Consider the following 57,671-nt stretch of genomic DNA (forward strand, 5'->3'; position numbering starts at 1 on the left):
TGTGCTCCTGTTTGATGAATATGACGCACTTGTTCGTTCATATAGCCACTAATTTGCTTCGTTGCATCGGCAACTTCCATAATACTTGATGACATTTCTTTTAAAATTAATTCGGTAGCTTCCCCACGTTTCGCCTCTTCTTTAGCTGTTTTCACTTGCTCTGTCATTTTCAATGCGACTTGTTGCACTTCCTCTTGCATATTTCGTAATAATTGCGATATATTTCTTGCAGAATGATCGCTTTCATCAGCAAGTTTACGTACTTCTTCAGCTACAACTGCAAAGCCCCTTCCATGCTCTCCAGCACGAGCTGCCTCAATAGAAGCATTCAGTGCTAATAAATTCGTTTGACTAGCAATCTCACTCACAACGGAAACAATATGTTCTACTTGTTTCATTCGTTCTTCTAATTTCTGTACATTTTGCATCGAATTTTCATTTTCTTTTGCCAATGTTTGAATGCCTTGAATTAAAGAAGTAAAGACTCGTGTACTTTGCCCTAAAGCTTGAACCATTTCTAAAGACAACTCGTCAGACTGTTTTGCTTTTTCTTCTACTTCACTCGCAATAGAAGTTGTTGTATCAACAGCAGAAACAATCGCCTGAATGGAAGCAGCTGATTGCTCAGCGCCAGAAGAAATCTCTGCAAGTGTCTCAGATACACCTTGTGCTTGTTTCGTTGCTTCCCCTGTTTCCCTTCTAATTTGCTGAACTTGATTATTTGTATACGAAAATGTAGTATCAATATTTTTCACCATACCTCTTAAGTTCCCTAGCATCATATTAAATGCAACACTTAAAGATTTAATCTCATCATCTGTTTTTGGTAACGGGACATCTTCACGAATATCGCCATCAGCCGCCTTCCTTGCAGCCTCCTCCAACTTTCGAAGCGGTTTAATTAAAAAGATGGCTGCTCCATACGCTAAAATTCCAGACCATACTACGCCTAATAACATAACGATAATATTATAAACAGTTTGACTTACATAACTTTGAAAATAATCGTATATCACGTAAATAAAAAATATGCTTGTTGAATATGTAATAAAAGCTAAAATTGTAGTAAATAGCATAAGTTGTGTACGTAAGCCAAAGGAAAATGTATTCCTTTCTTTTTCCATCTCTTCTTTCCTCCTTTTTATAAGTAATATAAGTACTACCTATATATTATTATCCATATTTTCGTTATAGAAAGATATAGGGATTTTAAAAATCATTATTCCCTTGAATATCAAATTACCCGAAAAAAATAAAGGATTCTGACAATTTATGACTAATAACAGAAATAAGGGGCAACATTTGTAAAATATATTTTGACTGGGGGTTTTGTATGATTCAGGTTCAAAATCTAGTAAAATCATTTGGCTCACTTGATGTTTTAAAAGGAATTGATTTAGAAGTAAAAGAAAAAGAAGTTGTTGTTTTAATTGGTGCCAGTGGTTCCGGTAAAAGTACATTACTTCGCTGTCTTAACTTTTTAGAAATGTATGATGAAGGTGAAATTCATTTACAAGGTGAACGAATTGATCCAAAGCATTCAAATTTAAACAAAGTCCGTGAAAATGTCGGTATGGTTTTTCAGCACTTTAACCTCTTTCCTCATATGACCTCACTAGAAAACATCATAGAAGCACCTATCCATGTAAAAAAATTAGAAACAGCAAATGCAAAGGAAATCGGAAATCAGCTTTTACAAAAAGTCGGCCTACAAGATAAAGCAGATGTAACTCCCCACCTCCTATCAGGTGGTCAAAAACAGCGTATTGCCATTGCACGAGCTCTTGCTATGAATCCTAAAATTATGCTATTTGATGAACCTACCTCAGCCTTAGATCCTGAACTTGTTGGAGAAGTATTGCAAGTTATGAAAGAACTTGCTGAAGAAGGAATGACCATGGTTATTGTCACTCATGAAATGAATTTCGCAAGAGATGTAGCTGATCGCGTCATATTTATGGATGACGGAAAGATTGTAGAGGACGCTCCGCCAGCACAATTCTTTTCAGCTCCATCACATGAACGAGCAAAACAATTTTTACGCAACGTTTTATAATGTAACTTCTGTTTCAAATGAAGAGAAATACATTCATACGGTGCACAACTAATTGTCCAAATAAAATATCTCAGTAACATACTTAAAACCATCCGTATGATCAATATATAGGAGGGGTTTTATGAAAAGAAAACTATTAACCATTGTTGCGAGTATTACATTATGTACATCCTTCATACTAGGAGCCTGTAGTAAGGAAAGTGCTACTACTTCTTCAAATGGTGAAAAAGAATTTCGTTATGCGATGAGTGGCTTATATAAACCTTTTAACTATAAAGAAAATGACGGAAAGCTTGCCGGTTTTGATGTGGAAATTGGTGAGGCACTTGCGAAAAAAATGAATATGAAACCCACTCCTATTACAAATCCATGGGAAACGCTAATTCAAGGTCTACAATCGAAAAAATATGATGCTATATTGGGCAGTATGGCAATTACAGAAGAACGCTTAAAAGCTGTTAGTTTCTCAAATCCTTATTATCGTTCTGGTGCCCAAATTTTTGTGGCTAAAAAGAATACATCTATCTCTTCTCCAGAAGATTTGAAAGGTAAGAAAATTGGTGTTGTAAAGGCTAGTACCTTTAAAGACCTTGTTGCAAAACATACAGATCAAATCACAGAATATGACAGCGATATTACTGCACTTATGGACTTAGAGCCTGGGCGTATTGATGCAGTAATCACTGATCAAATGGTTGGTTTACGTATGATCAAAGAAGGTAAATCAAATATAAAAGAAGCTGGAAAACCATTAAATCTTGATGAAATGGGAATTGCTATTCGTAAAGATAATAAAGAAATGGTTGAGAAAGTAAATAAAGCTTTAGATGAAATCATTAAAGATGGTACGTATGAAAAAATCAGTAAAAAATGGTTTGGGCGTAATATTCTCGGCGAAGAGGAAAAAACGAAGTAAATTAGCTAGTCAAATGTTTCATACATTATGCCCCACTTTTTATGTGGGGTATTTCATTCCCTACCAAAATCCATACAATATGAGGTGACACATATGTTTGAAATTTTTATGTCTACTTATCCCACACTCTTAAAGGCTACTATTGTCACATTACAATTAACACTAACATCCCTATTACTTGGTTCACTAATTGGATTACTATTCGCTTTTTTTCGAATCTCTAACAATAAGATTTTAAATAGTATTGCTCATGTATATATCGCCATTATTCGTGGTACACCTTTAATTGTTCAAATTGCCATTCTCTATTTCGGTATTACATCGATTATTGTCTTCACTCCTTTTTGGGCAGGAGCAATTGCTTTAGCAATCCATAACGGTGCATATATTACTGAAATTTTCCGCGGTTCCATTCAATCTGTCGACCGTGGACAATTGGAAGCTGCCCGTTCTTTAGGTATGCCTTATCCTTTAGCAATGCGTCGTATTGTGTTACCGCAAGCATTTCGTCAATCTCTTCCTCCTTTAGGAAATCAGTTTATTATTGGATTAAAGGACTCCTCTCTCGTTGCATATGTAGGATTGTCCGAATTATGGGGATCAGGTTTATCAATTGCTGCAAGTAACTTCCAACAATTAGATACATACATAATTGTTGGTTTATATTACCTCGTACTTGTTCTTCTATTTACTTATTTTGTTAATCTTTTAGAGAAACGATTACAAAGAAAAGAAACAAATTCAGTTCAATTTAGCAAAAAGAATAAAAAAGAAGTCTCTTTATAAAAAAAAGCAAGCCTGAAATGGCTTGCTTTTTCACTGCAAAATATATCAATTTTTACTGATTTACTTTTTTAATACTCTCTTCTTCCTCTATATGTTCCTCACGATATGAAATATTATGAGGATCTAGTCCATTTCCTAAAGAACCATAGAAATGCTCTCTATGCGGATCCACTAATTCACTTCCTTGATAATACACACGTGGTGTATTCCATAGCGCTGCCAAAGCTTTTGTCATTGGCATCTCATGATAGCGTTCCGGCCACATTTCTTTAATTTTATCTTTTACTAACGGATAGTATTTAGAGCTCATAGCAGGGAACAAATGGTGTTCTGTATGATATGAGAAATTGAAATGTAAAACGTCTACCCAGCGCGGCACTGTTACTGATAAACAGTTCGCTAACGGATCATTTACTGGAACAATTGGATTTAAGCGATGATTTGTTGCGATATATGCCATTACAATAAAGTTAGCAATTAACAATGGAATTACATATGCAAATAACCATTTTCCAGGTCCCATAATAAACAATAAACTAATCCAAACAGTCCAAGGCAAAAGAAGTTGAAGCCATACAGATTTTTGATTGGATGACTTAAAATCCTTTATAAAATGAAAGAACATTCGAGTCGAATGTAACGTAAATTGAATGGTTAGTGACAGAAAACTAAAGAATGAACGAACATGAAGAGGCATGCGATATACCCACCTTAAAAACTTACTCTTTTTCAGTTTCTCAAGTGTAGGCCATGCATCTGGGTCATTCTCTTCATGTTGTGTATGAACATGATGCGTTGCATTATGCCACTTTCTCCAAAGCTTCGGGCCAGTTGATAATGGCATAAATGCTATCGCGCCTAAAAAATCACGAAGCCATGCTTTTCTTACAACAGTTCCATGTAAAATTTCATGTCCTAAAAATCCAAGTGAAGCAAAACATAATCCAAGAACAATCGCAATTCCTAGATTCGCCCACACATTCAATTCAAATACACCAATCGATATTAACCCCGCCAATGCCACAAGCAAATAAGCCAGTCCACCAAATAAACGAGTAGGAACTGGTTTAAATGCTTTTTTCGGCAAATGTGGTGATACACGTGCTGCATACCACCCAAACGTATGAAGCTCCTTCATCCTTTTGCCCCTTTCTTATGCCGCGCCTTGCGCAACTTACATATATCAATTCTTGCTTCCAGATTGATTTTACTAGGTGATTAAAAAAGCATTTATTATAAGGAAAATAAACTCACTCTATCGTCACTTATTTTTCGCTTTTATTATCAATGAAAAACATTTCTCTTTTTACTCTCTATCAACCTTTCCACATGATGAATCATATCAATAGAATTTCTATATTGTCAACAACTTTTATGACCTAGTAATAAAAGTTGGTTATATTTTTATAATCATACTTTATTTCACTAAAGAAAAAACATAGATTTTATAAGGCTTCATCCATTATGCATATACATACACTGACATACTATAGACTCTATCTTATTCAAGAACTCTCTGTGTAAACAACAAATAAACTCATCTGAATCTAGTTTTACACAACTCCTACTTCTTCATACCGATACCACTAAATAATTATACTGAAATATTTTTATCTTTCTTTTAATAAAAATAGACTCCTTCTAAAACAGCACACATGAATTTCCTATCATATGGAAATATTAAAAGGAAAATTGTTCTAAAATCGGGAGGTTTCTATAATGACAAGCGATACATTTCCACAATTTCCATTATCCTATTGGATTGAATCTACTCAAGTCCCTGCTTTTCCTCATTTATCTGAAGATACAAAGGCAGAAGTTGCTGTTATCGGAGCTGGTATTACAGGCATTACTACTGCCTATTTACTTGCAAAAGAAGGTATGAACGTTGTTTTAATTGATTCTGGTCTTATTTTAAATGGAACAACTGGGCATACAACAGCGAAGGTAACAGCACAACACGATCTTATTTATGATGAATTAATAAATCATTTTGGTTTGGAAAAAGCGAGGCTTTACTATGAATCAAATAATCATGCTCTACAATTCATAAATGAGACGGTGAAAACATATAAAATCGACTGTAATTTCTCAAATGAAGATTCATATTTATATACAACTACTGATAATGGATTAAGAAGTTTATCGAAAGAATATGAAGCCTATCAAAAATTAAATATACCTTGTGACTATGTTCAATCTCTATCGATTCCGATTCCAGTACAATCTGCACTTGTCATGAAAAACCAAGCACAATTCCATCCCCTCCTTTATTTGAAAACACTTTTAGAAAAGTTTGTGGAGATGGGCGGAAAAGTTTATGAACAAACAACAGCTATTGATGTGGGAAAAGGTGATTATCCACAAGTCATTACAAAAGGCGGGCATCGCATCACTTGCAAATATGTTGTCTCTTGTTCACATTTTCCTTTCTATGATGCGAATAGCTTTTTCTTTACGCGAATGTATGCCGAACGCTCTTATGCTCTTGCAATCAAAGCAAAAACGGATTATCCAGGTGGCATGTATTTAAGTATTGATGACCCAAAACGTTCCTTGCGCTATACAACAAACAATGGGGAAAAATTAATTTTAATTGGCGGAGAAAGTCATAAAACAGGACAAGGAATAAACACAATGCTTCATTATGAAGCACTGTATTCTTTTGCGGAAGCAACGTTTGGAGTAGATGAAGTTCCCTATAGATGGTCAGCACAAGATTTAATCACGCTAGATAAGCTTCCTTATATCGGACATATTAACGAAAGAAATCCAAATATATTTGTTGCAACTGGATATCGTAAATGGGGAATGACAACTGGAACTGCTGCCGCTCATTTACTGAAGGACTCCATTCTAAAAGTCCACAATCCCTATAAGGAACTGTATGCACCATCACGCTTCCATGCAAATCCAGATATAAAAACATTCCTCTCCCAGAACATTGATGTTGCGAAACATTTAATTGAAGGAAAGATTGAAACCACATTACGTAAGCCAGAAGATCTCGAAGTTGGTGAAGGATCTGTCGTACATGTTAATGGGAAACGAGCAGGTGCTTATAAGGACAAAGATGGTAAATTACATATTGTCGATACAACTTGTACACATCTCGGCTGCGAAGTTGAATGGAATAATGGTGATTGTACTTGGGACTGCCCTTGCCATGGTTCCCGCTTTTCAATTGAGGGAGATGTTATGGAAGGTCCAGCAGATCAACCGTTAAAACGAGTTGATAATGAGTAAACAAATAAAGAAGTTCAACAGGATTCCTGTTGAACTTCTTTATTTGTTATAAAACCTTTTCAGATAAACTTCGACATAAGAAGGGAAATATTAACATCAAATAAAATAATATATTTATCTATAAATAAAAGGAGGGAATACTATGCAACCTTCAGCTCCACCTCATCTAGAATCTACAAAAACTATCTTTTCAAGCTCTATTACAAAACTTGTTGTTTTTATTTGTTGGCTAGCCATTCTAGCTGATGGATATGATTTAGGTATTTACGGTGCCGTTCTGCCAAAGCTCCTAGAAGACAAAAGCTGGGCACTTTCACCGGCACACGCTGGTACAATTGCTAGCTATGCTTTATTTGGCATGTTTATTGGCGCTATTCTAGTTGGAACCATCACAGATCTAATTGGACGAAAATGGACGCTTATATGCTGTTTAGCACTTTTCTCCATCACGATGGGCCTTGCTGCACTTGCTCCTTCCCCTGAATTATTTGGTTTATCTCGATTTATCGGAGGAATCGGATTAGGCGGTGTTATTCCAACAGCTTCAGCACTTACTGTTGAATATTCACAAAAAAAAAGACAATCTTTTATTTATGCTCTTATGTTTACTGGCTACCCTTTAGGTATCGTGTTAGGTGCTATTTTGTCTATGTTTATGTTAGAAGATTTCGGATGGAGAATTATGTTTGGCATCGGAATGATTCCACTGCTCCTCATTCCTTTCATCATTCGTTATTTACCTGAATCCATTCAATTTTTATTATCACGTAATCGCCAAGAAGAAGTAGACCAAATCCTTAATCGTTTTCAAATTGAATTCCATGAAAAAGATGAAACTCATCAAGCCCCACCTAATATACGAAAGAAAAATGGATTTCTTACGTTATTCTCAAAAGAGTACATAAAAGCGACGTTGCTTTTTTGGATTACTTATATAATGGGAATGTTTTTAATATATGGTTTAAATACTTGGTTACCGCAGATGATGCGCCAAGCAGGATACCCTCTTGGATCTAGTCTATCATTTTTACTTATGCTAAATATTACTGCCGCTATCGGTGCATTATTTGCTGGAGCAATAGCGGATCGTATAGGGGCTAAAATTGTTATTAGCATCTCCTATCTTATGGCAGCTATATGTATTGGACTATTAACAATTAAACCATCTGTTACAATCATTTATCTTTTAATTGGTCTTGCTGGAATTGGATCAGTCGGTATTACTCAAATATTAAATGCATATGTAACACAATACTTCCCGTCTCATATCCGAGCTACCTCCTTAGGCTGGGGACTTGGACTTGGCCGAGTTGGCGCGATTGCTGGTCCTATTCTTGTCGGTATTATTATAACAATGCAATATGACTTAGCATGGAATTTTTACTTATTCTCATTCGCGGGTCTTCTTGCAGCTATATCTGTTTTCTTTATTCCTACAAAATAAAAAAAGAGCACAAACTCACTTGTGCTCTTTTTCATATACTGCAAACAACATATCCCGAAACAATGTATTTAAACTCTCAATATCGATCCCTGATCCCTTTTCAATTCCTTTTACATATTGCTGGTAGTAATGAATTTGTTCTTCTAAAAATTGATTCAACACCTCAATTTTTAATCCAACATCTAATTCAGTACCTGCCTTTTTCTTTATTAACAACTGTTCAATTTCATCTAATACACTGCGTTCTAATGATAACTCTGTAATCAATCGATCGAATTCTACAGGTGGTAAAGTCTCTTTCTCCTCTAACCACTTACAAGCTAAAATAGGACGTAATACATAAAAGTACTTTTTCAACTTTACATTCTCACCTTGCAAAAATTCACGATAATTTTTTGAAGCCATATGTAAGTAATGATATATCGTTGCTTTTGGATCAAAGTGCTTATCACTCATTTGCTGAAGTTGTTCTGGAAAATGAGAGTTTTTCGAATAAAAAATCGGTGATCGAATCCATTCGAGTAAAGCTGGGTTTGACTTTGCGAATAATTGTAACGCTTTTTTAATATCCCATCCGCTTATATCTAAATCATCACTAATCGGATACTCAATTACATCTCGTTTATCATGAATTGATAAATACCATTCGACCGGGTGCATATAAACGAATCTAACATCATAATCACTATCTTTCGATGGAAATCCCCAAGCACGACTCCCTGATTCCACTGCAAATAAAATTTTCACATCATTCTCTTGTTCAATTCTTGCTAACTCCAACCTAATTTTCTCTCTCATTTCATACCCTCTTCATTTTTTGATTATTTCCTTGGAAATTCGACAAATATACTACTAAGTTTACTACATACTAAAATAGCTGTCAGAAAATTCCCGACAGCCTACCAAAGTTCCTTATTTTTTACTTGTTCTTTTCTGTTACACTAACCGCAATTCGTTCAAACTCTTTTTGAATCTCCTCTTTATATGCGTCTACTTTTGAAAAATCCATAGCAGCAATATAAATTCTTTCTAATTTATCACGAACTGATTTCGCTTTCGCCAAGAAAGACATCGCCTCATTCATTTTTGCTTTATATTGAATCGACACGTCACGAATTTCTTTCGCATACTTCTCATCTGTTCCTGGTGTCACAATTAAGGCATACATATCTATAATTTCATCACCTTCGCGGCTCGGAAAATATTCATGTGGTGCGGTGCTATCAAAAATTGCAAACCCTAATTCTCTTACGATAACCATATCAAGACTATTTGGATCAAATCCACAATGATATACTTCAACTTCAAATCCTTTTTCTTCTGCTGCCTTAGCTAATTTTTTAAGCATTGTTGATTTCCCAGAGCCTGGGCGTCCTTTTATAAAATAACGATGTGGTAATCCCTCTGTTAAATTAGGAACAAAATCAACTGCTCCTTTCGGTGTAGCTGCCCCTAAAAACCGATGTTTCACAAGCGATTGTTTCCCGCCTTTATCTGTAAATAACTTCTGAATCAGCTGATCGGTTAGTTCATTTGCTTTATTAAAATCAATATTATTAATATATATTTTCTCCCACTCATCATGTATAACTAGTGCCTCGTTAAAACAAGCGTAAGCAGTTTGAAAAGCCTTGCTTGCTTCTGAAACAAATCGTTCAATTTCCACCTTCTGCTTTCTTAATTTATTTGATTCCCAAGCAACCCCTAAATTAATATACTCTTCGACAACTCCTGGCATTTTCGGCTCAATAACATGCGGTGATGTTCCATCAACAATTCCTACTTTTAACTTCGGGATAATTACACCATCAACCGATTTATTATCAGAAGAACAGTGTAAAAATTCAATATCATATCCTTTTTCAACCCACTCACGACCTATTGCTTTGATTAAAGAAGATTTCCCGGTTCCAGGACCACCCTTTAAAATAAATAACCTGTTTAGCCCTTTTAAATTCTCGTCGTATAAATTATGAAATCCTCTAGCTGTATTTCCACCAGCGTAATAATTCAATACATTCCCTGTCACTGCACTCACTCCTTCGCAGCATTCTATTTACATAAGCTACAATATGCGAGCAACTTTATTTGGGTGAATACCTATTTTGTATTGCACGAAAAAAGGAAATGAATTACAATTTAAAAGTAGTGAATATTCAGAAATGAAAACTTAATATGTCTTTATCAAGAGAGGCAGAGGGACCGGCCCTTTGAAGCCCAGCAACCTCAGTTTATATAAACTGAATAGGTGCTAATTCCTGCAAAATGCATTGCATTTTGAAAGATAAAACGTAACTATTGTGTGCAAAACTCATCTTTCTTGATTATGAAAGGTGAGTTTTTTATATTTCAAAACATATATTGGAGGTATTTAAAATGAAAGTAATTGACCTATCACAAACATTTGAAAACAATATGTCTCAATTCCCTGGAACACCAAAAATCAATTTAGGAGCCATTACAAGCGTTGAAGAGACAGGCTATCAAGTTACAGATTTTCATTCTGTCGTTCATGTTGGCACGCATTGTGATGCTCCTGCTCATTTCATTTCAGGCGCAACGACTATTGATCAATTACCCCTAGATCAATTTGTAGGCGAAGCTGTTCTTATTGATGTAACTCATGTACAAGAACGAAAACTACCTAAAGAAGTATTACACAACGCTGACATAAAAGAAGGAGATATTGTTATTTTCCATTCCAATCTATCTACTAAATGGAATACAGAGGCGTATGAGCAAGAAGCTTTTTATCTTTCTGAAGAATTAGCCGAGGAATTAGTTCAATTAAAAGTAAAATCGGTCGGCCTAGATTTCATTTCTCCTGATGAGGTAACGACAGAAACATCACCAATTCATCACATACTACTTGGGAATAATATTTATTTAATTGAAAACTTAACAAACTTAGATGCCATTCACACGAAACGTTTCTTTTTCTCAGCGGCACCTTTAAAAATTAAAGATAGCGACGGTGCTTTTGCAAGAGCATTCGCTGTAATTTTTTAAACAAACTATACAAAAAAGCAAAGATCATCATTGACCTTTGCTTCTATTTTTTTTATTTAAACTAAGAAAGAATTGCTCAACACGAGGACGTAACCAAGCTAAATAATCTTTCTCTTTCTTCTTTGTACAAGCTATTTCTTCCCCATCTACCATTCCAACAAGCTCTAGCTCTAACAGTTGCCTCGTAAATGCTAACATATTTATTTCTTCTTCTGGATACTCTTCTTTTAATTTCTCCTCAATTTCCCCTAATAAAAAACCGTCACGCATCATTGCCAATGCATCAATCCAAAGTGGCGGCATTTCATATTTTTCTCCTGTAATTGTATCTTTTACAATATAATTCTTTTGCTCTTTTCGAAATTGAATCGTGTGTAAACATACAGTCGAATTTAATGTTAATTCCATCATACCACCTCTTTCATAATATCTGCATAGAAAAAAGGATGCGCGTGCACCCCTTCTTTCTCTAACACTACCGAACCGTTACATGAATAACAAATCTCATGTCGATATTTTCCTCCATTATAAACGAAGTATTTTATAAAAAAAACCCTTCTTGAAACATTTTATAAAATGTTTATATTTACACAACAAGAACACTTTTCTGAAAAATATTTTCCTCTAGCACATTATGCTGTCGGTAAAAAAATTTCCACTTTTTCCCTATTCCCATGCTACTTGGAATCGCAGTACTTCCTTGATGTTCCTTAATAATTTTATATGTGACCATCAATCCAAGTCGTTCCGTACTATTCTCCTTTGTTGTGTAAAAAGCCTTTCCAACCTTCTCTATACCAAAGCCTTGATCTTCAACAGGAATACACAAATGCCTTTCAGTTTTTTGATATGCACGAATATGAATATCTCCACCTTCTGGCATTGATTCTATTCCATTTTTAATAACACTTGTTTTAATTTTTTATCATCACCATTTATAACAGGTAGATTTCCATCTACTTGCACATGAAATTTCACTCTATATCGCGCTGCATAACTTTCCATTAGCTGTACAACATATAAAAGGATTCCCGTATATTACACCATTCATAATTCGTTGATTTCGGTTTTCCTAATAACATCAATTCACTAACAAACCCGTTAATTCTTTCAAATACTTTTAAGGCTTCTTTTTCCTCATAGATAAAGCTTTTAAATTTGTTCATATAAATACTCCTCATGTTCTATACAAACACTCTACATATTATCTCCTTAAATTATCAGTATGAAATTGCTTTCAGGGCAATAAGAAAAGGAAGGGGATCCCCATCCCCCTCCCTTTTCGCTATAACTTATATCCATCTTACCCGATCATGTAGCAGTCCATCCGTAAAATCATTTCCCCCTACTACAAAATCCTTCATATATAAATTTAAATATTCTCCATACTTACTTTCTGTATTTAATAATAATTCCTCTACATAATAGGCACCTTGTTTAAAGTTATCGAAAAGTAAACTACACAAACCAGCATAAATTCCGCATCCTACTTGAAAGTAAGTTGCATTCGTTTTATATTTACGAAAAACTTGACTGCTATTCATCACGTTATACATATATGTCTCGCTATTTTCATAAACGAGTAATACACCAACTAGATCCTCGCCAGCAATCTCTTCTTCCGCTGGATTAAATACTTTACGATTCCAGTTCCATAAATCTTCTACCTTATCTAAATTCTGCCTAATTACATTTGTTGTATACTCGTTAATTCGGTAAAGAAACCCAACTTCCATATTGAAGTTTTTCCCTAAAATTAAAACTTCCTCATGTGGCATTAAACAACCATAAAACTCTTTCTCTCCTAACTTTACTTTATACTCTGAAGCATATACATCTTCATAAAAATAAAGGGGACGATGATGACTCATATACATCGGATAACTCCATATCGCTTCATCTAGAAATCGCTCTACTGCCCATGAAGCATACAGTGTATGAGGCTTTATTAGTGCTGTATCATTCAAAAATGACGTATCATGTTCTACTATATAGCATGCTCTTGGCTTTTCATTTGGGCGTTCCTTCATAAGTTCAACAACCATCCACTGAACAACACCTGGATTCATACCTGATCCTATAATTGCTTTTGTATTTGTAAATTTCTCTTTCTCCTTCTCAAACCTCGTATATCTTTCCGTAAGCTGAAAGCCGATTAAACTATCGTCCTGATCTACTGCCTCATTTTCCAAAGCTGAATTAATATAACAAATTCCAAGTTCATTACAACAACTTAATACTCTGATTGTATCTGCCCCTGAAACATCAATAACAACACTCGTACTACTTTCTTTTAAATGCTGTTTAAATGTCACTACATCTTGAAGGTCGATTTCGTATAAAAACAATTGATTTTTTAAATTTGGAAACAACTCATCATAATAAGTCCTATCTTTTTGTTTTATATCAACTAAATGAAATGTAACATTCTTTATCGTTTCATAAATCGTGTCTTTTTCATTTACTATCGCTTGATTTAAAATTGCTAAAACTGCTTTTGCTGCTCCACCAGCACTACCAAGTAATGTAATCGATAACGAATTTGGAAACTGCTCCACAAACAAAACCCCTTTAATATATTAGTTGAACAGTTCTCCCTCAAAAAAAAACAAATTGAATATATGAAAAAATGGCTCGTACATATTTTTTATAATTTTGCACAAGATTAGCTCTTCATAGGTAAAGCTAACATATTTCTATTCAATTCATTTTCCCCCTCATATTCAAATCGAGCTAAACAAATAGGCTCGACCTTTTCTTCTGCATATAAAAGAAAAAGCCAGCCCTTTCAACTAGTCTACGGACAATGGACAGATTTCACGTGTTGAATATTCACATACATTTTTGCATCACGTGCTTTTAATATTTCAATATGCCCTTCATCAATCTTTGCCATCTTTCCGATCTTATTAGATTCCTCACCTAAATCGAACACCATGATTTTGCCGGACATTTTAATAAGCTGTTCTTCAAATGTTCTAGCTAACGTAATATTTAATGGATTCACGGGGAGTTCATTTTTATTGAGGGCGTACGGGACTTGATTTTCTTTATACGGAATTAACCATTTCAAATGCTTTAAAGATATATATACTGTTTTATAAACTGGACTATAAAAAACAATATAATCGTTCATTATACTTGTGACATACCCATGTATTGGAGCATTTCCAGCTACATAAATTTCTGTAAAAATCCCTTTAGAGGTACTTAATACTTTCCTCAAAGAAATTGAAGGGGATTCCCTCTTAATTACAGAATCAACATCTGGCTTTGATATTTCTTCATCATATGGTCTTAAAAATTTATAATATTGTACATGGTATAAAGATATATATACGTAGTCTTGTCCATTGTAAAGAACAACGATATCATTTCCTACGTCTATTAATACACCTTTAAATCTCTTTTCACCGATTAATTTAACATATATATTTTCTCCAATACTTTTGTTTAACTCATTCATCTATATCCTCCTTCCTATGAAATTACAATTTTCCTTTCTTTTATTCTAAAAATAATCAGGGGCAATGTTCTGTTTTTTAATAGTAAGAAACCCTTTTCATATATCCAAAAATAATTACAGAGAAATATGAAATTGTTCTTCACTTTCAATCATAATGCCCCTTTTATTTATTAAACATTATTCTTCTTCATTCTTTTTGTTTTTAACTATTTGACTCACACTCTTAATATGGGAATTAATCACATAAATGACCTCATCACCGTTAACTAGTGTAATATTTCCATCATGTATATCACTTAATAAACCTTCCACACATTCTGGACCGCCACGATTAATTTTTACCCACTTATACTTCAAGTCATTTAATACATCTAAAAAAGTATCTTCTTCCGCATAAAAACATGAAACATATTCTCCTTGTGCCTCTTTCACTTTTCTGACTAGACTCTTCACATGTTTCAGCTGATAATACACTAATTCTCCATGAGGTAATTGTAGTGTAAGGTAATCTTTTCCTAACAATGACAGTACACCTACTCGACTTTCCGGTCCACGAAGATTTACTTTTACATTCTCACCAACTAAACCTTTGATTTGATCACAGCATAATACATCCTTCAAATTCATACCCTCCTTTCTGTTTTATCTTCCTCTACTTGATTGTCTTAGTGCGCGAGCCCGACTTGAATTATTGCTATTTTCATTACTTTTCTCATTGCTACTCTCATCACTACTCTCATCACTCTCTCCACTTACCGGTGCATTATAATTAACACTCTTAATATGAGATAGTGCAATTAACACAACTTCTTCTTTAATAATCAATGTTACATAACCGCCAGAAACATCTTGTAAAATACCTTCAATTTTCTCTGGTCCACCACGGTTAATTTTCACCCAGCGGTATTTGAAGCTTTGAAGTAGCGTTTCAAAGTCTTCTGCAATGTCTTCTTCCACCCATTCTAAATCACCTACTCCACCATCTTTCGTATTTTGGGTAATGCTTTTCAGATGGCGAAGCTGGTAGTAATGGTTCTCTCCTTTTTCATTCTCTAATCCGAAGTAGTCCACACCTAATGATACTATTGTTCCTTTTTGAGATTCTGGTCCACCTCTGTTTACTCTTACATAAGATCCAATTAAGTCTTTCAAAAAATCCCAATGAAATAAACTCACGAGAAAACCCCTTCCATTAATTTATAAGCTTTTGCACTGATAGTATATGTATCTGTACAGGTTACGTTCTCTATGTTTGTCCTAGCTATAAAAAAATATGCTTTTAACATGGTAGACTACTACCTATCAAACTCCCGAAAAATCCTGGGGACTCCTTAAAATTTTGATGTCTTGAAATAAAAAATCCCGTATGAAGATACATTTCTGCATATCTTCATACGGGATCTCCCATAGTTTAATCTTCGTCTTTAACATCCATATCTTCTGGAATTGGTTCGTTCAATATATCTTCCACTAATTGCTTATATTTCTCCATTTGTTCTAAATGTGTATTGAATTGTTCTTTATTTAATAAATATTGCTCTCCATCAAATAATGCACGAATTTTCTTTTGCTGAATTAGCTCTTCAATATACGACTTTGGTAAATTCAAATACTCCGCAGCTTCTTCTACTGTTATATACAACGCGTTCATTCCTTTATTATTTTTTCATATATACTGTATCTTACTTTATTTTTGTAAACAAATAAAAAAGATTTTGTAAATGCAATTTAAAAAGAAGGTGGATGCATTCCATATATTGTATAATAATATAGTAAGGATTTTTTAAATATAGAATGGTATTACCCATTTACACAAAGGAGAGTTAACATATGGCTACTCGTCACATCATTACAATGTTAGAAAAAACATTACAGGTTGAAACTGAAAACACAATTTCTCATTTAACTACATCTTTATCTAATCGTATTCTTTCTCAAAGCTCAGTAATACATGAAAACAATTGTTACCATACAATTGGGGAATGGTACAAAAATCATTTTTTATTCCAACAAGATGATTTCCTTTGGGCTAAATACGCTTTCTATGACGCATATTGTGAAGCTATAAAGGGACAAGGACATCTTACAAAACGCGTCCGCCAAATATTAGAATCATTAGCTCGAATGCACGGAAAACAGTATATTGCGTCTATATTAAATATGCCATTTCCTAACGAACGAGCTAAAGGGACAGCATAATGTAATATTGTTCTGCGTCAGCAAAACATAGATTTATTGTTTTCTAGGAAGATTTACAAATAAAACGTTCATATCACATGAACTGATGAAACCGGTGTCATTATAATGATTGAAAATATAGTAAACAGGAAAACCCCCATTTACCTCTCTTATCACTCGAATAGAGAAGTAAATGGGGGTATACTTGTTTTTTTATTATTTCATCATCTGCTTGATCAATTCACGATTTCTCTTCTTAAATACTTCATTATGCGAAGAAACCATTCCGTACTCACTTGCATCTGGTTGAATAAATTGTTTCGCTTTATTTACAGCATTTCCAGCATCTTGGAATGCTCCCGCGATTAAGTGTAATTTCCCTTCGTGCTTTAAAATATCTCCCGCAGCATATAATCCATCTACAGAGGACTCACTATTCGCATTACCTGCAATATAATAATTATCTATAATTGCAACGTCTAACTCACTATTTTCTAATAACGTAATGTCACGTTCATATCCATGGTTAATAATCACTTCATCAATAGGTAAATGTGAAATTTCACTTGTTTCATGATTCGTTAATTCTACATATTCGATCGCTTCATGATTATCACCAGCAATGAGTTTTGTAATCGATGTATTAAAGAAACACTCCGCCGAGCTGTTCAGCAGTTGTTTTACTTGTGCTTCATGACCAGATAATTCTTCTTTTCTATATGTTACATACACTTTTTTCGCAATTGGTTCTAATTCATTTGCCCAATCAACAGCAGAATTTCCTCCGCCGGAAATAATGACCGTCTTACCTTTGAAACGCTTTAAAGATTTCACTGTATAATTTAAATTAGATACTTCAAATCGCTCAGCACCTTCAATTGATAACTTTTGAGGTTTCAATATACCACTTCCAGTTGCGACGATAACTGTTTTTGAAAAATGTTCTTCTCCAGTGCTCGCTTTTAACGTAAAAGTGCCATCTTCGTTACGAATAATCGATTCTACTTTTGTATTTAATACCACTTCTGGCTTAAATGTTAGCCCTTGCTGTACAAGTTGTTCAATTAGTTTATCACCTGTAACTGGCAGCAGCCCTCCTACATCCCATATCATCTTCTCTGGATAAACATGTATTTTTCCACCTAACTGTGGTTGAAATTCTATTATTTTCGTTTTCATCTCTCTGAGTCCACTATAAAAAGCTGAATAAAGCCCTGCAGGTCCTCCGCCTATCACAGTTACATCAAACAATTCTTCTTGATTCATTCGTGTCACTCCTCAGCTACTAGTCGTTGATTATCATTCTCAATAAAATATAACCTGTTTCCGCAAAATTTACAATCAAAATTACTATTGACAATACACCTATATAAAATTATATTATTTAAAGAATCAATAGTGATAATCATTATCAATTTGTTAATAATTAGCAAATTTGAGATTACATCTTCTTTTATTAATATGGTTAATACTATATTGTAGTATCTCATATTCAAGATTTTTAATAAGCATTTTGCATTACCACTACTCTTTCAAAAAGATTGCAGTTAAACAAATTATTATATACACATATCATCTATGTTAAAGGAGAAAGACAATGAAAAAGTTATTTATTTCACTAACAGTTCTTTTCGTTCTTGTTATGAGCGCTTGTAGTAATGGCTCTACAGACAAAAAGAACGATGCAAAAGGTAGTAAATCAGAAACAATTACATACCAATCTGAAAATGGTAAAGTAGAAGTTCCTGCAAATCCAAAACGCGTTGTTGTTTTATCATCATTCGCTGGTAACGTAATGTCATTAGATGTAAATCTTGTTGGGGTAGATTCATGGTCTAAACAAAACCCACGCTTTGATAGCAAACTTAAAGATGCTGCTGAAGTATCAGATGAAAACGTTGAAAAAATCGCTGAACTAAATCCAGATTTAATCATTGGTTTATCAAATATTAAAAATGTTGATAAGTTAAAGAAGATCGCTCCTACTGTAACGTACACTTACGGAAAAGTTGATTACTTAACACAGCATTTAGAAATCGGTAAGTTATTAAACAAAGAAAAAGAAGCAAAAACTTGGGTTGATGACTTCAAGAAACGTGCACAAGACGCTGGTAAAGAAATTAAAGCAAAAATTGGTGAAGATGCAACAGTTTCTGTTGTAGAAAACTTCAACAAACAGCTTTATGTATACGGCGAAAACTGGGGCCGTGGAACAGAAATTCTGTACCAAGAAATGAAATTAAAAATGCCTGAAAAAGTAAAAGAAAAAGCATTAAAAGAAGGTTACTACGCATTATCTACTGAAGTATTACCTGAATTTGCTGGTGATTACTTAATCGTAAGTAAAAACAAAGATACTGATAACTCATTCCAAGAGACAGAATCATATAAAAACATCCCAGCAGTAAAAAATAATCGCGTATACGAAGCAAACATGATGGAATTCTATTTCAATGATCCACTTACATTAGACTTCCAACTAGACTTCTTCAAGAAGAACTTTCTTGGTAAATAATACAAACATGAGGAATTCTTAATTTAAGAATTCCTCTTCCTTTATTCTATGAACAGAAAAGATGTGAAACGAATGACAAAAGATCACGACAATCCACGTTCTATAGCTTTTACATACAAACTAATTTTGAGCATAATTGCATTCTTTCTTATTTTTATGGTGGCAATGGTATTAGGTGCTGCAGATACTTCAATAAAAGACGTATGGTTAGCACTTACTTCCTCCGCTAAAGGGGACAAAATATCTATTATTCGCGAAATACGTTTGCCACGTGAAGTTGCTGCTATTTTTGTAGGAGCGGGCCTAGCTGTTTCTGGAGCAATTATGCAAGGATTAACACGAAATCCACTTGCAGATCCTGGATTATTAGGGCTATCTGGTGGAGCAAATGCTGCGCTTGCACTGACACTTGCTTTCAATCCTTCCATCAGCTATCTTTACTTAACATTTGCTTGCTTTATCGGTGCTGCAATTGGCGCAATTATGGTATTTGGAATTGGTATGGTGAAAAAAGGCGGGCTGTCCCCTCTTCGAATTGTATTAGCCGGTGCTGCCGTTTCAGCATTTCTACTCGCAATTTCAGAAGGAGTCGGTATTTACTTCAAAATTTCACAAGATGTATCACTTTGGACTGCTGGGGGCGTAATTGGAACTACTTGGAGCCAATTGAAAATTATTATTCCAGTCATTTCAATTAGTATCTTTATCGCTATCTTACTAGCAAAAAAATTGACAGTTCTTAGTTTCAGTGAAGAAGTGGCTATTGGACTAGGTCAAAAAATTATTGTTATTAAAACCATTCTATTTATCATTATTATCTTACTTGCTGGTGCTTCTGTAGCGCTTGTCGGAAATATGGCATTTATCGGTTTAATGGTACCTCACATGGTACGCCCAATTGTCGGTCCAGATTACCGATTTGTTATACCGATGTCAGCAATTGCTGGAGCTTCCTTTATGCTACTTGCAGATACAATCGGACGTACTATTAACGCTCCATATGAAACACCAGTTGCCGCTATTGTCGCAATTGTAGGGCTGCCATTCTTCCTATTCGTTGTACGTAAAGGAGGAAAAACATTCTCATGATGCAATCTATTCTAAGAAAACAACGTCTTATTATACTCGCTTTACTAATACTGACCATCACCACCATTGTAGTTGGAATGGGACTTGGTTCAGCATCTTTATCTTATGATCGACTACTCCCAACATTAATGGGACAAGGGACTTTTAAAGAGGAGTTTGTTTTATACTCTTTAAGACTACCTAGAATTGTTATTACATTATTAGCTGGTATGGCTCTCGCTTTATCAGGGGCTATCTTCCAAGGAATTACTCGAAATGATTTAGCTGAACCTGGTATTCTCGGAATCAACTCTGGGGCCGGTGTTGCTGTTGCTATTTTCTTTTTATACTTTCCAATAGATGTAGGTTCATTTCTTTACTTACTACCAGTCGTTGGATTTATCGGGGCTTTTCTTACAGCTGTTCTAATCTACGTATTTTCATATAGCAAATCAACTGGGCTTCAGCCAATCCGACTAACATTAACTGGTATTGGTTTTTCATTTGCACTATCTGGAATGATGATTGTCCTTATTTCATCCGCTGATCGTATGAAAGTGGACTTTATCGCCAAGTGGATTGCCGGAAACATTTGGGGAGATGACTGGGTCTTCGTTTTAGCAATGCTCCCATGGTTAATCGTATTAATTCCGTTCGTTTTCTATAAAGCAAATCGATTAAACATTCTAGCATTAAACGAGCCAGTCGCAATCGGTGTTGGAATTGAAATTGAAAAAGAACGCAGATACTTATTAGTTGCAGCCGTTGCGCTTGCTGCTGCAGCTGTTTCCGTAACAGGAGGAATTAGTTTTATCGGACTAATGGCTCCTCATATCGCGAAATCTTTAGTAGGTCCAAGACATCAAATTTTCATGCCTATCGCCCTTTTAATCGGCGGATGGCTATTGCTATTAGCAGATACAATTGGCCGAAACATCGTTGAACCTAATGGCATCCCAGCAGGTATTGTCGTTGCTTTAATTGGTGCTCCTTACTTTATGTATTTGTTGCTTAAGAAGGCGTAAAGAAACCCCCTCAAGATTTTTTCTTGAGGGGGTTTTTATTTCATTCTACTGCTGCCCATACCCTTCAAACTTCTTAGCCAAATTCGCCATCTCATCTTCTGGCAATAGCTTCGGCTCTCCGACGCTTTTTGTTTGATAGTAAATTTGCGCACAAAACTCGATTTCTTCCGCAACAGTAAATGCCATTTTTATGTTATTTGCACCTGCAATTAAACCGTGGTTCTCAAGTAAAACGGCACGACGATCAATCATGCCTTCAAAAGCAGCATCTGCTAATTGCTTCGTACCAAATGTTTCATACGGTGCACAGCGTACATTCGGGCCTGCGAAAGCGATTAAATACGATACTGCAGGAAGTTCCCATCCTAATGATGCAATTGTCTTCGCATAAGGTGAATGTGTATGCACAAGCGCATTTATATCTTCACGATTTCTATAATAAATAAGGTGCATGTCTAACTCGCTTGATGGCTTTCTCTCTCCCTCTACCACTTCACCATCTAAGTTTAATATAACTACATCTTCAGGTTTTGTTTCATAATACTCTAAACCACTTGGGCTAATTGCAACAAGAGCTTGCTCGCGATTGAAAATACTAATATTGCCGCCTGTCCCCTTTGTTAAACCGCTAGAAATCATTTTCTTTCCATACGCTACAATTTCTTCTCTTTCTTTTTGTAATAACATATACATCCCCCTAAGTATGAAGCTTATGATGACTGACTTTTTAAATCTATCTACTTATTGAAATAGCTTTTTTAAATTCTCCGTAAACGGCGCTTTTACAATCCCTTTTTCCGTAATAATCGCTGTTACATTTTCATGTGGTGTGACATCAAATGCCGGATTATATACTTTACTTTCTTTCGGAGCAGAATATTGTCCGAAGCGATTAATCACTTCAGAAGCATCTCTTTCCTCGATTGGAATTTCTTTTCCTGTCGGTGTTTTTAAGTCGATTGTCGGTGTTGGTGCTGCTACATAAAACGGAATGTTGTAGTATTTTGCTAAAATAGATACGCCTAATGTCCCAATTTTATTTGCTACATCACCGTTTGCTGCCACACGGTCGCACCCAACGATTACCGCATCAATCTTCCCTTGTGACATGACCATAGCTGCCATATTATCCGTAATGACAGTAACATCAATCCCCGCTCGTTGTAGTTCTAATGCTGTTAACGTTGAACCTTGTAATCTAGGACGTGTTTCATCCGAAAAGATTTTTAAGTCCCATCCTTTTTCTTTCGCTAAGTACATTGGAGCTGTCGCAGTCCCATACTTAGTCGTCGCTAACGCACCAGCATTACAATGTGTTAATACTCCCATTCCATCATGGAATAATGTTAATGCATGTTCTCCGATTTGACGGTTAATTTCTTCATCTTCTCTATGAATCTCTTTTGCCTCTTCTAGTAATCTATCTTTCAACTGGACGATTGATAAATGTGAGTTCTCTGTCGCTACCGCTTCCATTCTTTCAAGTGCCCAAAATAAGTTTACTGCTGTTGGCCTTGATGTTGCCAAATATGCACATACCTTTTTGACTTCCTCTATAAAGTCTTCCATCTTACTTTGAATAACTTCCTTTGTTCCTAAATACACACCATACGCTGCTGAAACACCAATCGCTGGTGCTCCTCTTACTTTCATTACTTGAATGGCATCCCACACACTTTCAGCTGTCTTGAAAGATTCATAGACAACTTCATTCGGTAGTAATGTTTGATCTAATAAAACTAAAGCATTATCTTTCCACTGAATGGGTATTAATTGTTCTTCCATCATCTTCTCCCCTTACTTCGCATAGTGCATTGACTGTTCTTTTAACGTTTCTACAAAGCTTGTGCCTGTTTTATATTGATTCGCTCGTAAAATAAACTTCTTCGCTACTTGAAGACAAATGCGTTCCGCTCTAGCACGTGTTTCCTCATTCTCAATACAAGTAATATCTTTCACTTTCGCTAGCCCAACAATACGACGAATTAACTCAAGGCCCGTCACTGCAGCCGTATCTTCTAATACAGATTGTAAATATACTTCGTTAAAGCCTTCTTCCTTCGCCATGATCTCGGTCACATGAATATTCCAAGCATCTAAAAACTTCTTCTTAAATAAATCAATTACCTCTACCATTGTCGATTGTAGCCAACCCATATACGCATCTTTCTCAGCCCCAGGCTTCATAGTCGCATCTGCATTCACCCAAGCAAACATTAAATTCGCCATTACATTCCCAACGTCATATCCCATTGGTCCATAAAAGGCAAACTCAGGATCAATAATCTTCGTAGAATCATTTTTCACAAAAACAGAACCCGTATGCAGATCACCATGAATAAGCGCCTGTGCATTCGTCATAAAAGCAAACTTAAGTTTTGCTACTTCCATACGAAGCCCTTTATCACTATAAATATGCTCTCTAATCCATCCTTCATTTAACGGAAATAACTCGTTACGCTTATTATGATTTGTAAATGGCTCAGCGTAGACGAGGTCTTCTGTAATTTCACATAACTCAGGATTTATATAATTTTTCACAAGTTCCTTCTTCTCTTTATGATTCATTACAACATCTGATGTTAATAAGAGTGTGTTTACCAAAAAGGTCGTTACATCATCCGCAAGCTTTGGAAACATTTGATGATTTATAAGTGCTGTACGTAATATTGTATGGTCCGATAAATCTTCCATTACGCAACAATTCATCACACTATCAAACAAATATACCTTTGGAACAAGCCCAGGTGCTAACTCCTCCTCTAACTGTAAAACATCTGATTCTATACGAATACGATTCGTCGACAACTTAAACTCATCTGAAATGCGTGCTGTATGCCCAGCTTGCTTTACAATGACAGAAATATTCTTCTGTTCATCCCAAACGCGGAATACATAATTTAAATTACCATCGCCTATTTCTTTACACTGTAACCCCTTTGCATCCTCAAACTTACATAATTTCTCTTTCACATATACAATTACATCGTTAGCTTCCATTAAAAAATACTTTGTGAACTTAGACATGGTTTCCCCTCCACACTAATTGTAAGCGTTTTCTAAAGGTCGTAAAAAATAATAGGGTGAAATTTTTTCATCCTATATTATATCTTCTTTTTGAAAGGTATATCTAGATTTTATTATATCTTGTTAGCACCTTGAGTCAATGTTTCTATATCATTGCAATATGCTTCCTAATTATATATTTGAGATGACAAAAATTGTTCAAAAAGATTTTAATTCATTTTATTTTATTTATCACACAATTCTTTGTAAAATAGAAATAAGCAATCCTTTTCAACTCCACAACTTCTAAGAAGTATTCTCTTCCTAACAATTTATACTTACACCATGTCTCTAACATACACACTACTCTTTTATATACTCATTGAAAATCGATTACATGAAAACTACCTTTTAATTCTCTAACAACCTTAATTGAGAATTAATATTAATTAAATTGATATAAAGTTGGTTTATTCTCTTGACAAAATAACCACTTCTATATGATAATTAATATCGAATTAGAATTATTATAGTTAATTAAAAAATATATTTTATGAGCACACTATTTTTTGATGCTCAAAACCAACATTTAGGAGGAATTTTAATATGTTATTAATCGGCACAGAAGTAAAACCGTTTAAAGCTAATGCTTACCATAATGGAGAATTTATCCAAGTTACTGACGAAAGTTTAAAAGGAAAATGGAGTGTAGTTTGTTTCTACCCAGCTGACTTCACATTCGTTTGCCCAACTGAACTTGAAGACTTACAAAACCAATACGCAGCTCTTAAAGACTTAGGCGTTGAAGTATACTCTGTATCTACAGACACTCACTTCACTCACAAAGCATGGCATGATAGCTCAGAAACTATCGGCAAAATCGAATACATTATGATTGGTGACCCAACTCGCACAATCACTACAAACTTCAACGTTTTAATGGAAGAAGAAGGTCTTGCTGCTCGTGGTACATTCATCATCGATCCAGACGGCGTTATCCAATCTATGGAAATCAATGCTGACGGTATCGGCCGTGACGCAAGCATTCTTGTTAACAAAATTAAAGCAGCTCAATACGTACGTAACAACCCAGGTGAAGTTTGCCCAGCTAAATGGCAAGAGGGTTCTGCAACACTTAAACCAAGCCTTGACCTTGTAGGCAAAATCTAAGGAGTTCGATCAAAATGATACTAGATGCAGATATAAAAACACAACTATCCCAATACCTTCAGTTAATGGAGAACGATATTTTACTTAAAGTAAGCGCTGGAGACGACGACGTATCTAAAGATATGTTAGCTCTAGTAGACGAATTAGCTACTATGTCATCTAAGATTACAGTAGAAAAAGTTGAATTAGAGAGAACACCAAGCTTTAGCGTAAATCGCCCTGGTGAAGACACTGGTGTCGTATTCGCTGGTATTCCATTAGGACACGAATTTACTTCATTAGTGTTAGCTTTACTACAAGTAAGTGGACGCGCTCCAAAAGTTGAACAAAAATTAATCGATCAAATTAAAAACATTCAAGGCGAATATCATTTTGAATCTTATATCAGCTTAAGTTGTCATAACTGTCCTGATGTTGTACAAGCTCTTAACGTAATGAGCGTTCTAAACTCTGGTATTACACATACTATGATTGATGGCGCTGCATTCAAAGAGGAAGTAGAAAGCAAAGACATCATGGCAGTACCAACAGTTTTCCTAAACGGCGAATCTTTCGGAAGCGGTCGTATGACACTTGAAGAAATTTTAGCTAAAATGGGTAACGGTCCAGATGCATCAGAGCTTTCTGATAAAGATCCATACGATGTTCTTGTTGTTGGTGGCGGCCCTGCTGGTGCAAGTGCAGCAATTTATGCAGCACGTAAAGGCATCCGCACTGGTATCGTTGCTGAGCGCTTCGGTGGTCAAGTAATGGATACTATGGGCATTGAGAACTTCATCAGCGTAAAACGCACTGAAGGTCCTAAGCTAGTAGCAAGCCTTGAAGAGCACGTAAAAGAATACGACATCGATGTAATGAATCTACAACGTGCGAAACGTTTAGAGAAAAAAGAACTTATTGAAGTGGAACTTGAAAACGGCGCTATTCTGAAAAGTAAAAGCGTAATCGTTTCAACAGGTGCTCGCTGGCGTAACGTTGGCGTACCAGGTGAAGCTGAGTTCAAAAATAAAGGTGTAGCATACTGCCCACACTGTGACGGTCCATTATTCATCGGAAAAGACGTAGCAGTTATCGGCGGAGGTAACTCTGGTATTGAAGCAGCTATCGACTTAGCAGGTATCGTTAAGCACGTAACTGTTCTTGAATTCATGCCAGAATTAAAAGCTGATGCTGTATTACAAGAGCGTCTTAACAGCTTACCAAACGTAACTGTTCTGAAAAACGTTCAAACGAAAGAAATCACTGGTACTGATAAAGTAAACGGTATTTCTTACATCGATCGTGAAACTGAAGAAGTTCATCACGTTGAATTACAAGGTGTATTCGTACAAATCGGTCTTGTGCCAAACACAGACTGGTTAGGCGAAACAGTTGAACGCGCTCGCGGTGAAATCGTAACAGACAAGCACGGCGCTACAAACGTACCAGGAGTGTTTGCTGCAGGTGACTGTACAAATAATCCGTACAAACAAATCATCATCTCTATGGGTTCAGGTGCAAACGCAGCTTTAGGTGCATTTGATTACTTAATCCGTAACTAATTTAGACATAGTAGTAATTTTTTCATACTTGTATAACATTTTTGTTAGCTCAAAGTATAAAAAATTTCTTCATAAAACACTGTACTATTTAACAATTAGTACAGTGTTTTTCTGTTTTAAAACTAGTATAGTTTTTTTCACAAAATATCTATTCAATTCATCAAAATAATTATCAATCTGCAATTTCTTTTTTTACTGGATTACTATTAAATAATATTATTGAGACAGTTCTTTGTCCGTAATTTGAGGCATCAACCAGTACTGTTTCTGGATAAAAACGATTAATTATACCAAATATTCATTTTCTACAAAGGAGATAACCGTTATGGAAATAATAAAAAATAGTTTATTTTTTATAATCTCATTTCTCATTAAGTTAATTTTTTCTGCATTTATCGTTATTAAATCAGTGTTTGCCTCCACTATTCTATGTATTATTTTTCAGTATATATTTTTATTTTTTATCATTATACTTAGCTTAGCCGTACTCCAATTTATCACTCATGGAATCAGGTTCAAAGTATTGAAATACCTATATCATAAATTTATTAGAAACAAAAATCTAAAAGTAATACGATTAATAACTGAATTATATTATCTTTCAGATAAACTTTTGTACTTTATCTCTCCGCGAGTCCTATATGCATCTGCATATAGGGAAGATACTTCAGTTGACAAAACTAAACCATTTAGCCCTATTCATTGGTACAATTTTCTTAAGTCATTTATAAGTACAATGTTCCAAATTTCATTTGTGAATATTTTAATATGGTTTATTATTTTATTATTTTATCAACCTACTTTAATACAAAATATTAATGAGATTTTACATTGGAATAATATTTCTAATACAATAAAACATCTAGATTATAAAGCAATTAATGCTATAACAGGATGTTTAGCACTTCTTATATCTACGTTTACATTAATACTATTTAGAACAACAATATTAACATCAAAAGCAAAAAAAAAATTATATGATGAAAGATATGAACAAGCTATTAAATCTCAATTAAAAATCTCTGCATCATTAAGTACTTGCTTATACAAATCCAAACAAAACATTAGTACTTTAGAACGGCAAATTGACCTGATAACAGATCAATTTTGCAAGAAACTAGCTCATTCTGAAAGTTATATTTTTTCTAATGGAAAATTGCAGAAGGATTCTAGAATAAAATACTATCGCCCCTCTAATACCGTAGAATTATTTAAATCTTATAATTCGTTAAAAAAGGAAGTAGAGGAGATACTAGATTCCTTAATAGAAATTAATAATAGCTCACTCAACAATATATACTTTAAATTAAATAAACACTCTAAATATGAAGTTGCAAAATTAGGAATTGACCCTTTAAATAAGTCTTTAAATTTAGACGCACTTCTTCTTAGTCAAGAATTTTTATTAAATACCTTTACTAATACTCTCAATTACTATAAACCTTTACATACTCGCTTTATCAAAATTAAAGAACTACAATCAGGATTCCTACCCAAAGAAGAGTTTATGAAAGAATATAAATACCACTCACAATCCATTGAGGATATAATTGCTATGGAAGAAAATGATTTGCAACAAGCAATAATTGATTTTCGGAACTCACTTATCAACAGTTTTGAAGAATCTATTTACTATTATGTAATTACCCAACAATACGTTAATAACTCATACAAAAAATCTCGTTTAAGTCTTTCTGATTTATTTTTTGGAAAATAATAACTTTATAGTTACAGAAAAAAGTAAGGTATCTAAATTCTTTCCTTACTTTTTTCTACAAGTATTAATGCTCCAATCTATAAACTAAAAATCTCTCATTCCCATTCCTCTCATAAGCCCCAGGCAACCTTACTTCCCTCTTCAATTCAAACGCAGTCTGGTTCTCTAAGAAGAAAATATAATCTTCAGAAGGATAGTATAAAATAATATCCACTTCTCTCTCCGCTTCTTCTACCGAAAGTAAAATGTTATTTACTACGTTCATAAACACTTGTACAGAAAATGGATTGAAGAAATAAAACCGGTTATCACGTGGATCAATTTCATATTCCTGAGCTAAACAGCATTCAAACCGAATTTTATCTTTACTGTTTCTTACCTTTCGTGCATAGCGCTCAAGATTATCCATTGCTTCTTTATAAAACTCTTCATTCATTTCAATTCCAACCGCTGAAGCACCACACTTATGGTGCATGTAAAAGTTTAATCGTCCTTTTCCGCATCCAAAGTCTACAACCTGGTCGCTACTTCTTATTTCATATTGATTCAATAACTCATCTAATCCGCTATACGGCGTCGGTTCATAACGATGATAATGCATAGACTTGTTAAAACCCTTTTGCTCACCGACAGTTTTTATATGTAATACAGCATCGTAATATTGTTCGTTCATTCGTCTTCTCCTATTAGAAAATGGTACTTATTATTATACACCATGTACCGGAGACTCATTTTGCATCAAGCTAACTGGTACGTGAAATTATATTAATGATTTTCTGAATATATCTATCGTAACTTAGAATATATCGACTTAACGACAAATTCCTACAAAAAAAAAACAGGAGCTATCTAGCCCCTGTCCTCTAATACTTTCCATACAGTTTGTTTCAATATTTCTACTCCATCCATAATACAACTATGATCGAACTTCATATATGGATGGTGTAATCCAGGTTGTAGGTTGGCCCCTAGTCCAAGCATGACAGCTTTTAAATGTGGTCTCTTCACTGTGTAGTAATGGAAATCATCGCTTCCTGTCGTATACAGTGGTCCAGTGCATCCCTCTTCTCCGTACACTTCAAGAATGCCTTTTCGCATAAAGCGCTCAGCTTCTTCTGACACTTCAGCTCCTGGCGCGAGATCGATCCACTCATAAGATACTTTAGATCCCATTGATTCCGCTGATAGAATTACTCGCTCTATTTTTTGCTTCAATTCATTTAGTAATATGTTATTTTCTGCTCTTACATCTAAACTAAAATGCCCGTTACCTGGAATGATATTTAGATTATCCCCGCCAGCTTGACACCTTGTCATCTTCACTGAATATGAACTTTGCGGTGGTAGCCATATATTTTTCAAACCGATATTAATCATAGAAATGACATCAATTGCATTTATCCCTTGATGTGGGCGTGCCCCATGTGCATCATCTCCATGAATCGTTCCTTCTAAAAATCCTGCTGCTCCGTGACGAATAGATGGGGCAGCTTGTTTCAAAGGTAGTTCTTCAATCGGTCTTAGATGAACACCAAATAAGAAATCAGCATCATCCACAGCACCCTTATCTACCATCTTTAAAGAACCATTTCCTTTTTCCTCTGCTGGCTGAAAAATAAATCTAACCGTCCCACTATCCCATCTCATATTTTTCAATTGTAAAATAAGCCCCATCACAATGGTCATATGAGCATCATGACCACATGAATGATTCGCTTTAAACTCTCCGTCCACTTCTTGCCAAAGTGCATCCATATCGGCACGAATTGCAATAACTGGATTTCCGCTTCCAATTTCAGCAATCACGCCTGGGCAATCATCAAATATTTTATATGAAATTCCTTCTTCTTTTAAAAAGTTAGTAATATACGCTGTCGTTTCATACTCTTTCCAACTCACTTCAGGGTTTTCATGTAAATGCTGAAAAATTTCAGTTAACCGCTCTTGTAGTTCTAATGTTTTCAAAGCTACATTCTCCTTCCCAAATTCCAAAACCATTCAGGTTAATTATACTTATGAAAAACAGATGTTTTTATGAACATATTGAATTTTAAGAAAAAAGTCAATTGTTTATTTTTAAATACGATCGACAACTCACTTCATAACGATAGAACATTCCTTATTTTCTGTTTTTTATTGACGCTCATATCGATTTTTAGTTATTATAATTTAATAACGTCTATTTTGCGACAATTCTAAAAATACAAACATAAATAATGAGGAGGCAGTTTATGAAAAAAGAAATACCTTTTGGCGTAGCAATGATCCCTATTATCATTACAGTTGCAGTTATGATGGTTACAATTGTTGTATTAAAACAAAGCCCTCACGTCCCACTTATTATCGGTACAACCGTTGCTTCTATCGTCGCTTGGCGTTACGGTTACAAATGGCACGATATCGAAGAAGCAATGTATAAAGGAATTCGCCTCGCATTACCCGCTATCGTTATCATTATTCTAGTAGGTTTAACGATCGGTGCTTGGATTGGCGGCGGAATCGTCGCAACAATGATCTATTACGGTTTAAATCTTTTAACTCCATCACTATTTTTAGTTTCAATTACAATTATTTGTTCTATTGTTGCATTAGCTATCGGTAGCTCTTGGTCTACAATGGGAACAATTGGTGTTGCAGGAATGGGGATTGGCCTAAGTATGGGAATCCCAGCTCCAATGGTTGCCGGTGCTATCATTTCCGGTTCTTATTTCGGCGATAAAATGTCACCGCTTTCAGACACAACAAACTTAGCCGCAGGATTAACAAATACAGATCTATTCACACATATTCGTCATATGTTATTTACTACAATTCCAGGTTTAATTATTACTCTTATCGTTTATGCTTTCTTAGGAAGAAGCTTCGGCGATAACAATATTGATGCAAAAGGTATCGATCAAACGTTACAAGTATTGCAACAAAACTTTGTTATCTCACCTTTCCTACTAATCATACCTGTAGTCGTTATGGTATTGGTCGCTAAAAAGGTTCCTGCTATACCAGCTATTCTCGTAGGTATTATTTTAGGATTTTTATCACAAGTCTTTATTCAAGGTGGTTCTGTCTCCGCATCTGTCGGTGCACTCCAAAATGGATTTGTCATAGACACTGGCAACAAGCTAGTAGACGAACTCTTTAACCGCGGTGGCTTAGATTCGATGATGAATACAGTTTCTATGACAATTGTCGCTATGACTTTTGGAGGAGTATTAGAACATACTGGCATTCTTCGCTCAATTGTAAATCAAATTTTAAAATTAGCGACATCAGCAAAAGGACTTATCGCTTCTACTATCGCGTCTTGCTTTGCAACCAACCTTACTTGCTCTGAACAATATATTTCGATTGTTGTTCCTTCAAGAATGTACGCAAATGCATACACAGAAAAAGGACTACATTCTAAAAATTTATCCAGAGCATTAGAAGATGGCGGAACATTAACTTCTGTTTTCGTACCTTGGAATACATGTGGTGTATTTATACTCGCAACACTTGGAGTTGGCGCATTCGAATATGCTCCTTATGCAATATTGAATTTCATCGTACCTATTATTTCAATCATTTACGGCATAACTGGTCTCACAATTACGAAACTATCAGACATTGAAAAAGCGGAACTACTAAAAAAACAAAAGGCACAACTAGAAGCTTAAAGATACCGGTAAATTCATTTCATATATTGCGCGAGGGCGCCCTTGTTGATAGGGCATTTCCTCGCCGCAAATATGAGCATACCCATAATCAACTAGTTTCTTTAATAACCGTTCTGTCGATCGCCGAGTCACTTGTAAGTATTCAGAAAGATCCGCTGCTGTAAACTTCAATGACGGATGTGATTGACTAAATTGAATAATTTTTGATAAGTTTGCTGGACTCAGTTTCGTTTCCTTCGCTATTTTCATGAGTTCCGGGTTTTCATTCTTCAAACTTTGTACTCTCTGTTCTTTCGGGAACGGACCAAATAGTTCTTTATCACTTGTTAGTATATAAAAACAGTGGTCTATTGGATTATTCTTCGCGAAACTTTGAGCTATTTTAGCATTTTGCTCTGCTTCCTTCACAGTTTTTCCGTAACCAAACCCAATAGCTATCGTTCCTTTTATACTCGCAAATAAATTATTTATCATATTTGTTTTTATAATCGATTCAATATCACCACGAGTCGTATACAAAATGAACGTCATTTCATCAACTTTTTTAAATGAACCACGCAGTTCTTTTGAAATGACATCTAATTGCTCAAGCAAACCTTCTCGTAATTCTAAAGAAGAAATCATACAAGCACCAACAGTAGCTGAATGGCTTTTCGCTAGCTCAGCTTTTATTTTCGCATCTTTTAACCCATTTATAATCGATTGCTTCAGATCTATCATACGCTCTGAAGGAATACCTATTTTTTGAAGTTCATCATAGACAGCATGAATACTAGTTAAAGCTAAATGAGCTTCCCCAGATCGATGTTTAGTTACATGAAAATCAATAACTCTCTTTATTTCATCTTTACTCCACAGCATATTTTCATAATCAAACACTTGTGGACTTTCTTTTATACCAATATCATGGAACACATTTGTAATAAATGAGCGGTCTACTAAATCAATTGAAATGTTATGTGGTTGAATCCCTTGGTGATACATGACAGAAAGAATGGAAGATGCGACAGTTGTCTCGTCTTGCTGTAAATACGTACTTGGAATTCGTAATTGTTCTCTTATTTCTTTTGCCATATAATAAGGTAAAGCACCTGAGAAAAAGATGCAATCACAAGGCTTTAAACGCTTTAAAAGTTCAGAAGATTCCGCCGGATGAAGGTAAATATATGGATCAATCTCTATTTCTTCTAGTTTATGAGCGACAGGTAAAAGTGTCTCCATAAACTCTTTTGAACCGACAACTGCAATTTTTATCATCATTTCTCTAACTCCTTATCATTAATTAACGACTATTTAACGTCAACTATATCAAATGTACAAAACTATTGTAAACAGGAAGGGGTCTCTACCTAATGAAAATTACAGCTATTCATCTTTACGCAATTCGTTTACCACTTCGCGATCCGTTTGTTATTAGTTATGGTTCTTATTCTGATATGCCTTCTATTATCGTCAAAATGGAAACAGATGAAGGCATTATCGGATACGGTGAGGGCGTCGCTGATGATCACGTTACAGGCGAATCATGGGAAAGTACTTTCCATACTTTAAAACATACACTTGCTCCTGCGCTCATTGGGCAAAATCCAATGAATATCGAGAAAATACACGATATGATGGACAATACAATTTACGGTGTTCCTACTGCGAAGGCCGCGATTGATATTGCTTGTTTTGATATAATGGGCAAAAAACTAAATCAACCTGTATATCAATTAATTGGCGGACGCTACCATGAAGACTTCCCTGTCACTCACGTCTTAAGTATCGCCGAACCTGAAGACATGGCTGAAGAAGCTGCTTCCATGATTCAAAAAGGTTACCAATCTTTCAAAATGAAAGTCGGTACGAATGTAAAAGAAGATGTAAAAAGAATTGAAGCGGTACGTGAACGTGTAGGAAATGATATTGCGATTCGCGTTGATGTAAACCAAGGATGGAAAAATAGCGCCAACACATTAACAGCACTTCGTTCATTAGGTCATTTAAACATCGACTGGATTGAACAGCCTGTTGTCGCAGACGATATTGACGCAATGGCTCACATTCGTTCTAAAACAGACCTTCCGCTTATGATTGATGAAGGATTAAAAGGTTCTCGTGAAATGCGCCAAATCATTAAATTAGACGCGGCTGATAAAGCAAATATAAAACTAATGAAATGCGGCGGCATATATCCCGCTGTAAAACTCGCTCATCAAGCAGAAATGGTCGGCATTGAATGCCAAGTTGGATCCATGGTCGAATCATCCGTTGCCTCTTCCGCAGGATTCCACGTCGCTTTCTCGAAAAAAATCATTACGAGCGTTGAACTTACAGGTCCATTAAAGTTCACGAAAGACATCGGAAACCTACATTACGACGTACCATTTATTCGCCTAAACGAAAAGCCAGGACTCGGCATTGAAATAAATGAAGATACATTACAAGAACTAACCGTCTTTCAAGACGTTGTACGCTAAAGGAGGACTAACACATGACAGTTCTATACAAAGGATCATTAAAACAAAATAACGCGTCATTTCACGTTACATTACTATCACTAGAGAACATCGAACAAATCTTATCATTACAAAACGTCGTAGTTGAGGCGCTAGAGGATAAAAGTCGCTTACAACCACTCTCGCTAGAAGAATTTCAATACATTCTAGAAGGAAACGGCATGATGATCGGTGCTTTTATCGAAAACGAACTCATCGCATTTCGTGCCCTACTCGTCCCTCCTATTGACGATGAACATTTAGGATTTGATATTGGCATACCAGAAAGCGAACTACATCGCGTCATTTATCAAGAAATCTCAAATGTTCACCCGAGCAGCCGAGGAAATGGGATGCAAAAAATATTAGCGACAGTCATCATGGACGAATTACAAAACGAAGATAGCAAATACGATTACGTTTGCTGCACCGTTGCTCCTTTTAACATTCCAAGTTTAAAAGATAAGTTTGCGCAAGGAATGGAGATTGTTGCATTGAAGGAGAAATATGGCGGGAGTATGCGGTATGTTTTTGTGAAGGAATTGCGTGGAGGTAAGGAAAGAAATTGGACGGATGTTAAGAGTGTTCCGATGAGTGACGCTGTTGGACAGCAGGCTTTACTTTCGGAGGGGTATCGTGGGTATGGAATGGAGAAAGTAGACGGAGATTTTGTTGTGAAGTTTGGACGATGATTTATATACCTGAAAAAAAGGAGATGTTTGCTGTGACATCTCCTTTCACTTTCTCTTCATTGAAAAATTCATTGATAAATGAAATTATATAAGCGTTTTTTTGAACATATCGATTGTAACTCCAAATATATCAGCGATTTTTGAAATATATCGACCTACCGACAAGTATTGATAATAATCGCAACCTATATAAAGTTCACCATTAAACCGTCATCTTCCAACTAGATAACGCTAACCAATTCTCCATTTCCTTATAATCGGGCATTATTTTCCCGACAAGACGCCAAAAAGATCGATCATGATTTAAATGAACCATATGGCACATTTCATGAACAACTACGTAATCAATTACTTGCTGTGGTGCCATCGCTAGCTTCCAATTGAATGTTAGTTGTAGATTTGAATCACAAGTTCCCCACGTACGACTACTATCTGTAATACGAATAGAACGCGGTTTTGTTTTGAAGTTACTTTGATGCACTTTAATACTCTTCTCTACTAATGACTTACACTGCTTATAGTAAAATCGTTTTAAAGCCTGCTGGACTTTCTCATCCTTAAGCTCTTTCACATAAATATTTAGCTTATTCCCTTCAAACACTGCATTGTCTTGCGTAATACTTGCATCTTGGGAGATCTGTATCGGATACGTATGTCCTAAATACAGAAAGCCCTCTCCTTGATCATAATCCTTTTCCTGTGGTCCAAGCACTCGCTCCTGCATTTCCTTACGTGTTTTCTGAATCCAATCCCACTTCTCCTCCAGCAACTGGACTAAGTATTCAACAGGTGTTCCCTTTGGAGCCTGCACTTCCACATTTCCGTACGAATCTACAAAAAGACGCACCGACTTTTTCTTTTTATAAGTTATATGAAAATTAATTGTCTCACCTAAATATGTATGTACCATTTCATCACCTAGTGTATTATTTTACAAATAAAAAAGAATAGGACACAAAAGCCCTACTCTACCTATTATATCATTTACCGATTCATCGGACTCATTACCCTCTATACTTTACACCTAATCCCTTAATGAAATTCCTTGCGTATCTATCGCCGCACTCTTTGTAATTTTTATGGCCTTTTTTTCTTAATAGGGCCCCTAGTTCTCCCTTTGTTACTATAACGCCTACGCTATCTAATATATCAAGTACATCCTCACTCGTTAAAGATAGTGCGATTTTCATTTTCTTTAGCAGAAGGTTATTCGCACTCTCTTTGCTTTGTACAGGTGCCGGTTGTCCTGGTTTCGGATCTTGCTTCCCTCTTTTTAAAGTAATAAATCCATTGAAAAATGCCTCTAACATCATCATATCGCATGTTTTTACGTACTCATCTTCGATTACATCATCATTTTCAGATTCATGCTGAGGAGCTCTCTTTATTTTTGTAAGCATATCAACTACGTCTTCTTTCGTTACTTCCATACCACCAAGTTTAAAGATTTCTACCATATCTATATCTCTTATATCTAAAGCGTACCTTACTCTTTTTAATATATCGTTGTTGCTCATTGCCATTATTTTGCCTCCTGAAATGTTGATTATAGTAATGCTTTTAGCATGTATAAATTAATGTCGTCAAGTTACTACTTTAACATTTTAATGGGAGGTTTTGTAGTCTTAGGTGGATTAATGCTTATGGGGGTGATTTTATTTATTATTAAGAGATATTTCTAATAACGAATTTATTGTATTAGAAATTAAGAAAGATCCTATCGATAGAAACGCCTTTAATCAAATACTGTAAAAGGTATTTTAGTTGGTAGTGGGATAGCTCCTTCATTTAAGGATGATATTAATAAAGCAAAAAAGGATGGGGATTTACTATTAATTAACACACTTAAAAATGGACTAATCTGATATAGGTTAGTCCATTTCTTTTTATGCAACTCTAATTTAGTGGGCGACTCCAACGTGAATGTTACGTAAAATTCAGGTGAAATATATTGATTATATTTACTTAAGTTTTACTTTTTATTTGTGGTACAGTTCACCTTAATTAAAATGAAACAGTGTAACTTTCAAAAGTTACACTGTTTCACTACCTTCTACCACATTAACACTCGCCTCAAACTTATCAAGTAATGCGCGTACTTCATTCGTTGATTTCGTGCTCATCAATTGATTTCTCAATTCAGCAGCTCCAGGGAAGCCTTTTACATAAATTTTGAAGAAGCGATGAAGCCCTGTGATGGAGCGTGGCAGTACTTCTGCATATTGATCTTGAAGATCAAGTTGTAGTCTTAAAAGATCTAAGTGTTCTTTACTGCTATGCTCTCTTGGCTCTTTTTCGAAAGCAAACGGATTTTTAAAGATACCTCGTCCGATCATTACGCCATCAATACCGTATTTTTCAGCAAGTTCCAGTCCAGTTTTACGGTCAGGAATGTCTCCGTTGATTGTTATTAGCGTATTTGGTGCAATGCGATCACGTAATTTTTTAATTTCCGGAATTAGTTCCCAATGCGCATCTACTTGGCTCATTTCTTCTCTTGTACGTAAGTGAATAGAAAGGTTTGCAATATCTTGTTTGAAAATATGCGTTAACCAATCTTTCCATTCGCTTAACTCTTTAAAGCCCAGTCGTGTTTTTACGCTGACAGGTAGTCCGCCCGCTTTTGCTGCTTGAATAAGTTCTGCCGCAACGTCTGGACGTAGAATAAGACCACTACCTTTTCCTCTTGATGCTACGTTCGGTACAGGGCAACCCATGTTAATATCAATACCTTTAAATCCTAACTCTGCCATACCAATACTCATTTGACGGAAATATTCAGGATTATCTCCCCAAATATGCGCCACGATTGGTTGTTCATCTTCTGTAAAAATTAAACGGCCACGTACACTTTTCATACCTTCTGGATGACAATAGCTATCCGAGTTTGTGAACTCTGTGAAGAATACGTCCGGGCTACCAGCTTCACTTACTACGTGACGGAAAACAACGTCCGTTACATCTTCCATTGGTGCAAGTACGAAAAATGGTCGTGGTAAATCACGCCAAAAATTATCTATCATTTCAAATTCAAATCCTCTCACTATGAATACAATTTCAAACTCTCAATAAACCAAAAAGCAGATGGTATAGATTTTCCTATATCAACTGCTTTCCTATTATACCAACTTAAGCCAAGCCACACACTCCACATGAGTCGTATGCGGGAACATATCAACAGGTTGTACTTCCTGCGTTTTATATCCGCCTTCTTCTAGTACTTTTAAGTCACGTGCTAATGTTGCTGGGTTACATGATACGTATACGACCCGTTTTGGTTTCATGTCGATGATTGTGTTTAGTAGTGCATCATCACAACCTTTACGCGGTGGATCTACGACCATTGTGTCGGCGATTATGCCTTCTTTGTACCATTTTGGAATAACTACTTCTGCTTCTCCTACGCCAAACTCAGCGTTTGTCATGTTGTTTAGTGCTGCGTTTCGGTTTGCGTCTTCGATTGCTTCTGGGACGATTTCAACGCCGTACACTTTTTTCGCTTTTTGCGCTAGGAATAAGGAAATTGATCCAATTCCGCAATAGGCATCAATCACTGTTTCGTTGCCATCTAGTTTTGCATATTCTAACGTTTTATCGTATAACACTTTCGTTTGTTCTGGGTTTACTTGATAGAATGAACGTGCTGAAATTGCAAATTTAATGTCACCGATAAAGTCATAAATGTATTCTGATCCGTACAGTACTGTCGTTATGTCTCCAAAGATTACGTTTGTACGTTTCGTGTTTACGTTTTGAACAATCGATTTTACTTCTGGGAATTTCGCTGCAATTTCTTCAATGATTGCTTTTTTGTTTGGTAATTCTGCTGTACGAGTAATGAAGACAAGCATGATTTCCCCTGTTACTTGTCCGTAACGAGCCATTACGTGGCGAAGTGTTCCTTTGTTACGCTCTTCGTTGTATGCCGAAATACCGTGTTTTTCACAAATACGTTTTACTTCCTGGATTAATGTATCGTTTTCTTCTGCCTGAATTAAACATGATTCCATATTAATAATGTCATGTGTTCCTTGGCGATAGAAACCAGCGACAAGTCCACCTTCACGTTCTCCAATTGGTACTTGTGCTTTGTTACGGTATACCCATGGGTTCTTCATACCAAGTACAGGGTGCACAGGAACATCGCTTAATCCGCCTATGCGCTGCATAACGTCACGTACTTGTTTTTCTTTCGCTTGTAATTGTCCTTCATATGTTAAGTGCTGAAGCTGACAACCGCCGCACTGATTGTACACTGGGCATTCTGCATCTTTACGATATGGGCTCTCTGTATGAAGCTTCATTAAACGACCGAATGCGAAGTTTTTCTTCACTTTAATAATTTTAATTTGTGCTTCTTCACCTGGTAATCCGTTTTTAACGAAAATAGGATAGCCCTTTACTTTCGCAACACCGGCACCATCATGGGTTAAATCTTCAAATACTACATCTATAAAATCATTTTTTTCAACTGGTGGCGTCATTTTTGTACTCATTTTCCGACCTCTCTTTTTCATAACACTGCGTTACATTTTATCATACTTATATGGTCTATTTCTATCGGAAGAAAAAAAGCTATTGACGATAGTTCTCTGTTAATGTTACGCTACTACTAATTTAATACGGACGATGTTACCTCATATATATTCGATAATATGGATCGAGAGTTTCTACCCGGCAACCTTAAATTGCTGGACTATGGGGAAAACTAATGAATATTAGCCTATGTGCAAAAAAGGACTCATATTGATTAGCTTTCTCTCATAGATGAAAGTGAATCCATGTGGGTCTTTTTTTATTTTTATTTTTCTAAAAGGTCAGACATCTTACGTATGACATAAAACCTCTTTGTTTTATTTTTAGTAATATAACGAGCGTTTTATGTACAAACTTTATACGAACTTCTGAAAGGGGCAACTACATGCAATATGTAATGAGCATTATCGGTATTCTTGTCGTTTTAGGTTTATGCTTTGCTTTGTCAAACAATAGAAGTAAAATCAACTTCCGTGCAATTGCTATTATGATTGGTTTCCAAATTTTAATCGGTTGGTTTATGTTTGGCACAAAAATTGGTCAACAAATTATCATCTTCATTAGTAAAGTTTTCAACAAACTAATTAAACTTGGTACGACAGGTGTCGATTTTCTCTTTAATGGAATTCAAAGAGATTTTGTCTTTTTCTTAAATGTATTATTAATTATCGTATTTTTCTCAGCACTACTTTCTATCTTTAGTTATTTAGGTGTTTTACAATTCATCGTTCGCGTTGTCGGCGGTGCAATTTCAAAAATTACTGGTTTACCACGCGTCGAGTCATTCCACGCAGTAAACTCTGTATTCTTCGGTTCAAGTGAAGCGTTAATCGTTATTAAAAACGATTTACAGCATTTTAATAAAAACCGTATGTTTATTATTTGTTGTTCTGCAATGAGTTCCGTTTCTGCTTCTGTTACAGCATCATACGTAATGATGTTAGATGCGAAATATGTACTAGCAGCTCTTCCACTAAACTTATTCTCAAGCTTAATCGTTTGTTCGCTATTAACACCAGTTGATACGAAAAAAGAAGATGAAGTGATTCAAAAATTTGATAGAACTTTATTCGGAGACAGCTTTATCGGCGCAATGATTAACGGTGCGCTTGATGGTTTAAAAGTAGCTGGTATCGTTGCCGCATTAATGATTGCCTTCATCGGTGTGATGGAAGTTGTAAACTACGTAATTAGCGCAGCTTCAGGTGCAATGGGATATGCTGTTACTTTACAACAAATCTTCGGTTATATACTTGCTCCATTCGCATTCTTAATGGGTATTCCAACTCAAGATATTATCCCAGCTGGTGGAATTATGGGTACGAAGATTGTATTAAACGAGTTTGTAGCAATTCTTGATTTAAAAGGTGTTGCATCAACATTATCTCCACGCACAGTTGGAATCGTTACAGTATTCTTAATTAGCTTCGCAAGTATTAGCCAAATTGGTGCGATCGTTGGGACAATCCGTGCTCTTTCTGAAAAACAGGGAAGTGTCGTATCTAGATTCGGTTGGAAAATGTTATTTGCATCAACACTTGCTTCTATCTTATCTGCAACAATCGCTGGATTGTTTATATAATAAAAAACTCCACCTTACTTCTCCTTTTTCAAAAGGAAATTTAGGTGGAGTTTTTTTACTTTCTTCTTTATGTATTTTTATGTAAACTCCATCAGAAAAATATAAGGTTTTTTCCGAATTATTCCAAAAATGTATTCCCCTCTATATTCTATAGTGATATGATGTACAAGGGTATAATTCAAATTTTTAAAATCGAAAATTTGAGTTAGTGTCACTTATACGAATGATAATTTCAAGACATAAGTGATGATAATTAAAACACAATAGAAGGATGATAGAATGAAAAAATATACATATATCGCTTTACTTTCTTCTGCTATTCTCGTAGGTTGTACCACTAGTGGCACTAGTGGTACACAAATAAAAGAAGCAACGGCGAAACAAACAGTTGAACAAAAAAAAGCGAAAGCGGTTGAACTGCCTTTAACACAAGGGATTATTACATGGGATCCGTATGAATATAACGCACAAAACACCACGCTTTATACAAAGGATTTAAGAGATTCATTCACACAAGTACGTTACAATATTTGGCGTACTGCTGATGGTCCTGAAAGCAAACAAACTTTTACTTCACAAGAAAAAGAACGTGACTTTGCCCTCCCACTACATTTAAAATCATTTCATTTAAAACGTGGCGAATTTCAAATTGAAACAGTAGGAATCAAAGAAGATCATACTGAAACAAATCTAGTAACATCTAAAATTACATTCCAGCAACATGTACCCGTATTAATGTACCATGCGATTGAAAAATACCCTGGACCAAGTGATGGGGATTACGGCTTATACGTACCACCTGAGCAATTCGAAAAGCATATGCAATATTTGAAAGATAACGGTTATACGATGCTTACGTTTGAACGTTGGAATGATATAAATCGTGTAAATAAACCTGTTTTTGTAACGATGGATGATGGTCGAAAAAATAATATGAATGCTCTTCATATTTTACAAAAATTAAAGGATGATAGATTCCAACCTACGGCTACTGAATTTCTTACTGCAAATGAGATAGACAAACCAAATCGTCTATCAACAGATGAGATAAAACAAATGATGGATTCAGGCATTTTTTCTATTCAATCGCATACTGCTAATCATACGATGATGGCTCATTCAAGTAATTATGATGAGGAATTACGTAGTTCGAAAGAAAAAATCGAAGCCCTTACTGGTAAAAAAGTCATTGCTCTCGCCTATCCAGTAGGTTCTTATAATGACCCAGCTGTTCAAGAAACAAAAAAACATTATGAGTTCGCAGTAACTACTGATCACGGTAATCACATTACAAAAGGGATGCCAAACGAACAATACTTAATTAAACGCCACTTTGTAGGGCCTAATACATCAATGGAAAAATTCATATCTCTTATAAAGTGAAACTTTAATCAGTGGGGGGTTTTGTTCACCCCACTGATTATTAGCCCTCACCAATCGGGCTTTTACGGGCAGTTGATCCCCCACCTAACCTCTTTGCTTTTGCTGAATTCTGAGGTGGGGTCTTACTGCCCACAAATAGCGGGATAAAGTAAACTTTACTAAAAGATGATAGAAATAGCTCTATTAAAAGTCACTAACCTATCTCGTTACTAAAATAATATGATGAACAAGGGTATGTCCCCACCTCTCTTACAGCGGTGGGGATTTTAAATACGTATGCAACATAATACACAATAGAAGGTGATTTTATGAGAAAATACGCAGCAATCGCTTTATGTACGTCTGCCATTCTAGCAGGTTGTAATACTAGCGATGTAAGTCAAGAGCCTAAAAAAGAGAAAAAGGTTCAAGAAGTTAAGAAACAAGAAGAGACTGTGCAAGAACAAGGTAAAATTTCTTATCATCCGATTACACACGAATCTACAAACACTACTATTCATATGACAGATATAAAGGATACTTTAAGTGAGGTACAATATAAAATTTGGCGCACAGCTGATGGGAAGGAAAGTGCTAAATCTTTTTCTTCTAAAGAAAAGGAGAAACAATTTACACTTCCTTTTGACATAAAAGAATTTGAAGGAAAACGCGGTGAGTTTCAAATTGAAGCAATAGGAATGAAAGAAGATGGGAAAAACATTCCACTCACAAAATCTACTATTACTTTCGAGCAAAAGGTTCCCGTTCTTATGTACCATGCAATCGATGATTATCATGGACAAGGCATTAAAGACTTATTCGTATCACCTGCTAATTTTGAAGCCCAAATGAAATATTTAAAGGACAACGGCTATACATTACTAACTTTTGAACGTTGGGGCGATATTAATAAAGTAAATAAACCTATCTTTGTTACATTTGATGACGGTATGAAAAATAATATGAATGCATTTCATGTTTTACAAAAACTAAAAGACGATACGTTTAAACCTACAGCAACAGAATATATGATTGTTGATAACGTTGATGTAGAAGGATCACTTTCTACATCTGATATAAAAGAAATGGTTGATTCCGGCATTTTCTCTATGCAATCTCATACTGCAACACATGCAGACTTGCCGAAAATTACAAACTATGAAGAAGAATTAAAAGAATCAAAGGAAAAGCTAGAGAAAATAACAGGTAAGCCTGTTATTGCAGTTGCTTATCCATTCGGTCATGTGGATGATAAAGTTGTTGCAGAAACGAAGAAATATTATCAATTTGCGACGACAACAAAACCCGGAAAGTTCATTACGAAAGGTGAACCCGATGAATTACTAAAAATGAAGCGTGTTCGCATACACAATTCGACGACTGTAGAACAATTTGCTTCTTCGATTAAATAACGATGAGAGCTCAATATATTTCGAGCTCTCTTTTCACGCTATATTTATATATATTTTTTGAATTTTCTTGTATTATATATAGTAAGAAATCTTTCAAATTAAAGGAGATTATACATATGTCATTTGAACAAACGTTAGAGAAATATGCTGCCCTTGCAGTCAATGTTGGTGTTAATATTCAACCAGGACAAACATTATCAATTAGTGCACCTCTTGAGGCTGTACAATTTGTACGCCTCGTTACAGAAAAAGCATATAAATCTGGTGCAAAACACGTATATGTGGACTGGAATGATGAGACGTTAACACGCTTAAAGTTCGATCTAGCTCCTGAAGAAGCATTCGCTGAGTTCCCATCTTGGAAAGCACACGCTCGTGAAGAATTAGCAAAAGAAGGTGCTGCATTTATGTCTATTTATGCAGAAAACCCTGATTTATTAAAAGGTGTAGAATCAACGCGTATCGCAACAGCTCATAAAGTAGCTGGTGAAGCAATGAAAGTATACCGTGATTACGTACAAGCTGATAAAGTAAGCTGGTGTGTCATTTCTGTTCCTACGAAAGAATGGGCTGCGAAAGTATTCCCTGACGTTGCACCAGAAGAACAAGAAGCAAAACTATGGGATGCTATTTTCAAAGCTACTCGTGCGGATTTAGAAAATCCTGTGGAAGCATGGAAAGAACACGATGAAACGTTACATACAAAAGTTGATTACTTAAACGAAAAGCATTATAAAGCCCTTCACTATACAGCTCCTGGAACAGATTTAACGATTGAACTTCCAGAAAAGCATGTATGGGCTGGTGCTGGTAGCTTAAATGAAAAGAACGTACCATTTATGGCGAACATTCCAACTGAAGAAGTATTTACAATGCCACTTAAAACAGGTGTAAACGGCCAAGTATCTAGCACAAAACCGTTAGCATTTGCAGGTAACATTATCGATAACTTCACGTTAACATTTGAAAACGGGCGTATCGTAGACTATAAAGCTGAAACTGGTGAAGAGGCTTTAAAACATTTAGTAGAAACAGATGAAGGCTCTCACTTCTTAGGCGAGGTTGCTTTAGTACCTCATGATTCACCAATTTCAAATACAAATATTTTATTCTACAATACACTATTTGACGAAAACGCATCTTGCCACCTTGCAATCGGAAGTGCTTATGCTTTCAACTTAGTTGGCGGAAAAACAATGTCTAAAGAAGAACTTGCCGAAAACGGAGCAAACAATAGTATTACACACAACGACTTCATGATTGGATCAGCTGAGCTTGATATCGATGGTATTACAGATGATGGAAGACATGAACCAATCTTCCGTAAAGGTAACTGGGCATTTTAATAAAAACAAAAGGCTATCTTCCACACCGGAAGATAGCCTTTTATGATGCCGATGAAACCTTAAGCCCAATTACTCCTAAAACAATAAAAAGAATACAAAATGCTTGGAATAAGTTAATGTGCTCTTTGAAGAAATACACGCTAATAATTGTAATAAGTAATGTTCCTACACCAGACCAAATCGCATAAGCAATACTTAAATGAATTTTTTTGACAACAATAGCAAATACGCTGAAACAAATTCCATAAAATACGAAAATAAGTACACTTGGAACAAGCTTTGTTAAACCATTTGATAGTTTCATCGCAATTGTTCCAGCTACTTCAAAAATAATTGTAACAAGTAATAATAACCAATATACCATACTAGAATCTCCTTCTCTGTTACCTTATAGAGATTCTAGTATACTACTTATAGTCCTAATGAAATATATTTAATTTCTAAATATTCCTCGATACCGAAATGCCCTCCTTCACGGCCAATACCACTTTCTTTAAAGCCACCAAACGGTGCTTGTGCAACTGATGGAAGTCCATCATTTAATCCGATAATACCGTACTCTAATGCCTCGCTAACTTGGAATGCTTGACTAATATCTTTTGTGAAAATATAAGCAGCTAAGCCATATGGTGTATTATTTGCACGTTCGATTACTTCTTCAACCGTTTTAAATTTCGCAACTGGTGCAACTGGACCGAATGTTTCTTCATTCATACAAAGCATCGTATCGTTCGCCAATCCAATTACAGTTGGTTGCATAAAGTGTCCATCTAGCTCTGCAACCTTTTGGCCACCAAATAAAACTTTTCCACCCTTTTGAATAGCATCTTCAATATGTTCCTGTACTTTCGAAACTGCATTCTCGTCAATAAGTGGTCCTACAGTCGTTCCATCACCGAAACCGTCTCCTACTTTTAACTGCCCTACTGCCTTTTGAAACTTCTCTGCAAATACTTCATACACTTCTTCCTGAACAAATACTCGGTTTGTACATATACACGTTTGTCCTGCGTTACGGAATTTCGAACCGATTACCGCCTCTACCGCTTTATCTAAGTCCGCATCATTCATAACAATAAACGGCGCGTGACCACCTAACTCAAGTGAAACCTTTTTCATCGTTTGTGCAGCACTAGCCATTAATTCTTTCCCAATCTCAGTTGATCCTGTAAAGGAAACTTTTCGAACACGTCCATCTTCCATCCACGTATCAGCAATTGCTTTCGCACTGCCTGTTACAATATTTATTACGCCTTTTGGAATGTCCGCTTCATGGGCTAATTCAGCTAATTTCAAAGCAGTTAACGGCGTTTGGCTTGCCGGTTTTACAACTGCCGTACATCCCGCTGCAAGCGCCGGGGCTACCTTTCTCGTAATCATAGCAGCCGGGAAGTTCCAAGGTGTAATAGCGGCCATAACTCCAACCGGTTGTTTCATAACTAAAATACGTTTATTCGGATGAGAAGCAGGAATCATTTCGCCATATACGCGTTTACCTTCTTCTGCATACCATTCAACAAAGCTATTGGCATAATTCACTTCACCAAGTGCTTCTGCAAACGGCTTTCCTTGTTCTCTCGTCATAATCGCTGCAATCTCTTCTTTATTTTCATCGATAAGTGTGAACCATTTTTTTAACTTCACTGCACGGTCTGCTGCTGTTAACTTAGACCATGATTTAAAAGCTTCATGAGCAGCATCAACAGCTTGCTTTGCCTCTGTTACCCCGCCCTTTGGTACCGTCGCAAATATTTCTTTCGTTGCTGGATTATTTACTTCGATTTGTTCTTGCAATGTAATCCACTCACCATTTATATACATCGCCTTTTTCTCTACATTTACAAACGTCGCTTTTTTATCCAATGTGTTCTTCCTCCTCTATAAGTTTCTTTATCTTCCTAGTGGCAGCAGATTGACTTATTTTTAAAAACTCCGCTACTTTATAACTCGATCCATATGTTTTATATGCTTTCAAAATAATATTCCGTTCTACTTCTTCTAACATTTTATAGAGACTTTGGCCGGACTGTTCAACCGTTGATTCTTGCATTGCTATTGGCAAATCTTCTATCGTAACGATATCATCAGCAGTTATAACAATTCGCTCAATCACATTTTCAATCTCTCTATTATTTCCTTCCCATGGGTAACCAACAAACATTTGCAATGTGCTAGGCGCTAATTTTACATTCCGGCCATATTTTTCGTTAAAGTGCTGTAAATAATGATAAATGAGTGGCAAAATGTCTTCGGTTCTTTCCCTGAGTGGTGGAATTACAATTGGAATGACATTCAGACGATAATATAAATCTTTCCGGAATGTTCCTTGTTTCACCATCATATTTAAATCTCTATTTGTAGCCGCTACAATTCTAACGTCCACCTTTTTTAATTCTCTTCCGCCAATAGGACGAAACGTTTTTTCTTGCAACACTTGCAAAAGTTTCGCTTGAATTTCAAGCGGCATTTCGCCAATTTCATCTAAGAAAAGAGTTCCTTTATGAGCTGATTCTAATAGTCCCTTTTTCCCTTCACGATTCGCACCTGTAAAAGATCCACCTGAGTATCCAAAAAGCTCTGATTCAATTAAATTCGTTGGCAATGCCGCACAATTAATTTCATAGAAACTTTCATTCTTCCTGTTACTCACTTCATGTAAATGACGTACTAATCGACTCTTCCCTACTCCTGTCTCACCTAAAACGAGAACTGTACTATCTACCACAGATACTTTCTTGATTGTCTCGACTATTTTTTGCATAGCGATACTTTTAAAAATAAGTCCTTCATGTTCATATGTTTCTCTTAATTCTTTTTTATATGTTTTTAACTGATTATCCATTTCCTCTACCTTTTGACGTAATTGGTAGAGTTCTGTAAGATCACGGGAATAACTAATTACCCTTCTTAAATTTCCCTCATTATCAAAAACAGGCCTTGTACGAACATGTAAATACTCTCCTGATTTTGTCGTTTGAACGAGTTCAATCGGTCTCTTTTTTTCAATTACTTCTAACGTTGCTGATGGATAAAAGATACCATCCTTCTGCAATTCTTTCACATGCTTACCTACTAACTCTTTAGCAGCTAGTTGATAGTGCCTTTCACATGTACTATTTACACGCACAACGATTCCCTTTTCGTCAGTCACAAAAATTTCGTCAAACGCATATTCAAATACATCTTGTAAATCCATTAACACTCGTTCCTTTTCTCCAACCATCCTAGCCACCCCTAACTTCCAATACATCGATTCACTTCACTACCTTTATTATAAAGTGAATTTTCTGCATTTTATATAGAGTCAGCTAGAATGTTTGCGATTTATTATTTAGCTTTTAAACACGAGCAGTATTTGCTTTCTCATAACAGACTTGCAATGATTCTTCAATTATTGTTAATCCTTCTTCAAGTTGCTCATCTGTAATAACTAATGGCATTAACACACGAATAACATTACCATATGTCCCTGCTGATAGTAGGAGTAATCCGCGTTTATTTGCCTCTGCGCACAAATTAGCTGTTAACGTTTTATCAGGTGCTTTCGTCTTCCGATCTTGAACAAGCTCGAATGCACACATTGCTCCTAAACCACGCACATCACCGATGCAATTATATTTATTTTTCATCTCTTCGAATCGATTCATTACAACTTTCCCCAATTCTATCGCTCTATCATTTAAATTCTCTTTTTCTATTACATCAAGCACTGCTAATGCTGATGCACATCCTAGTGGGCTTCCTGCATACGTTCCACCAAGCTCTCCTGGCGCAGACTCATTCATAATTTCCTTGCGCCCAATAACGCCACTAATTGGTACACCAGCGCCTAATGATTTAGATACCGTAATTAAATCTGGAACGACATCATAATGATCAATGGCAAAGTATTTTCCTGTACGGCTAAATCCTGTTTGAATTTCATCAGCTACAAATAAGATGCCGTGTTCTGAACAAATACTGCGTACTTCTTGCACAAACTTCTTACTTGGAACGATAAATCCGCCTTCCCCTTGAACAGGTTCCATTACAACGGCTGCAATTGTTTCTGGTGCTACCTCTGATATGAAGAAATTCTTAAACTCTTCAATAATAAAGTCATCGTACTGCTCTTCCGTTAATCCTTCTGGACGGCGATATTCGTACGGAAACGGCGCTTTATATACTTCTGGAGCGAATGGGCCAAATCCAAATTTATATGGCTTTACTTTACTTGTCATCGTCATTGTCATTAATGTACGCCCATGGAATCCTTTAGAAAATGCAATAATACCAGGTCTTTTTGTATATTTACGAGCAATTTTCACTGCGTTTTCAACCGCTTCTGCACCACTATTTAAAAATAGTACTTGCTTATCAAAACTTCCTGGTGCTAATGCCGCAAGTTTTTCTGCTAATTCAATATATGGCTCATACATCATGACATTAAATCCAGTATGAATGTATTGATCTACTTGTTTATGGAGCGCTTCTTTAACAGCTGGATGACAATGTCCTACGTTAATTGTTCCGATTGCTCCCGCGAAATCAATGTACTGATTGCCATCAACATCTGTTACAAGAGAACCATTTGCAGATTGTACAAACGTTGGGATGCCGTTACTTACTCCTTTTGGTACTATATTTTGGCGGCGTTCTAATAAAGACGCTGCTTTCGGTCCAGGAATTTGTTCATTTACTTTAGCAAATTTTTTTGTGTTCATTACGTACCCCATCCTTTTCTTTACATTGTTTTCTCTTTTCATTGCAAAATGTATGCCAACGTTCTTTCCCAGCATTCATCCTGCATACCTTCTATGTCGACATAAAAAATAAGTCTATAAAGACTCATTAAGAGTCCTTATAGACTTATTTTTCTTACACATTAGACTTTCCTTGTTCCCAAATCAACTCACCCGAATGAGAAATAAACTCCCCTACAGATTGTACTACTAAATCCGCAAGTGGTTCTAAAGTTTGACGATCTCCTGTGCCAGACAGTACTCCAATGGCATAGCAATCGCCGCCATTTCTCGCTAAATATAAATCAGTCGGTGTATCTCCAACGATGGCTACTTCACATGCTTCTAAATGAAACTTCTCACAAAAAGACTCTACAATTCTTTTATCTGGTTTTTGTGCCGGAAACGTATCTGAAGCTACAACATAATCAAAAAAAGACTCTAATTGATACTGTTTTAAAAACAATTCTGTCGGTGCAAAATCATCAGCTGTAACAACACCTAAAATAAATCCTCTATCCTTTAAACCTTGTAAAATTCTCGGTAAATCCGCCGTCATTTTCATATAGGAACGATGCTCATACATAAGAGAAAATAACTTTTCACTTACCCACTCATGCATCTCCTCTTCCTTAGATGACGTAATATACTTACAAAGCCCCTTTGCAACATCAAGGCTCGTTCCAGCAGCTATTGCGCTACGAGGATGAACAAATGCCCCATCCACACCGATTTCTTTTAATAAAGCCTGCTGCATTGACTGTGGGAGTTGATATAATTTTATACATTCAGCGACAAGCTCTTCAGCTACTTTTATCCAAATTGAATGAAAATCCATTAATGTCCCGTCTTTATCAAATAATATTGCTTTTACCTTCTCCATAGCACCCTACCTCTCGTTTCTTATCTCCTCCAGTGTATCAATAAAGTATGGATATAAAATAAACGAATTGTAAAAATACCATAAAAATCAAACTAACTTCCAATTTACAATTCCTCTATATAATAAAAAGGATGCCTTTACAGGGCATCCTCTTGTTGTTCAGGAACAAATAGTTCAAGACAATGATATATATTTTCGAATTCCATCGGTGCATCTCCACCGTATTCACCATCTAAATTAATCATTAGTTTATCTGGTGAATGCACTTTAATTCGGTTTGCTTGCGTGTATAGCACTTTTGGATTGTTAATATGTTCACCACGCTGCGCTTGTGTTGCTGCTTTAATTAAGTCAGCGATAGAACCTTTTTTCAGTACTAATAAATCAAATAAGCCATCATTAATCGATGCATATGGTGCTACTTTTTCGAATCCACCAACTGAACGAGTATTCGTAATTAAAAACATCGTAATTTCTTCTTGTAGCAACTTTCCATCATACTCGATTTCAACATATGTTGGATGTAATGATGGTAGCATTTCGATTCCTTTTAAATAATAAGCAAGTTGGCCTAATACCGTTTTTAGCTTGCTTGGCACTTCATATGTTAATTCTGTAATACGGCCGCCACCTGCGATATTAATGAAATATGTATCATTCGCTCTACCAAGATCTAACGGAACTGTTTTCCCTTCACAAATAATATCCGCAGCCTCTTCAATAGCACGAGGTACACCGATCGCACGCGCAAAATCATTTGTCGTTCCAACTGGAATAATTCCAAACTTTGGACGATGTTCATGTCCTACTAAACCGTTCACCACTTCATTTAATGTACCATCACCACCAGCTGCGATAACAACATCAAACTTACGATCCGCAGCTTTCCTCGCTGCCACAGTCGCATCTCCAGGACCAGTTGTCGCATGACAAGACGCTTCATATCCAGCTTGTTCTAATTTTTGTAATACTTCCGGTAAGCTCTTCTTAAATAGCTCGCGCCCAGAAGTAGGATTATAAATAATTCTTGCTCGCTTCATCATTTATTAGCACAGGAAATTTCTTTATATATTGAAAAAGAACATACCGAACTTCTATTCAGTATTCCCATGCCTACCTCCTCTCATCTTCCTATCCTTCTTTTATCTCGCTCAAACAGGCAGTAAGAACCCGATTCGTGTAGTCCATCAAAAGTAAATATTCATTTCAATGGTTTTGTTTTATTTTACAAAAATTTATGTCCATCTATTTCCTCACAACAATTTACATGTAACGAATAATAATTATCTATTATTTCATGAGATGAAAAAAACCTCTATGTCTAGATTTATCATTATTCCCACCTTTTTGCAACTATCATACCATAGTTGCTATACAAACATTTTTCCACTTTTGACAGTTAATCAAACGTTTGTTTAAACGATCTTCTCTCATTTAAACAAACGTTTGATTAACCTAGAAAAACACCCATGTACGGGTGTTTTTCTGCTTAATCTTTACAAGTTACTATTATTATCGCTTATTAATCTCTTCAAGTAAGATTTTGTTAACAAGCGGCGGATTTGCTTGTCCTTTTGTAGCTTTCATAATTTGACCAACTAAGAAGCCAATTGCACGGTCTTTACCGTTTTTAAAGTCTTCGATAGATTGCTCATTATTATCAAGAATTTCTGTTACAACTTTACGAAGTGTACCCTCGTCAGAAATTTGAACAAGACCTTTTGCTTTAACGATTTCCTCTGGGTCTCCACCTTTTTCAATTAATTCGTTAAATACTTTCTTCGCGATTTTAGAAGAAATTGTACCTTTTTCAATTAATTGAACCATTTTAGATAAACCAGCAGGCGTTAATGCAACGTCTTTTAATTCTTTTTGTTGTTTGTTTAAGTATGCAAGCACTTCACCCATTAACCAGTTTGATGTTAGTTTCGCATCTGCTCCATCTTCAATTGCTGCTTCAAAGAAATCAGACATCTCTTTCGTTAATGTTAATACGTGTGCATCATAAGCTGGTAAGCCAATTTCTGCAACGTAGCGAGCTTTACGTGCATCTGGAAGTTCTGGAATCGAAGCACGAATTTCTTCTTTCCACTCATCATCGATGTAAAGTTCAACTAAGTCTGGCTCTGGGAAGTAACGGTAATCGTCAGATCCCTCTTTCACACGCATTAAGATTGTTTTCTTCGTTGCTTCATCATAACGACGTGTTTCTTGTTGGATGATACCACCAGATAACAATTCTTTCTCTTGACGCACTTGCTCGTGCTCAAGACCTTTTTGTACGTAAGTGAATGAGTTTAAGTTTTTCAGTTCCGCTTTTGTACCGAACTTCTCTTGTCCAACTGGACGAAGAGAAATGTTCGCATCACAACGTAGAGAACCTTCTTCCATCTTACAATCAGATACGCCAGTGTATTGAATGATTGATTTTAACTTCTCTAAGTATGCATATGCTTCTTCTGGCGTACGCATATCTGGCTCAGATACGATCTCGATTAAAGGCATACCTTGACGGTTATAGTCTACTAATGAACCATCAGCTGTATGCGTTGATTTACCAGCATCTTCTTCTAAATGAAGACGTGTAATACCGATACGTTTCTTTTTACCGTCTACTTCAATTTCAATCCAACCATTTTCACCAATTGGCTTATCGAATTGAGAAATTTGGTAAGCTTTCGGATTATCTGGGTAGAAATAGTTTTTACGGTCGAACTTCGTTTCCGTTGCGATTTCACAATTTAATGCCATTGCAGCTTTCATTGCAAAGTTAACTGCTTCTTTATTTAAAGTAGGAAGTACCCCTGGGTATCCTAAGTCAATTACACTTGTTTGTGTATTTGGCTCCGCTCCGAATTCTGTTGGACTCGCAGAGAAAATTTTCGAATTTGTTTTTAACTCAACGTGAACCTCTAAACCAATAATTGTTTCTAAATTCATCTATGCTCGCCTCCTTACAGACTTGCTTTTTTTGTATGATAGTCTGTTGCTTGCTCAAACGCATGTGCAACGCGGTAAATTGTCGCTTCATCGAAGTGTTTACCAATGATTTGTAGACCAAGTGGCATGTTGTTAGCACCGAATCCACATGGAACAGAAATCGCTGGAACACCCGCTAAGTTTACTGGGATTGTTAAAATGTCATTTGCATACATTGTCATTGGATCATCAACTTTTTCGCCCACTTTAAATGCCGGAGTTGGCGTTGTTGGTCCAATAATAACATCGTAGTTAGCAAATACATTTTCAAAGTCGTTTTTAATTAATGTACGTACCTGTTGTGCTTTCTTGTAGTATGCATCATAGTAACCAGAGCTAAGTGCAAATGTACCAAGCATAATACGACGTTTTACTTCATCACCAAAACCTTCGCTACGTGTGTTTTTGTAAAGGTCTAATAAATTATTTACATTATCAGAACGAACACCGTAACGTACGCCATCAAAGCGTGAAAGGTTAGCAGATGCTTCAGAAGAAGATAATAAGTAATACGTTGCTAGAGCGTATTTAGAGTGTGGAAGAGATACTTCCTCCCAAGTTGCGCCCATACCTTCTAATACTTTTAAAGCAGCTAGTACTGACTCACGAGCTTCTTCGCCAACACCTTCTCCTAAGTATTCTTTCGGTACAGCAATGCGTAAACCTTTAACGTCGCCTGTTAAACCAGCTAAATAGTTTCCTACTTCAACGTTAGCAGAAGTTGCATCCATACGGTCAATACCTGAAATAGCTTGTAATAAGTATGCATTATCTTCTACTGTACGTGTAATCGGTCCGATTTGGTCAAGTGAAGATGCGAATGCTACTAATCCGTAACGAGATACGCGTCCGTAAGTTGGTTTTAAACCTACAACGCCGCAATATGCAGCTGGCTGACGGATAGAACCACCCGTATCAGAACCTAGAGAGAATAATACTTCTCCTGCTGCTACAGCTGCTGCAGAACCACCACTAGATCCGCCTGGAACGTAATCTAAGTTCCATGGATTTTTCGTAGCGTAGAAACCTGAGTTTTCATTTGAAGAACCCATTGCGAACTCGTCCATATTTAACTTACCGATTGTAACTGTGTCAGCAGCTTTTAGCTTTTGCACAACTGTTGCATCATAAATTGGATCAAAGTTTGCTAACATTTTGCTCGCACAAGTTGTACGAAGACCGTTAGTTACAATGTTATCTTTTACACCAATTGGCATACCGAATAATAAACCATTATCTTCAGCACCAATTTTCGCGTCTAATTCTTTCGCTTTCGCGCGTGCGTTTTCTTCATCTAATGTAAGAAAAGCTTTTACGTTATCTTCAACATCCGCAATACGTTTGTAAGATTCTTCTACTAAATCCGTAACGGAAATTTCTTTGTTGTTTAACTTCTTATGTAACTCTGATACGGAATGATCAAATAATGACATCGAAATTCCCCTCCTCTATTCTAATACTGCTGGAACACGGATTTGATTATCTTTGTGATCCGGTGCATTTTTTAATACTTCTTCGACTGGTAAACCTTTTTCTGGTACATCTTCACGCATAACATTTTTCATAGTTAATACATGAGTTGTTGGTTTTACATCAGTTGTATCTAATTCATTTAACTGTTCTGCAAATGTAACAATTGCATCTAGTTGTTTTTGAAATTTTTCAGCTTCTTGATCAGTAATTGCAAGACGTGCTAAATGTGCTACGTGCTTTACATTCTCAACGGAAATTCTTGACACGGCTAGGCCACCTCCATAATATATCGTTCAATCTACAATACTATTGATGATACCAAATTTTCAGTACTTCAAGCAAGTCAACACACGGCACTTACTGCATTTTTACATAAAAAAAGAAAGGCAAACGCCTTTCTTTACGATTTACTCTTTATCTAACGGTTTATTTTTCGGAAATCTCTCGTTATCTTCTTCATTATCACGAATTGTTTTTTGTAATACAAAACAAGACATCGTCAAAAATAATGTTCCAATTAAATAATATCCTTTTACACTAAGCGTTTCATCTAACGTATAAATCCCAATTAGCATACCTGAAAGTGCACAAACAAATGAAGTCCATGCTAAAAACGTGAACGCTTGCGTATTACGTCTTCTCATCGTTCTCCCCCTCGTTAGCTATACATCCATTATAGATAAGTATATTTACCATGATGGATTTTTATGTAAGTTCTAGTTTTATATTTATACATCCATCATAAAAGAATACTATTTTAAAGTTAGTTTTCTGTCTAATCTGAAAAAACAGTTAAAATTATTGACATTTATTTCAATTCTGCATAAAATAAAAACAAATATTACGAACCTCGAAATATACGGGAGTGGAAATAATTGTTGCAATATGAACATTTTTTAGACTTACTGCTAGATAACGCCAAGAAACTTTTTTATCCTGAAGAATGGGTAAGCCTAGATTTAACACTTTCTAAAACAGAAGTATTTTGTTTACTTTGGATGGAGCGAAATACAGATATTACAATGACAAAAATTGCTGACCTTCTTGATATACCGATGAGTACAACGACAGGTGTTGTAAATCGCCTCGTAAAAAAGGGATATATTGAAAGGTACCGTGATGAAAACGACCGACGCATTGTATTAATTCGTTTAACAGAAAACGGCGTAATGCTCGTCCAAGAAGTAAAACAAAATGCAGCCCATTACTTTAACCTAGTGACAGAAGCATTATCAGAAGAAGAAAAAGCATTCTTACTACAAATCTTCCAAAAGATCATGAATCACATCGCTACGTCACAGCAAAAAACAGAAGAAAAGGTTTCTACACCTAAAATGAAAAACATTCCGATTGAATAAAACCCTAGTTGGGTTTTTATTCAATATTTTATTTCGGCACTCGTAATATTC

52 protein-coding genes, 2 pseudogenes and 2 riboswitches (1 of these 56 cut by a window edge) are annotated in these 57,671 nt (G+C 35.7%); of the genes and pseudogenes, 21 read left to right on the forward strand and 33 right to left on the reverse strand.

The features are described 5' to 3' along the window. Both MNO09_RS28865 and MNO09_RS31140 read right to left on the reverse strand, forming a co-directional pair. Positions 1-782, reverse strand: the 5' portion of a protein-coding gene (locus MNO09_RS28865; protein ID WP_417852659.1) for a methyl-accepting chemotaxis protein. The gene continues 169 nt to the left of window position 1, outside the view; 782 of the gene's 951 nt are visible here — the first part of the coding sequence; it begins with the start codon at positions 780-782; the stop codon falls past the left edge of the window. A 39-nt stretch (positions 783-821) separates the two neighbouring features. Beyond that, positions 822-1,124 (reverse strand): annotated as a pseudogene (locus MNO09_RS31140) (HAMP domain-containing protein); the annotation flags it as partial. Positions 1,125-1,333: 209 nt separating this feature from the next. Here MNO09_RS31140 and MNO09_RS28870 point away from each other — a divergent pair. The 3 genes from MNO09_RS28870 to MNO09_RS28880 all read left to right on the forward strand — a co-directional run bounded on the left by MNO09_RS28870 (position 1,334) and on the right by MNO09_RS28880 (position 3,758). Beyond that, on the forward strand, positions 1,334-2,056 hold the full coding sequence (locus MNO09_RS28870; RefSeq protein ID WP_000616905.1) for an amino acid ABC transporter ATP-binding protein: 723 nt from the start codon (positions 1,334-1,336) through the stop codon (positions 2,054-2,056). 121 nt (positions 2,057-2,177) lie between these two features. Next, positions 2,178-2,972, forward strand: coding sequence for an ABC transporter substrate-binding protein (locus MNO09_RS28875; RefSeq protein ID WP_000823734.1), 795 nt, complete (start codon positions 2,178-2,180; stop codon positions 2,970-2,972). A gap of 93 nt (positions 2,973-3,065) precedes the next feature. Continuing rightward, the gene (locus MNO09_RS28880) at positions 3,066-3,758 is read left to right on the forward strand and encodes an amino acid ABC transporter permease (RefSeq protein ID WP_000461606.1); all 693 of its coding nucleotides are present in this window, start codon (positions 3,066-3,068) and stop codon (positions 3,756-3,758) included. A gap of 52 nt (positions 3,759-3,810) precedes the next feature. On the opposite strand, the gene desB is transcribed toward MNO09_RS28880, so the two are convergent. After that, positions 3,811-4,896, reverse strand: coding sequence for a Delta(10) desaturase DesB (gene desB / locus MNO09_RS28885; protein ID WP_000661209.1), 1,086 nt, complete (start codon positions 4,894-4,896; stop codon positions 3,811-3,813). Positions 4,897-5,477: 581 nt separating this feature from the next. On the opposite strand from desB, the gene MNO09_RS28890 reads away from it, so the two are divergent. Continuing rightward, positions 5,478-7,004, forward strand: a complete 1,527-nt coding sequence (locus MNO09_RS28890) for an FAD-dependent oxidoreductase (protein WP_000199946.1) — start codon at positions 5,478-5,480, stop codon at positions 7,002-7,004. Positions 7,005-7,146: 142 nt separating this feature from the next. Continuing rightward, positions 7,147-8,448, forward strand: a complete 1,302-nt coding sequence (locus MNO09_RS28895) for an MFS transporter (RefSeq protein WP_001183119.1) — start codon at positions 7,147-7,149, stop codon at positions 8,446-8,448. 15 nt (positions 8,449-8,463) lie between these two features. On the opposite strand, the gene MNO09_RS28900 is transcribed toward MNO09_RS28895, so the two are convergent. Beyond that, positions 8,464-9,246, reverse strand: a complete 783-nt coding sequence (locus MNO09_RS28900) for a nucleotidyltransferase domain-containing protein (protein ID WP_001208298.1) — start codon at positions 9,244-9,246, stop codon at positions 8,464-8,466. A gap of 121 nt (positions 9,247-9,367) precedes the next feature. Continuing rightward, positions 9,368-10,477: a PRK06851 family protein gene (locus MNO09_RS28905; RefSeq protein WP_088106798.1), complete on the reverse strand. Its 1,110-nt coding sequence runs from the start codon at positions 10,475-10,477 to the stop codon at positions 9,368-9,370. A 149-nt stretch (positions 10,478-10,626) separates the two neighbouring features. Further along, a riboswitch (SAM riboswitch) is annotated at positions 10,627-10,739 on the forward strand. A gap of 85 nt (positions 10,740-10,824) precedes the next feature. On the opposite strand from MNO09_RS28905, the gene MNO09_RS28910 reads away from it, so the two are divergent. Next, positions 10,825-11,457, forward strand: coding sequence for a cyclase family protein (locus MNO09_RS28910; RefSeq protein ID WP_000862971.1), 633 nt, complete (start codon positions 10,825-10,827; stop codon positions 11,455-11,457). A gap of 27 nt (positions 11,458-11,484) precedes the next feature. On the opposite strand, the gene MNO09_RS28915 is transcribed toward MNO09_RS28910, so the two are convergent. The 7 genes and pseudogenes from MNO09_RS28915 to MNO09_RS28945 all read right to left on the reverse strand — a co-directional run bounded on the left by MNO09_RS28915 (position 11,485) and on the right by MNO09_RS28945 (position 16,574). Beyond that, positions 11,485-11,865, reverse strand: coding sequence for a hypothetical protein (locus tag MNO09_RS28915; RefSeq protein ID WP_000424112.1), 381 nt, complete (start codon positions 11,863-11,865; stop codon positions 11,485-11,487). 224 nt (positions 11,866-12,089) lie between these two features. Continuing rightward, a pseudogene (locus MNO09_RS28920) lies at positions 12,090-12,581 on the reverse strand (ATP-binding protein); the annotation flags it as partial. Between the two features lie 168 nt (positions 12,582-12,749). Beyond that, positions 12,750-14,015: an S-adenosylmethionine decarboxylase related protein gene (locus tag MNO09_RS28925; protein ID WP_070169373.1), complete on the reverse strand. Its 1,266-nt coding sequence runs from the start codon at positions 14,013-14,015 to the stop codon at positions 12,750-12,752. A 239-nt stretch (positions 14,016-14,254) separates the two neighbouring features. Next, a complete protein-coding gene (locus tag MNO09_RS28930; protein ID WP_001004276.1) occupies positions 14,255-14,923 on the reverse strand; it encodes a YwrJ family protein in 669 nt (222 codons plus the stop codon). A gap of 177 nt (positions 14,924-15,100) precedes the next feature. Beyond that, positions 15,101-15,544: a spore coat protein gene (locus tag MNO09_RS28935; protein ID WP_088106797.1), complete on the reverse strand. Its 444-nt coding sequence runs from the start codon at positions 15,542-15,544 to the stop codon at positions 15,101-15,103. Between the two features lie 21 nt (positions 15,545-15,565). Further along, positions 15,566-16,099, reverse strand: coding sequence for an LSm family protein (locus MNO09_RS28940; protein ID WP_000051645.1), 534 nt, complete (start codon positions 16,097-16,099; stop codon positions 15,566-15,568). A 235-nt stretch (positions 16,100-16,334) separates the two neighbouring features. Continuing rightward, positions 16,335-16,574 carry a helix-turn-helix domain-containing protein gene (locus MNO09_RS28945; protein ID WP_002006755.1) on the reverse strand — a complete coding sequence of 80 codons (240 nt, stop codon included), beginning with the start codon at positions 16,572-16,574 and terminating at the stop codon, positions 16,335-16,337. A 179-nt stretch (positions 16,575-16,753) separates the two neighbouring features. Between MNO09_RS28945 and MNO09_RS28950 the strand changes: the two genes are divergently transcribed. Further along, positions 16,754-17,122 carry a hypothetical protein gene (locus MNO09_RS28950; RefSeq protein ID WP_000235484.1) on the forward strand — a complete coding sequence of 123 codons (369 nt, stop codon included), beginning with the start codon at positions 16,754-16,756 and terminating at the stop codon, positions 17,120-17,122. Between the two features lie 195 nt (positions 17,123-17,317). Here the strand turns inward: MNO09_RS28950 and MNO09_RS28955 are convergent, their stop codons facing one another. Further along, positions 17,318-18,367 carry an NAD(P)/FAD-dependent oxidoreductase gene (locus MNO09_RS28955; protein ID WP_001070939.1) on the reverse strand — a complete coding sequence of 350 codons (1,050 nt, stop codon included), beginning with the start codon at positions 18,365-18,367 and terminating at the stop codon, positions 17,318-17,320. Between the two features lie 331 nt (positions 18,368-18,698). Between MNO09_RS28955 and MNO09_RS28960 the strand changes: the two genes are divergently transcribed. The 3 genes from MNO09_RS28960 to MNO09_RS28970 are packed head-to-tail and all read left to right on the forward strand — an operon-like array spanning position 18,699 to position 21,709. Then, on the forward strand, positions 18,699-19,616 hold the full coding sequence (locus tag MNO09_RS28960) for an iron-hydroxamate ABC transporter substrate-binding protein (RefSeq protein ID WP_000732567.1): 918 nt from the start codon (positions 18,699-18,701) through the stop codon (positions 19,614-19,616). Between the two features lie 48 nt (positions 19,617-19,664). Then, positions 19,665-20,705: a FecCD family ABC transporter permease gene (locus tag MNO09_RS28965; RefSeq protein WP_002096896.1), complete on the forward strand. Its 1,041-nt coding sequence runs from the start codon at positions 19,665-19,667 to the stop codon at positions 20,703-20,705. Then, the gene (locus MNO09_RS28970) at positions 20,702-21,709 is read left to right on the forward strand and encodes a FecCD family ABC transporter permease (protein ID WP_000983741.1); all 1,008 of its coding nucleotides are present in this window, start codon (positions 20,702-20,704) and stop codon (positions 21,707-21,709) included. Before MNO09_RS28965 ends, MNO09_RS28970 begins: the two co-directional genes overlap by 4 nt. Positions 21,710-21,754: 45 nt before the next feature. On the opposite strand, the gene MNO09_RS28975 is transcribed toward MNO09_RS28970, so the two are convergent. The 3 genes from MNO09_RS28975 to mtnK are packed head-to-tail and all read right to left on the reverse strand — an operon-like array spanning position 21,755 to position 24,736. After that, the gene (locus tag MNO09_RS28975) at positions 21,755-22,396 is read right to left on the reverse strand and encodes an L-fuculose-phosphate aldolase (protein WP_000926542.1); all 642 of its coding nucleotides are present in this window, start codon (positions 22,394-22,396) and stop codon (positions 21,755-21,757) included. A 54-nt stretch (positions 22,397-22,450) separates the two neighbouring features. After that, positions 22,451-23,494: an S-methyl-5-thioribose-1-phosphate isomerase gene (gene mtnA / locus MNO09_RS28980; protein WP_000392502.1), complete on the reverse strand. Its 1,044-nt coding sequence runs from the start codon at positions 23,492-23,494 to the stop codon at positions 22,451-22,453. 12 nt (positions 23,495-23,506) lie between these two features. Then, positions 23,507-24,736 carry an S-methyl-5-thioribose kinase gene (mtnK, locus tag MNO09_RS28985; protein WP_000033244.1) on the reverse strand — a complete coding sequence of 410 codons (1,230 nt, stop codon included), beginning with the start codon at positions 24,734-24,736 and terminating at the stop codon, positions 23,507-23,509. A 585-nt stretch (positions 24,737-25,321) separates the two neighbouring features. Between mtnK and ahpC the strand changes: the two genes are divergently transcribed. The 3 genes from ahpC (at position 25,322) to MNO09_RS29000 (ending at position 29,143) form a co-directional block, all read left to right on the forward strand. Then, positions 25,322-25,885, forward strand: a complete 564-nt coding sequence (ahpC, locus tag MNO09_RS28990; RefSeq protein ID WP_000924417.1) for an alkyl hydroperoxide reductase subunit C — start codon at positions 25,322-25,324, stop codon at positions 25,883-25,885. 14 nt (positions 25,886-25,899) lie between these two features. Then, on the forward strand, positions 25,900-27,426 hold the full coding sequence (gene ahpF / locus MNO09_RS28995; protein ID WP_000599491.1) for an alkyl hydroperoxide reductase subunit F: 1,527 nt from the start codon (positions 25,900-25,902) through the stop codon (positions 27,424-27,426). Positions 27,427-27,751: 325 nt separating this feature from the next. Beyond that, positions 27,752-29,143 carry a hypothetical protein gene (locus MNO09_RS29000; protein WP_000402621.1) on the forward strand — a complete coding sequence of 464 codons (1,392 nt, stop codon included), beginning with the start codon at positions 27,752-27,754 and terminating at the stop codon, positions 29,141-29,143. 64 nt (positions 29,144-29,207) lie between these two features. On the opposite strand, the gene MNO09_RS29005 is transcribed toward MNO09_RS29000, so the two are convergent. Then, positions 29,208-29,816, reverse strand: a complete 609-nt coding sequence (locus MNO09_RS29005; RefSeq protein ID WP_001005616.1) for an SAM-dependent methyltransferase — start codon at positions 29,814-29,816, stop codon at positions 29,208-29,210. A 176-nt stretch (positions 29,817-29,992) separates the two neighbouring features. Beyond that, entirely contained in the window at positions 29,993-31,108 is a 1,116-nt protein-coding gene (locus MNO09_RS29010; protein ID WP_000853521.1) for a M20 peptidase aminoacylase family protein, read from the reverse strand. Between the two features lie 266 nt (positions 31,109-31,374). Here MNO09_RS29010 and nhaC point away from each other — a divergent pair, with 266 nt between their 5' ends. Next, positions 31,375-32,796: a Na+/H+ antiporter NhaC gene (gene nhaC, locus MNO09_RS29015; protein ID WP_000711538.1), complete on the forward strand. Its 1,422-nt coding sequence runs from the start codon at positions 31,375-31,377 to the stop codon at positions 32,794-32,796. On the opposite strand, the gene MNO09_RS29020 is transcribed toward nhaC, so the two are convergent. Further along, positions 32,785-34,056, reverse strand: coding sequence for a hypothetical protein (locus MNO09_RS29020; protein ID WP_000972848.1), 1,272 nt, complete (start codon positions 34,054-34,056; stop codon positions 32,785-32,787). The genes nhaC and MNO09_RS29020 overlap by 12 nt on opposite strands. 92 nt (positions 34,057-34,148) lie before the next feature. Between MNO09_RS29020 and MNO09_RS29025 the strand changes: the two genes are divergently transcribed. Both MNO09_RS29025 and MNO09_RS29030 read left to right on the forward strand, forming a co-directional pair. After that, positions 34,149-35,258 (forward strand): mandelate racemase/muconate lactonizing enzyme family protein, encoded by a 1,110-nt coding sequence (locus MNO09_RS29025; protein WP_000704460.1) that lies wholly within the window; start codon positions 34,149-34,151, stop codon positions 35,256-35,258. Positions 35,259-35,272: 14 nt separating this feature from the next. Continuing rightward, a complete protein-coding gene (locus MNO09_RS29030) occupies positions 35,273-35,968 on the forward strand; it encodes a hypothetical protein (protein WP_000217567.1) in 696 nt (231 codons plus the stop codon). Between the two features lie 202 nt (positions 35,969-36,170). On the opposite strand, the gene MNO09_RS29035 is transcribed toward MNO09_RS29030, so the two are convergent. The 4 genes from MNO09_RS29035 to rlmD form a co-directional block, all read right to left on the reverse strand. After that, entirely contained in the window at positions 36,171-36,878 is a 708-nt protein-coding gene (locus MNO09_RS29035; protein WP_000233749.1) for a M48 family metallopeptidase, read from the reverse strand. A 94-nt stretch (positions 36,879-36,972) separates the two neighbouring features. Further along, positions 36,973-37,491 (reverse strand): YehS family protein, encoded by a 519-nt coding sequence (locus MNO09_RS29040; protein WP_001251738.1) that lies wholly within the window; start codon positions 37,489-37,491, stop codon positions 36,973-36,975. A 510-nt stretch (positions 37,492-38,001) separates the two neighbouring features. Further along, on the reverse strand, positions 38,002-38,991 hold the full coding sequence (locus MNO09_RS29045) for a tRNA dihydrouridine synthase (protein WP_000566699.1): 990 nt from the start codon (positions 38,989-38,991) through the stop codon (positions 38,002-38,004). 96 nt (positions 38,992-39,087) lie between these two features. Continuing rightward, positions 39,088-40,464, reverse strand: a complete 1,377-nt coding sequence (gene rlmD, locus MNO09_RS29050) for a 23S rRNA (uracil(1939)-C(5))-methyltransferase RlmD (protein ID WP_000105006.1) — start codon at positions 40,462-40,464, stop codon at positions 39,088-39,090. Positions 40,465-40,585: 121 nt separating this feature from the next. Beyond that, positions 40,586-40,687: riboswitch (purine riboswitch) on the forward strand. Between the two features lie 202 nt (positions 40,688-40,889). Here rlmD and MNO09_RS29055 point away from each other — a divergent pair. The 4 genes from MNO09_RS29055 (at position 40,890) to MNO09_RS29070 (ending at position 46,206) form a co-directional block, all read left to right on the forward strand. Beyond that, complete coding sequence (locus tag MNO09_RS29055) at positions 40,890-42,086, forward strand: NupC/NupG family nucleoside CNT transporter (RefSeq protein ID WP_241950078.1); 1,197 nt, start codon at positions 40,890-40,892, stop codon at positions 42,084-42,086. A 279-nt stretch (positions 42,087-42,365) separates the two neighbouring features. Next, positions 42,366-43,469, forward strand: coding sequence for a polysaccharide deacetylase family protein (locus MNO09_RS29060; protein ID WP_000761003.1), 1,104 nt, complete (start codon positions 42,366-42,368; stop codon positions 43,467-43,469). A gap of 308 nt (positions 43,470-43,777) precedes the next feature. Next, positions 43,778-44,860, forward strand: a complete 1,083-nt coding sequence (locus tag MNO09_RS29065; protein WP_001233719.1) for a polysaccharide deacetylase family protein — start codon at positions 43,778-43,780, stop codon at positions 44,858-44,860. A 116-nt stretch (positions 44,861-44,976) separates the two neighbouring features. After that, a complete protein-coding gene (locus MNO09_RS29070) occupies positions 44,977-46,206 on the forward strand; it encodes an aminopeptidase (protein WP_000007363.1) in 1,230 nt (409 codons plus the stop codon). 40 nt (positions 46,207-46,246) lie between these two features. Here the strand turns inward: MNO09_RS29070 and MNO09_RS29075 are convergent, their stop codons facing one another. The 10 genes from MNO09_RS29075 to MNO09_RS29120 all read right to left on the reverse strand — a co-directional run bounded on the left by MNO09_RS29075 (position 46,247) and on the right by MNO09_RS29120 (position 56,906). Next, positions 46,247-46,570: a DMT family transporter gene (locus MNO09_RS29075; RefSeq protein WP_000263259.1), complete on the reverse strand. Its 324-nt coding sequence runs from the start codon at positions 46,568-46,570 to the stop codon at positions 46,247-46,249. Between the two features lie 47 nt (positions 46,571-46,617). Next, positions 46,618-48,069, reverse strand: coding sequence for an NADP-dependent succinate-semialdehyde dehydrogenase (gene gabD / locus MNO09_RS29080; RefSeq protein ID WP_088106795.1), 1,452 nt, complete (start codon positions 48,067-48,069; stop codon positions 46,618-46,620). Then, complete coding sequence (locus MNO09_RS29085) at positions 48,062-49,429, reverse strand: sigma-54 interaction domain-containing protein (RefSeq protein WP_000232671.1); 1,368 nt, start codon at positions 49,427-49,429, stop codon at positions 48,062-48,064. Before MNO09_RS29085 ends, gabD begins: the two co-directional genes overlap by 8 nt. A 115-nt stretch (positions 49,430-49,544) precedes the next feature. Beyond that, a complete protein-coding gene (gene gabT / locus MNO09_RS29090; RefSeq protein ID WP_001093024.1) occupies positions 49,545-50,909 on the reverse strand; it encodes a 4-aminobutyrate--2-oxoglutarate transaminase in 1,365 nt (454 codons plus the stop codon). A 154-nt stretch (positions 50,910-51,063) separates the two neighbouring features. Then, positions 51,064-51,810: an HAD family hydrolase gene (locus MNO09_RS29095; RefSeq protein WP_000416640.1), complete on the reverse strand. Its 747-nt coding sequence runs from the start codon at positions 51,808-51,810 to the stop codon at positions 51,064-51,066. Between the two features lie 137 nt (positions 51,811-51,947). Beyond that, positions 51,948-52,853: a diacylglycerol kinase gene (locus tag MNO09_RS29100; protein WP_088106794.1), complete on the reverse strand. Its 906-nt coding sequence runs from the start codon at positions 52,851-52,853 to the stop codon at positions 51,948-51,950. Positions 52,854-53,322: 469 nt separating this feature from the next. Continuing rightward, positions 53,323-54,750, reverse strand: a complete 1,428-nt coding sequence (gene gatB / locus MNO09_RS29105) for an Asp-tRNA(Asn)/Glu-tRNA(Gln) amidotransferase subunit GatB (protein ID WP_001047688.1) — start codon at positions 54,748-54,750, stop codon at positions 53,323-53,325. Positions 54,751-54,764: 14 nt separating this feature from the next. Then, positions 54,765-56,222 (reverse strand): Asp-tRNA(Asn)/Glu-tRNA(Gln) amidotransferase subunit GatA, encoded by a 1,458-nt coding sequence (gene gatA / locus MNO09_RS29110; protein ID WP_000051449.1) that lies wholly within the window; start codon positions 56,220-56,222, stop codon positions 54,765-54,767. 15 nt (positions 56,223-56,237) lie between these two features. Further along, entirely contained in the window at positions 56,238-56,528 is a 291-nt protein-coding gene (gatC, locus tag MNO09_RS29115; protein WP_000086999.1) for an Asp-tRNA(Asn)/Glu-tRNA(Gln) amidotransferase subunit GatC, read from the reverse strand. 141 nt (positions 56,529-56,669) lie between these two features. After that, entirely contained in the window at positions 56,670-56,906 is a 237-nt protein-coding gene (locus tag MNO09_RS29120) for a YiaA/YiaB family inner membrane protein (RefSeq protein ID WP_001254393.1), read from the reverse strand. Positions 56,907-57,137: 231 nt separating this feature from the next. Here MNO09_RS29120 and MNO09_RS29125 point away from each other — a divergent pair, with 231 nt between their 5' ends. Beyond that, positions 57,138-57,620 (forward strand): MarR family winged helix-turn-helix transcriptional regulator, encoded by a 483-nt coding sequence (locus MNO09_RS29125; protein WP_000942477.1) that lies wholly within the window; start codon positions 57,138-57,140, stop codon positions 57,618-57,620. The last annotated feature ends 51 nt before the right edge of the window (positions 57,621-57,671 follow it).

This window comes from Bacillus sp. N5-665, assembly GCF_022637375.2.
GTDB classification, from domain to species: Bacteria; Bacillota; Bacilli; order Bacillales; family Bacillaceae_G; genus Bacillus_A; species Bacillus_A wiedmannii.

Bases quoted from the DNA above. Each gene is read 5' to 3' on its own strand.
- MNO09_RS28870 (WP_000616905.1), top strand. From the start codon at position 1,334: ATGATTCAGGTTCAAAATCTAGTAAAATCATTTGGCTCACTTGATGTT.
- MNO09_RS28875 (WP_000823734.1), top strand. From the start codon at position 2,178: ATGAAAAGAAAACTATTAACCATTGTTGCGAGTATTACATTATGTACA.
- MNO09_RS28880 (WP_000461606.1), top strand. From the start codon at position 3,066: ATGTTTGAAATTTTTATGTCTACTTATCCCACACTCTTAAAGGCTACT.
- desB (WP_000661209.1), bottom strand. From the start codon at position 4,896: ATGAAGGAGCTTCATACGTTTGGGTGGTATGCAGCACGTGTATCACCA.
- MNO09_RS28890 (WP_000199946.1), top strand. From the start codon at position 5,478: ATGACAAGCGATACATTTCCACAATTTCCATTATCCTATTGGATTGAA.
- MNO09_RS28895 (WP_001183119.1), top strand. From the start codon at position 7,147: ATGCAACCTTCAGCTCCACCTCATCTAGAATCTACAAAAACTATCTTT.
- MNO09_RS28900 (WP_001208298.1), bottom strand. From the start codon at position 9,246: ATGAGAGAGAAAATTAGGTTGGAGTTAGCAAGAATTGAACAAGAGAAT.
- MNO09_RS28910 (WP_000862971.1), top strand. From the start codon at position 10,825: ATGAAAGTAATTGACCTATCACAAACATTTGAAAACAATATGTCTCAA.
- MNO09_RS28915 (WP_000424112.1), bottom strand. From the start codon at position 11,865: ATGGAATTAACATTAAATTCGACTGTATGTTTACACACGATTCAATTT.
- MNO09_RS28930 (WP_001004276.1), bottom strand. From the start codon at position 14,923: ATGAATGAGTTAAACAAAAGTATTGGAGAAAATATATATGTTAAATTA.
- MNO09_RS28945 (WP_002006755.1), bottom strand. From the start codon at position 16,574: ATGAACGCGTTGTATATAACAGTAGAAGAAGCTGCGGAGTATTTGAAT.
- MNO09_RS28950 (WP_000235484.1), top strand. From the start codon at position 16,754: ATGGCTACTCGTCACATCATTACAATGTTAGAAAAAACATTACAGGTT.
- MNO09_RS28955 (WP_001070939.1), bottom strand. From the start codon at position 18,367: ATGAATCAAGAAGAATTGTTTGATGTAACTGTGATAGGCGGAGGACCT.
- MNO09_RS28960 (WP_000732567.1), top strand. From the start codon at position 18,699: ATGAAAAAGTTATTTATTTCACTAACAGTTCTTTTCGTTCTTGTTATG.
- MNO09_RS28965 (WP_002096896.1), top strand. From the start codon at position 19,665: ATGAACAGAAAAGATGTGAAACGAATGACAAAAGATCACGACAATCCA.
- MNO09_RS28970 (WP_000983741.1), top strand. From the start codon at position 20,702: ATGATGCAATCTATTCTAAGAAAACAACGTCTTATTATACTCGCTTTA.
- MNO09_RS28975 (WP_000926542.1), bottom strand. From the start codon at position 22,396: ATGTTATTACAAAAAGAAAGAGAAGAAATTGTAGCGTATGGAAAGAAA.
- mtnA (WP_000392502.1), bottom strand. From the start codon at position 23,494: ATGGAAGAACAATTAATACCCATTCAGTGGAAAGATAATGCTTTAGTT.
- mtnK (WP_000033244.1), bottom strand. From the start codon at position 24,736: ATGTCTAAGTTCACAAAGTATTTTTTAATGGAAGCTAACGATGTAATT.
- ahpC (WP_000924417.1), top strand. From the start codon at position 25,322: ATGTTATTAATCGGCACAGAAGTAAAACCGTTTAAAGCTAATGCTTAC.
- ahpF (WP_000599491.1), top strand. From the start codon at position 25,900: ATGATACTAGATGCAGATATAAAAACACAACTATCCCAATACCTTCAG.
- MNO09_RS29000 (WP_000402621.1), top strand. From the start codon at position 27,752: ATGGAAATAATAAAAAATAGTTTATTTTTTATAATCTCATTTCTCATT.
- MNO09_RS29005 (WP_001005616.1), bottom strand. From the start codon at position 29,816: ATGAACGAACAATATTACGATGCTGTATTACATATAAAAACTGTCGGT.
- nhaC (WP_000711538.1), top strand. From the start codon at position 31,375: ATGAAAAAAGAAATACCTTTTGGCGTAGCAATGATCCCTATTATCATT.
- MNO09_RS29020 (WP_000972848.1), bottom strand. From the start codon at position 34,056: ATGATGATAAAAATTGCAGTTGTCGGTTCAAAAGAGTTTATGGAGACA.
- MNO09_RS29025 (WP_000704460.1), top strand. From the start codon at position 34,149: ATGAAAATTACAGCTATTCATCTTTACGCAATTCGTTTACCACTTCGC.
- MNO09_RS29030 (WP_000217567.1), top strand. From the start codon at position 35,273: ATGACAGTTCTATACAAAGGATCATTAAAACAAAATAACGCGTCATTT.
- MNO09_RS29035 (WP_000233749.1), bottom strand. From the start codon at position 36,878: ATGGTACATACATATTTAGGTGAGACAATTAATTTTCATATAACTTAT.
- MNO09_RS29040 (WP_001251738.1), bottom strand. From the start codon at position 37,491: ATGGCAATGAGCAACAACGATATATTAAAAAGAGTAAGGTACGCTTTA.
- MNO09_RS29045 (WP_000566699.1), bottom strand. From the start codon at position 38,991: ATGATAGATAATTTTTGGCGTGATTTACCACGACCATTTTTCGTACTT.
- rlmD (WP_000105006.1), bottom strand. From the start codon at position 40,464: ATGAGTACAAAAATGACGCCACCAGTTGAAAAAAATGATTTTATAGAT.
- MNO09_RS29055 (WP_241950078.1), top strand. From the start codon at position 40,890: ATGCAATATGTAATGAGCATTATCGGTATTCTTGTCGTTTTAGGTTTA.
- MNO09_RS29060 (WP_000761003.1), top strand. From the start codon at position 42,366: ATGAAAAAATATACATATATCGCTTTACTTTCTTCTGCTATTCTCGTA.
- MNO09_RS29065 (WP_001233719.1), top strand. From the start codon at position 43,778: ATGAGAAAATACGCAGCAATCGCTTTATGTACGTCTGCCATTCTAGCA.
- MNO09_RS29070 (WP_000007363.1), top strand. From the start codon at position 44,977: ATGTCATTTGAACAAACGTTAGAGAAATATGCTGCCCTTGCAGTCAAT.
- MNO09_RS29075 (WP_000263259.1), bottom strand. From the start codon at position 46,570: ATGGTATATTGGTTATTATTACTTGTTACAATTATTTTTGAAGTAGCT.
- MNO09_RS29085 (WP_000232671.1), bottom strand. From the start codon at position 49,429: ATGGTTGGAGAAAAGGAACGAGTGTTAATGGATTTACAAGATGTATTT.
- gabT (WP_001093024.1), bottom strand. From the start codon at position 50,909: ATGAACACAAAAAAATTTGCTAAAGTAAATGAACAAATTCCTGGACCG.
- MNO09_RS29095 (WP_000416640.1), bottom strand. From the start codon at position 51,810: ATGGAGAAGGTAAAAGCAATATTATTTGATAAAGACGGGACATTAATG.
- MNO09_RS29100 (WP_088106794.1), bottom strand. From the start codon at position 52,853: ATGATGAAGCGAGCAAGAATTATTTATAATCCTACTTCTGGGCGCGAG.
- gatB (WP_001047688.1), bottom strand. From the start codon at position 54,750: ATGAATTTAGAAACAATTATTGGTTTAGAGGTTCACGTTGAGTTAAAA.
- gatA (WP_000051449.1), bottom strand. From the start codon at position 56,222: ATGTCATTATTTGATCATTCCGTATCAGAGTTACATAAGAAGTTAAAC.
- MNO09_RS29120 (WP_001254393.1), bottom strand. From the start codon at position 56,906: ATGAGAAGACGTAATACGCAAGCGTTCACGTTTTTAGCATGGACTTCA.